Below are 57,671 nucleotides of genomic sequence, written 5' to 3'. Positions count from 1 at the left end.
AATATGTTTAAATATTTTTCATATAAATATCCACATAAATTTTCTGCAAATATCATGTTCGATAATTCATTAGCGCAAAAAATATATGCTGGGTCTGATATGTTTCTAATGCCATCTTTGTTTGAGCCTTGTGGAATTGGGCAACTAATAGCTTTACGTTATGGTACTATTCCTATTGTAAGAGAAACTGGTGGTCTTCGCGATACTGTACAATCATTTAATGAAGTAGACGGTTCAGGAAATGGTTTTTCCTTTGCAAATTATAATGCCAATGACATGTTATACACAATTAGAAGAGCTGAATACTTCTATTATAATCGCAAAGATATTTGGAGAAATCTTGTTTACAAGGCTATGAAAGAAGATAATTCATGGACAAAATCAGCACATAAATATGCAGAACTATATTCTTATCTTTGCTAAATAAAAATACTGTAGCTTCTTATCTATATATGATAGAAACTACAGTATTTTTATTATTTCTTTAAAAATCCGATTCTATTGAAAGGATACACAATAAACCTAGCTTTTCCTTGTATGTCCGACCAAGAAATATATGAATTCTTCCAATACCTAGAGTCAAATGAATTAATTCTATTGTCTCCTAAGAAAAAGTACTTTCCAGCTGGAACCTTATAAGTTCCTCCTTTTCCCCCATTATTCACCACATATTTTTGTTCCACTTCCTTACCGTTAACATACACTTTACCATCCTCAGTAATATTAATAGTATCATTAGGAAGTCCTATTAACCTCTTTATAAGTTCTTCATTGAGTTCTTTAGATTTAAAGACCACAACATCTCCTCTTTTGAGGCTACTTTTACTGTAGACCTTAGTAACAATCAGTTGGTCATTTATCTCTATTGTAGGAGACATTGAACCTGTAGGCACTACAATTTTATAAAATATAAACTGCCTTATTAACATTGCTAATATTAAAGCAACAATTATTGGCATTATGTAATCAGTAACGATTTTTTTCATGTTTACCCTCCAGAATTGTTTCCTTTAGTATTTAAATATTTTTATCAAAAATGGAATTATATATTTTTCTCTTCTCTAAAGACCAAACAGGATCAGACATTTCACCAGGCTTAACTGAACCAACTGCTTTTTTCATATCAAACATAGTTGCATCCATATCGTCTAAATAATGAAGCATTTCCGCTTCTGGAAGCATTGGTTTTTTAGGGCTTCCATATTCAGGCTCATAATGATGTGCTAAAATCATATGCTGCAATATCATTGATATTTCTTTATCTACTCCTATGGCATCAGCTGCTGCTCTTATCTTTTCAGCCCCCATTACAATGTGCCCTAAAAGTTGACCTTCTATTGTATAATCAGTTACTATACCTATTTCTGTAGCTTTCATTTCTTCAAGTTTTGCCATATCATGAAGTATTACTCCTGCATACACTAAATCAGTATTTAAAAAATCATATACCTTACATAGCCCCTCACCTGCTTTTAGCATTGTTGTTATATGATATAAAAGTCCTGACCTTACAGCATGATGATTCTTTTTTGCTGCTGGAAAATTCATTATTTTTTCTCCAGCATCTTCTAATATATAATTAACAATTTTTTTTATATCTTCATTTTGAATTTTATCAATGTATTCAAGTACATTTAAATACATATCTTCTGATGGTTCAGGTGCTGATGGAACGAAGTCTGTTATTTTAACACCATCTTCCTCATTAGATGGTCGTACTTTATCTATTTTAAGCTGTAAGTTATTTTGCCATTCTACTACCGCAGCTCTAACTTTAACCAATACATTTTCTTTATATAACCCCTCATCCTCATCAGATGCATCCCAAAGTTTTGCACTTATTTCACCAGTTTTGTCACCCATTGTTAAATCTAAATATTTTTTATTATTTGATGAAATTCTACTGGAAACGGATTTAATTATATAAAAACTATCAACTTTTATTCCAGCCTTCAATTCATTAATCTTTTTTAAATTCACTATAATGCCTCCATTCATTGCAACTAATCTATTATTAGAATACCACAAAATAGAAATATGGTCTAATGCTATTTAGTTGTAATTGAAAAAAGATGTCATCAAATTATGACATCTTTTTACTAATTAATTTATATTCTTGTAGCCAGTTAAATAATATTTTAACTATTTGTATCATTTTGTTTTTGTGCAAGAGATTGTATGATTGTATCAAGTAGCTGTGATGTATCACTGCTACTACCACCAATGCTACCAATACCGTCACTACTGTCACTGCCATCACTATCATCGGTTCCAAAAGAATCATCACTGCTTGTACTTGAACTTGAAGCCATAGCTTGTAGTGCTTGCAACTGAATCATTTGATCTAAATTTTTAGATTGCTGAGTTAAAGAATCTAAACTGCTACCTGTAGTTGCTGCTACAGTACTTGCTTTAGTGGAACTTTGAGTTGCTGCAGTACTATTTGAATTTTGCACTAATTCTTCAAGCAATGATGAAAATAAAGAACTATTACTACTGTCTGTACTGCCACTACCTGAAATAGCTTGTTGTAGTGCACTTAGTTCACTTAGTTGTGATGTCTGATTTACTTGCATAAAATCCCTCCTAATTTCTTTATATTAGAATACTATCTATGTATAAATACAAAGTACTAAGTTAATTTTACAACATTTAGTACTATTTTTATACAAAAACACACAAAAACCACATTTTATAATTTTAATTAACTTTTTGTTCATATTATTTTTCTTCTTAATTTTTTTAGATATTGCAAGCCGGAAAATCTTTTATACACTTTCCAGATCTAACATCATTCACAATGTTAGAGTTTTTTACAACAATTTGCCCATTTACTATTACATAAGGTATCCCTTCAGGTTTAGCATCTGGCTCACCTTTATCAGGAAATTTGGCTTTATCACATATTTTATTTATGTCAAAAATAACAATATCTGCATCCTCACCTTCTCTTATTACTCCCTTACCCTTTAATCCAAAGGTTCTTGCAGGAATAATTGTGCATTTTTTAATGGCCTCCATTATTGATAATTCTTGTCTTTCTCTTACCATTTTTCTAAAAAATCTTGGAAATGTTCCAGCATTTTGAGGATGACCTTCGCTTGTTTTACCTGATGGACTAGGTCCCGTATCTGAAGACAACATAACATATTCCTTTTTTAAAGCCTCATATATCTCCTCTTCAACTCCCGCAAAACATATAACACTTTCATCTTTACCATATGTTCTTAATTCATCATATGTTTTTTTAGTTAGATGCTCACCCTTATACTTACCTGTTGCAACAAGCATGTCTGAAATTTTCCAGCCAAATTTTTTAATATAACTTTCATCATAAATTGTGGAGCCAATAAATGTTGAAAATGCACTGTACATTCCACTATCTACAGATACTTTTAATCCATGCTTTCTTGCGTCATCCACTAAGTCCAGTGCTTCACTTATTATGCCTGTTCCATATTGATATACAAAATGTGAAATCAAAACATGTGCTCCTGTTTTTTTTGATATTTCAATGGCATCTTTAAGTGATGTTAGGTCTCTAGGTAAATTAACATTTGTGTGAATAGGTACCACTTTATTATATTCTTTAGCTATTTTACTTAATAATAATATTTCTTCTTTAGAAGAACCTGGTGCATATTCGATTCCAAAAGATAATCCTATTGCTCCATCTTCAAAGGATTTTTTTAAAATGTCTGACATTTTATTAATTTGATCTCTATTTGCCGATATATATGGATTGTTTATACCTACAGTTTCTCTTAATGTAAAAGAATGTCCAATAAGTTGTGCTTGATTTATTATAAATCCATCTTTATCCTGCTTATAAAAAAAATCTTTTATATTTAAAGGGCCTCCACCACAGTTTCCACCTATGGTGGTAGTAACCCCTTGAAGTGCAGAAAGTTTTCCACATTCTAAATGTCCATCAATATGTCCATGTACATCTATAAATCCTGGACTTACAAGTAAACCTTCTGCATCTAATTCTATTTTCCCAAAGATATTATGCTTTGTTAATGTAATTATCTTATTTCCGTTTATACCAATATTGACATTTTTAATATCGCCGTCTTTAACATCAACAACCATACCGTTTTTAATGACTAAATCATATTTGTCCATATCCTCACTTCCTAAGTTTATTGTTGTTTAAATTCTGACCAAATTGAATCATAATCCTTAGTAGCACTTCCAACATCCTCTAAATGTTTTGCTTTACTAAATTCTACTTTAGGAACATATACTGCTTTATTGTTTAAATATTCTTGTGACATATATTTTTTTGCAGCCGTATCTACATTGATGTATTCTGTATTTGTTGTTATTTCATTACTTACTTTACCATCAAGCAAGAAATTTATAAATTTCTCAGCATTTTTTTCATGTGGTGCTTTAACTGGCACAATAAAGTTATCTTCTTCAAATTGCATTCCTTCTTCTGGATATACTATCTTTAATTTTGAATTTCCTTTCAAAGCAGCTGATGCCTGTGATCCCCACATTACTCCTATTGAAGTATCTCCATTTATTAAACTAGTGTGAGGCGTATCTGCATCAAACACTTTAACATTTGATCTTAATTTCTTAAGTTCATCTTTTGCCTCTGAAAGTTTTTTAGGATCTGTCTCATTAATACTATACCCAAGTTTTGTTAACGCCATACCTATTACAGATCTTGGATCTTCAAGTAGTACTTCAGAATCCTTTAAGGATGGATCCCACAAATCACTTATTCCTTTTATATCCTTTTTTATCTTATCAGGATTATAAACTATCATTTCACTACCTAAAGAATATGGTATTGAATATTTGTTGTTTTTATCATAATACTGATTAAGATATGCCGAGTCAATGTTTTTATAATTTGGTATATTGGATTTATCTATAGGTTGCATCAAAATATTCTTCTGCTTACCCATAACTTGAACCATATAATCTGCACATATTATTACATCGTATTGCGAGCCTTTTGTAGCTTGTAGTTTTGCAAGCATTTCTTCATTAGTGGAAAAATTACTATAATTAACCTTTATACCCGTTTGTTTTTGAAACTCTTTTACTACACTATCTGGTACATAATTAGCCCAGGTAAAAAGATTTACTACTTTTTCATCACTAGACTTATTTGAAGAACTACCAGTACAACCAACTAAAGAAACAGCTCCAATAGTTACTGCCATTATTATACTTAAAATTTTATTTCTCCTTTTTAACACAAAATCACCCCTAATTTTCTTTTTTTACTTTTATTATCTGTGAAACTAATAATATAACAAATGTTGTCAAAAGCATTATTGTACATAATGCATTTATTTCTGGTGAAAGTCCAAACCTAAGCATTGAAAATATTTTAATTGGAAGCGTTGTACTTTCGGGTCCACTTACAAAGAAATTTATAATAACATCATCCAGTGAAAGCGCAAAAGCAAGCATGGCTCCTGAAATTACTGCTGGAAATATTATTGGCAAGGTAATGGTTTTAAAAACAGTGATTTTTGAAGCACCTAAATCCATTGCAGCCTCCTCCAAGGATTTATCAAACCCAGAAAGTCGCGCTTTAACATTTATTAATACAAATGGTATACAAAAAGTTGTATGAGCTAATACTAAGGTAACTATACCAAAATCCATTTGAAGTGCTGAAAAAAACACCAAGAGGGATATACCCATTATTATTTCTGGAATTACAATGGGTATGTAAATAAGTAAGCTTATAGCACCCTTACCTTTAAACTTATATCTATCAAAGCCAAATGCGCCAACAGTTCCAACTATAGCTGATATAATTGTACTTATTATAGCTATCATCAGACTGTTTTTTAAGGCGGTAATTACATTATCATCATTAAACAATGTATTATACCAATCTAATGTAAAACCTCCCCAAACTACGTTTGATTTAGTAGAATTGAAAGAATAAATAATAATTATTACTATTGGAACATATAAAAATGCAAATACCAACAATATATATGCATTTGATAACCTCTTTAAAATCTTTGATTCCATTAAAACACCTCCATGTCTACCTTCTTACTAACAATCTTTACATAAGCCCAAATTAATATTAGGGATATGACAATCATTGCTATGGAAAGTGCCGACCCAAATGGCCAATCTCTTGATTCTAAAAATTGATTCCTAATTAAGTTTCCAATTAACATTATATTGCTTCCACCCATTAAGTCTGGAATAAAAAACAAACCTACTGATGGTATGAATACTAAAATACAACCTGCAACTATTCCTGGCATAGTCAGAGGAACCGTTACTGTTCTAAATGCCATTAATCTATTTGCCCCCAAATCTTTAGCTGCTTCAAGGTAATTTCTATCAAGTTTTTCAATAGAATTGTATAGCGGTAATACCATAAATGGAAACATAGTGTATATCATTCCAATTAATACTGCCCCATAGGTATATAACATTTTTAAAGGTTCTTTTATTAAACCTATTGATAATAGTGCATGATTTATTACACCGCCACTACTTAAAATCACAATCCATGAATAAGTACGTATTAGAGAATTAGTCCAAAATGGAGCAATAATAAGCAGTAACACCACAATTTTAAATTTATTAATCTTTGCTGCAAAATATGCAAAAGGATAACCTAATAATAATGTAAAAAAAGTTGTAATAAATGCAATTACAATAGAATCCCAAAACACCTTAACGTAAAGAGCACTTCGCATTTTTGTATAATTTGATATTGTAGGATTATATATAATTCCGCCATCGTCCCCTCTTTGCATAAAGCTTATAAAGATTATATATAAAAGTGGTATTGCAACAAAAAAAAGCATCCAAAAAGATATTGGTAGTGTGGTTACAATCTTCGATATATCACTTCTTTTTTTCTTCATACTCCTCACCTAACCTTCTTCAACTATAACCATATCTTCTGGCTGAAATGAAATCCAAACTTCATTATCAAGCTCTAAAAGTTCTTTTTTCTTATCATAATCATAAGCAAGTACTTCTTCACCATTTTTAAGTTGTATAATTGTTTTAATTATTGAACCAACATAACTATGCTCTTTTATTACACCCTTTAATCCATATCCAGTCTTATCCTTGTAATACTTAACATCCTCTGGTCTTATAGAAATATAGCTTTCTTTACTTATTGAATCATTATAATTACTATAATCTAACTTTATATTGTCATCTCCAACCTTAACATATATGTTTTTATCATCAATTTTTGAAACTTTAGTTTTTATTAAATTTGATTCCCCAATAAAACTTGCCACAAATTTTGTTTTTGGTCTTTCATATATATCTTTAGGACTTCCAATTTGCTCAATAATACCCTTGTTCATAACTGCTATCCTGTCTGACATATTAAGAGCTTCCTCTTGGTCATGAGTTACGTATATAAAAGTTATTTTAAGCTTTTTTTGAAGTTTCTTTAGTTCAACTTGCATCTGTTTTCTAAGTTTTAAGTCTAGTGCTCCTAAAGGCTCATCAAGTAGCAATATTTTAGGACTATTTACTAACGCCCTTGCTATAGCAACTCTTTGTTTTTGGCCTCCACTCAGTTGCTCTATTTTTCTTTTTTTGAAATCATCAAGTTGAACTAAAGATAACATTTCTTCAACTTTCTTTTTCATTTCTGCTTTATTGACCTTTTTAATCTTTAAACTGTAAGCTACATTATCAAACACATCCATATGTGGAAACAGTGCATAGTTTTGAAATACTGTATTTACATTTCTTTCATGAGGTTGCTTATCTTCAACATGTTCTCCTTCTAATAAAACACTTCCACTAGTAGGTTCTTCAAAACCTGCTATTATTCTTAACGTTGTAGTTTTACCACAACCACTAGGACCTAATAATGTTAAAAATTCACCCTTTTCTATTTTAAGTGATATATCTTTAATAACTTCTTCACCATCAAACTTTTTAACTATATCATTTATTTCTAATATAACTTCTGACAATTTTGCATTCCCTCCTATGATCATATGTAATCCTAGTTTTCAAATATAAATTATTGGAATTAATTATATTATAATATTATGAATTTTTAATGTCAATTATCCTTTTTATCCATTGTTTCCCACTCCTTAAGTAATATTGACATAATGTATTCATCATAATATTTTCCATCTCTAAAAAGTTCTTCTTTTAATATCCCTTCAACTTTGAATCCACATTTTTCATAACATTTTTTTGCTCTTTTATTAAATGAAAAAACATTTAATTTAATTTTGTTTATATTCATTTGCTCAAATATAAATTTAACTAATATTTTCATTGCGTCTGTGCCATAACCTTTTCCCCAATATTTTTTATCACCAATAAATATTCCAACTACTAACTTTCTGCTAAGCCAATCCACACTCTTTATTCCACAACCACCAATATATTTTCCATTATCCAAACACTCAATTGCAAAATTGTACTCATCATCCATTTTTATGAGACTTTCATACCACTTTTCTTCCTGTTCATAAATCATAGGATATGGTATGTTGGTTACTAAAAGTCTCTTAACTTCATAATCATTAATATATTCATAAGCTAATTTTATGTCATCTTTTTTATATGCTCTAAGTTTCACCTTGTTTCCAATATACATGTACTAAAACGCCACCTTTATTTGAAATATTTGAAATAGTTTTCTGTTTCTCTTAAATCATCTTTATCTTCATAAATATCCATAACCTTTCCTATTTCAATTGCAAAATCAACATAACCATTTCCCTTGGCTGTTATAATTTTTTCATCTACAACCACATTTTCATCAAGAAATATACCTTTCTTAAATTCGGAATGTTCATCTATTGGCATACTTGTTGTGAATTTTTTTCCATCAAGAATACCTGCTTTTGCAATTTGAATAGTTCCAGAACAAATTGCTGCTATACATTTATTAAGTTCATATAACTTAGTTATAAATTCATAAATTTTTTTATTGCCATATATTGAGCTATAATTGCCTCCTGGAATAATAAATAAATCTACCTCTTCTGGTTTTACATTTTTTAATATTTTATGTGGCAAAAATTTAAATCCCTCTTCTGATACATATTCTCTCTTTTCTAATGCTACTGTTATTATTTCCCCCTTTGCCTTCATAAACAGTGCGGATAATGCTACTTCAAAATTAGCAAAGTCATCATAAATAAATATATAAGTATTCAAAAACAATTCCCCCTATGTCTGTTTTTTAACTTGTCCCAATTTATAAAAAAAGTCTAAAGGAGACACTTTTCATGGCCTCTTTTAGACTTAAAATAAAAAGCCATGGGTGATAGCCCATGACTAATATGCTCATATTTTATTTATATTGGGAACATACTATTAAGGTAGGACTATCATTTAATTTGATATGTTTTTCTAAGCACCTTGATAAAGCTCTTGTAAATATCAATTTTCCTACCCCCAATACATTTTATATATAATCTTAATTTATATTAGCAAATCTGTCAACCATAAATTTCTAATTAATCCATAGTAACTCTATTTATGAATTTATATATATTTATGCTGATATGTCAATAAATTTGTCAATAACTTCCGCTACTGCATTGTTATTGTTATCGCCTTCAGTTATATAGTTTGCTACATCTTTTATATAACGCTTGGCATTACTTACGGCAACTCCCATTCCAGCTTTTTTTATCATTTCTAAGTCATTACCATCATTGCCAATACCAATACATTCTTCCTTAGAATATCCATAATATCTTGCTAAAATTTCAAGAGAATTTCCTTTATTAATACCTTTTTTCGTTATTTCTATACCATCCTCACCAGATTCCACTACTTCTATATCTTTCAATTTTTCCAAACATTTCTTTATTTCCATCAATAAATCTAGATTTTTATCATTAATTTCAATTTTTCTAATAAAACAATTATTTCTCTCTATATATTTTTTCGAATCTGGAACTATATTAAACTCAACTCTATTTTCTCTAGGTACAGAAAAATTTCTTTCATAATATCTTTTTATTGTCATATCAAATTTCTCTGCACAAGCTATGTCTCCATTAAAAAAGTGATAATAAACATTACCAAATTTACTTCTTAAAATATCTATTATTTTAAATACTGTATCTCTATCTATATCAGCAGTATAAATCTCTTTATTGTTATGATCAAATATAATGCTTCCATTTCCAGCTATAAGTGGTTGTCCCTCTGGCATATCTTTTAAAATTGGCTTTAATAAAAATGGTACTCTTCCAGAACATACAACTACTTTTACCCCTGAATTAATGGCTCTTTTTACTGCGCTTAAATTTTCTTTTGATATTGTTTTATCATCGCTTAAAAAAGTTCCATCCATATCAATTGCTATCATCTTATACTTCAAAACATTCACCTCAAATTATTTGAAATCTTTATACAATAAACTTGGTTGCACTCCTTTATTATTTTGATATTTACCACTACTATACTTGTCATACTCTCCTTCTACAGCATGATAATATATTTGGCAAAGTTCAACATTAGGATAAATTACAATAGGTTGTACACAAAATATCTCAAGAGTCCAATACCCATGAAAACCAACATCTCCAAATCCTGCAGTTACATGAATAAAAAGGCCTAATCTTCCAACAGAAGACCTTCCTTCAAGCATTGGAACATAGTTTTCAGTTGCAGTGTATTCCACAGTTCTACCTAAATATAACCTGTTTGGTTCAAGCTTTAATCCCTCTTCTGGAACAATTAGTTTTCTTGCAGTATTTTCTTTTTTCATATCCAAAACACTATCATTATAAACAAGAAGTTCATTGTGAAGTTTTAAATTATAGCTATTTGGATTAACCTGTTTTTCATTAAAAGGTTCAATTATTATTTCTTTTCCTAATTTATTTATTATTTCTTTTCCTGATAAAATCATTTTTTTCTCCTGTTTTATTTTAAATTTTTTTAAATACGACTTAATTGTTTTTAAGCTACAATATGATTATAGAATAGTATTTTTAGTATTTCCATAGTATTTTTGAAAATAAGCTATTGCCATTATATGCCTATGTCTTGTTAATCTTAAAAAAATACAGTATATTATTGTAAGACTGTATTTACTATTTTTAATTACTAGGAGAAATTAGATATGTTAATAAAATTAAAAAATTATAAAAACTTTATTACTATAACTGGTATAATAGTTTTTTCTTTATTTCTAAAATTGATATGGATTTTAAAGGTTCCAACTGTTCCTGTATCTGACTTTTTACAATATTACAATGGTGCTGTTTCATTAGTTAATGGTACGGGCTATAGAATATATGGACATATTTCCGCCTACGAACCCGTTGGTTATTCTTTGTTTCTATCTATAATTTATTTCTTTTTAGGTTCAAGTTTTATTGCAGCTAAATTTGCTAACTTATTTCTAAGCTGCATTTCATTAATATTTTTATTTCATATTTCTAAAAAATACTTTGGTAAAAAAAGTGCTTATATATGCACTTTAATATATGGAATTTTGCCACTTAATATTGCATATACAAGCGTTATTAGTACTGAAATTATTTTTACTACTTTTTTTATAATTCTTATATATTTTGTCCTCAATAGAAAAAACACATATAAGTCTAATATAATTTTAGGTATACTTTTAGGTGTTTTGACATTAATCAAGCCCTATATGATGATTTATCAAGGCATAATATTCTTAATAGATATTATAAATTTTAAAAGCTTAATAAAACCACTGAAAAATTTTTTTGCTATAACTTTAATTCTACTACTGACAATTTCCCCTTGGACTATTCGAAATTATATTGTATTTCACAAATTTATACCTGTATCAACTAATGGTGGCTACAATCTTTACATAAATAATAATCCGGATGCAATTGGTGCTTGGAGAAATCCAACAAAAATTCATGGAAATTTAATTGAAAAATATAAAAATAAAAATGACGATTTTTGGGATGAAGTTAAGGTAGATGAGGAAGGGAAAAAAGCTGCATTTCACTGGATACTACAAAATCCAGAGTCCTTTTTAAAACTTGGTTTAAAAAAGGTTAAAAATACGTTTCTAACTTCTGATTCTTGTTTTTGGTCTACAAATTATTTAACTGCTGGCAATAAATTCAAATACAAACCCACATTACAGTTATTAAATAAAAAGATTCACCTATTTACCCTTATTCTTATGATTCTTTACTTTGGGTTAATTGTCATAAAACTTGTAAAAGGCACCCTTAAAAATATTAAAGTCCACACATTAATATTTTTAAATGTAATATTCTTTTTAGTCATAACCTTTGTATTTGAAGGTCAACCCAGATATTTATTTCCACTTTGGCCAATATTTATCCTAGCAATAGTATATACCTTTAAAAGTATATACTCTATTATTCGGAAAGAAATTTAATTATTTCTTCCGAAACTTTATTTAAAATTTTTATACTTCCACTTATATCATCTTCAATTTCTAAAGAATGATTGGCCTCTTCAATTAGAATAAAGTTCACATTACTTTCTTCTTTTATTATATCTATATCCTCACTCTTAAAAAATTTATCTTTTGTTCCCGTTATTGCTGCACATTTTATATTTTTCATATATCTAATAGTTCCTTTTAATGGTGTTAGATATAATTGCTTTATTTTTTTATCACCTAATACTTCTCCCAATTCTCCTGCGATTTTTGTGCCAATGCTTTTGCTTATAAAATAAATTTTATTATAAGCTTTATATTTTACTTCTTTTAATGTCATTAATATTTCTTTTTCTAAAAATTCTAGATTACCGTTCTCTACGTCATCTTTAGTTAGTTTTTTACTATATTCTATGCATAACACATCAAAGCTATTTAGAATTGCTATTTTTCTTGCATAATGTAAAAGTGGCTTATCGCAACTATAATTTACTCCTGGAAATAAAACCACCAATCCTTTACTATTATCACACTTATAAAAATCATTACTTATTTCTTTTTCATCTTGTACTTTTGTCTTTATTTTGAACAGTTTACTCATTACAATACCTCCATAGAGTCATATATTGCTTTATCCTTCTATAAATTTTCATTACATATATTTTACTACTTATAAAAAAAAGTAGCTATGATAAAAAATAATTTCAGTTATTTTCATCATAGCTACTGATCTTTTTAATCACTAAACAAAGTTAAAAATTGTTTAATTCTTTGGTTTTTTGTTTCTTCAAAAATATATTTTGGCGTTCCGCTATCAACTATTATTCCATGATCCATAAATATTACCTTTTGAGATGCTTCTCTTGCAAAACTCATCTTGTGAGTTACAACTACCATGGTCATGCCTTCTTTTGCAAGTTCTTTCATAACTTTTAGGACCTCTATTTCTAGTTCTGGATCCAATGCTGAAGTTGGTTCATCAAATAATAACACCTCTGGTTCAATAGCCATAGCCCTTGCTATTGCCACCCTTTGCTGTTGCCCTCCAGACAATTGATGTGGATATTGATTTTTCTTATCACTTAGCCCAACTTTTTCAAGCAATTTTATTGCTCTATTTTGTGCATCAATTTTATTTATTTTTAATACTGTAATCTGCCCTTCCATAATGTTTTCAAGTACAGTCATATGTGGAAATAAAAAAAATCCTTGAAAAACCATACCTGTTCTTTTTCTTAATTCTATTATTTCACTTTTTTGTGGTATCTTACTTTTATCAAAATCCAGTTTGCTGTGACCAATTTCAACTTTCCCTTTATCAGGTACTTCTAAAACATTAAGGCATCTTAAAAGTGTGGTTTTCCCTGACCCAGATGGTCCAATTATTACTGCTGTCTCCCCTTTGTTAACGTGCAAATTTATTCCTTTAAGTACTTCATTTCCATCAAAGCTTTTATGCAAATTTTGTACATCTATCATATATAATTACCCCCGTTATTTTGCTACATATCTGTCCATTCTTTTTTCTAAAACATTTTGTACCTTTGATAAAACTGTACAGAACATTAAATATAAAAACGCTACTTCACAGTATATCAAAAGAGGTTCATACGTAGTAGCAGTTATTCTTTGCCCAATCTGAAACATTTCTGTAACTGTTATTGATGCCGCTAAAGAAGTATCCTTAACTAGACTTATAAAAGAATTAGCAAGAGGTGGAATAGAAACTCTAATTGCTTGAGGTATAACTATTCTTATAAGTGCTTGTTTATCTGTCATTCCTATTGAATATCCGGCTTCCCATTGTCCCTTTGGAATTGACAAAATAGCAGCTCTAATTATTTCTGAATTATAAGCCCCAACGCTTAGAGTAAACCCAATAATAGCCGCAGTTATTGCATCCAACGTTATTCCTGAAGCAGGTAACCCATAAAATATAATAAACAACTGAACTAGCAATGGCGTTCCCCTTATTATCCAAACATAGAATTTAGCTAGAAGCACTAATGGTTTTATATTTGATAACCTAGCTAATGCAGTTAAAAGAGCTAAAATTAGCCCAAGTACAAAAGATACTAATGTAAGTGGTACCGTAACTTTAATACCTGCTTCAAGCATTGGTAAAAAAGAACTTAAAAGTATATGCACTATTCTTTCATTCATATTAACACCGCTTTACTTAAATTTATTTTGATACATCTGTGCCAAACCACTTTTTAGAAATTTTCAAATAAGTTCCATCAGCTTTCATGCTTCCTAATGCCTTATTTATAGCATCTAATAATTCTTTTTTATTCTTTTTAAGAATAATTGCGTCTTTATCAGCATTTTTATCTGTATCTACTACTTTCAATTGTGTATCTGGTTTTTGTTTTATTAAATCATAAAACGACAAACTATCGTTTACTGTAGCATCTACTCTTTTTGAATTTAAAAGGTCTATTGCCTGATTAAAACCATCCACTTGTACTAAATCAGCACCATTTGCAGTTGCTATTTGAGCAAGATTACTTGTTAATGATTGTGCTGACTTCTTTCCTTTTAAATCTGAAAATTTCTTTATTGAATTGTCATCTTTTCTCACTATTAAAACAGCTTTAGATACAATATATGGGCTTGAGAAATCATACTTTTGTTGCCTTTCTTTTGTTATTCCAACTTCATTTACAACAATATCAAACCTATTGCTGTCAAGCCCTGCTATCATACCATCCCACTTTGTCTCAACAAATTCGGTTTTTACACCAATACGTTTAGCCACTTCCTTAGCTATGTCTACATCAAAGCCTGTTAATTTACCATTGCTATCATGAAATGTGAATGGTGCGTACGTTCCTTCTGTTCCTATTCTTATTACACCAGTTTCCTTTATTTTCGATAAGGCATCTTTATTGCTACTAGCCTTACTTGAACAACCTGTTACACCCAAAGCTATAATTAAAACACTTATTATTGCCAAATATAATTTTTTCATGTTTGTTCCTCCTAGTATTCTTATTTGTTTAATATATTTAATATTAATGGCTTACTTCATTTTTGTCAAATATTTAATTTTTTGTACAAAAAAAAGAGATACCTCAAATTAAATTTAAGATATCTCACTTTTCAATTCTAGAATATAAAATTACCTTCTTTAAATACTACTACCTCTTTACCATCTTCAGTAACTCCGATTATACTTAAATCTTTAGTTCCAACCATAAAATCTACATGTTCCAATGAGTCATTTACACCAGCATCTTTAATTTCTTCATCTGACATATTTTCACTGCCCTTTAAGCATGTAGGATAAGCCTCACCTATAGCTAAATGACAAGATGCATTTTCATCAAACAATGTATTATAAAATAATATATTAGAATTTGAAATTGGGGAATCAAATGGGACTAATGCTACTTCTCCAAGATAATGCGAACCTTCATCTGTGTCAACAAGGTTTTTTAAATTATCATATCCTTTTTCAGCTTTAAAATCTACTATTCTTCCTTCCTTAAATATTAAAGAGAAGTTTTCAATTAAATTTCCATTATAATTTAATGGTTTAGAACTTACAACTTTTCCATTTACCCCAGTTTTAAGCGGCAATGTAAACACTTCTTCTGTAGGTATATTTGCCATAAATTCAGTTCCTTCTGGGCTAAATGATGATCCTCCAAGCCAAATATGATTTTTAGGAAGCTCTATTTCTAAATCTGTGCCTATTGAGTTTTTATACCTTAGGTATTTAAAATTATTGGCATTTAAAAAATCCATGCTCTTTTTCAAATTGTTTTGATGCTCATTCCATGCTTTTACAGGATCTTCCCTATCAGCTCTTACCGTTTCAAATATTGTTTGCCAAAGCTTTTCAACTGCCTCATTTTCCGAAATATTTGGGAACACCTTTTTAGCCCAAGCCTTTGTAGGTATTGAAACAACACACCAAACATTTTTATCGCTCATCATTCTCTCTCTGTATTCAGCTAGTGCCTTTCCAGATGCTTTATTAGCTCTCATAATCCTCTTGGCATCTACCTCTTTCATAAGTTCTGGATCTGATGCAGATATACTTAAAAATGCTGCTCCTTGCCTTGCGTAAGTAGTAAACAGTTCTTTTCTCCATTCTGGGAAGTCATCAAATATCTCTTCTTTTCCATTTATATATTTTATTTTAGAAAGTTTTTCATCATTCCAATTTACAACAACTTCTCTTGCACCTTCTTTATAGGCAATTTCTGAAATCATCCTAGTAAATTCAGCACATTCAATTGGTGAGTTAATAACCAAAATTTGATTATCTTGAATATTTATGCCTACCTTAACAATAAGCTTTGAGTATTTTTCTAAGTAGTCCTTGTTCATACTTGCACCTCTTTCTATTCACTTTTTAGACCTATATACATTATATAATTTTATAGTTAATATTTCACTTTATTTATTTTTTCTACGTTTGCTTATAAAATACTGCCAAACTATAACTATTAAGACTATTGCTGCTAGTGATATTTGCTTTAATGCTAAAAAATATGGAATCAATAAAAAACTTAGACTATTAAATATAAGTTCACTTTTATTCTTATCATATTTTTTATCTAACACTATATTTTTAATTACAAAAATTATTATTAAGTATATTACTGCGATAATTGCTTCCATTCTAGTTTTTGTTTCCAAAGCCCATCCTCCTAATTTTTACTTATATAGTTTGTTTAATAAGTAAGGTTTTGTTCTAAATAGTTATAAATTGCTAAGCAAAGACTAAAGAATTTTATCATAATAAAAAGATTAAAGAAAGCCTTCGGCTAGATGAAAGATTTGACGATGCCAAGGCCGTTAACTCTTCCATCTTGCCACTCTGGCAATCTTTCACCTTTTTACTCACGTAGAAGAGTAAAAAACTTTAACCAGGTACTTCACAATTTCTTTATATGGTTAATTCAAGGTTATCTATTAAAAATTTGTGATTTCTTACTTGCCTACGCTCACCTTATCGTAGTCCTCACTTTCTTCTATAGTTTTTTTATTTATCTTAACCTGAGCTATAATCATCCCTGCTAAAATAAGTAAACATCCTATTATACTTCTTAAATTTGAATATTCGTGTAATATTATGAAACCACCAATTGTAGCAAAAACAGATTCCATGCTCATAATTATAGCAGCATGTGATGGTTCTGCATGTTTTTGGCCAAATATCTGTAGAGTATATGCTACACCAACAGAAAAAATTCCCCCATACAATATTGGCACCGAAGCATGTAGTATGTTCGTAATATTTATATTTTCAAATATTATTGCTGAAATTATACTTAAAATTGAACAAGTTAAAAATTGAAAAAAAGCCAAATTAAGTGAGTTTACTTTAAGCGATAAAAAATCAATTAAAATTATATGTATTGCAAAAAAAAGCGCACTTGAAAGTATAAGCATATCACTAGTAGAAATATCAAATTTTCCAGTAACACATAATAAATAAAGTCCTATTACTGCAACAATAGCTCCAATCCAAGAATTTATACCAATATATTGTTTTAAAAATATACCAAGTATAGGAACTAAAACAATATATAAACCAGTTATAAATCCTGCTTTTCCTGCTGTAGTTCCTATAATCCCTACTTGTTGAAGAGATGATGCAGCAAAAAGTATTATTCCTGCAATTATCCCTGGAAATACTGCACTTCTCTCTATGTTTTTTGCTTGCTCTTTGTTTTTATTAAAAAACATTATCAATGGAATTAAAGATATGCTTCCTAATGCAAACCTTATACCATTAAAAGTAAATGCACCTACATATTTTATTCCTACACGTTGAGCAACAAATGCAAAGCCCCATATTGCTGCTGTAAGTAATAGCAGCACATTTGACTTTAAAATTTTATTATTCATATGTAATTACCTTCTTCCATGAAAGATTGCCCTTATAATCTTCAAAAGTCTTGAAAATTATCATTGTCATTCCACATATTTTCAAATTGAGTTTCAAAGTCATTAACGGAATTTGGACTATTTATAACAACAAGTACCTCATCATTATTTGTGCTTGCTTGTTCAGTATAATTATAAGATCCAGTAGTAACAATATTTTTATCAACAATACTTACTTTCATATGCATAAGTCCTTGATGACAATTTACTTTCACCGGAATTTCACTATCTCTAAACAATTGTAGCACTCCCATTTCTGATTTAGAATTAGCTTCCTGACGATCTGTTATTATTCTAACTTTTACTCCTCTTTTTTTAGCTTGTATAATTGCCTTTGCAATATCTTTTTGAGTTACAGAATATATTGCAATATCCAAATTACTTCTAGCTGCATTTATAATTTTCACCAGAGCTTTCTCAGGATGATCACCATTTTTTGTGAAATAATATTGTATTCTAGTATCATAATTATACACGGACTTACTACCAGAATTATAACATGCAGTTAATACAAAAGTCATGGCTATCAATAAATATATAATCTTTTTATACATAATCACACCTCAAATATTGTCTTTACTATATACGACTTATTAATATATTATAGACAATAAATAGGTTTTAATATCAAACTTTATCTTATTATTTCTTTAAACTTAGCTCCTGTAACTTCTGCAAGTATATGTGGTTCAAGCTCAATTTGTGTTCCTATTTTTCCTGCACTTATAACTATATTATCCATTTGTTCTGCAGTTACATTTATGAAAGTTCTATAATTTTTTTTCATTCCTATAGGAGAGCATCCCCCCCTAATGTATCCTGTGTGCTTTTGTATATCCTTCACATGTATCATATTTACACTTTTTTCTTCTGCTACAGTTGCAGCCTTTTTTAAATCTAGTTCCTCTTCCACTGGTATTACAAATACATAAAGTTCCTTGCTCTGTCCTTCTGCTACCAATGTTTTATATACTTCTTTTGGATCTTTGTTTATTTTCTTTGATACAGCTTTTCCATCTATTTTACCATCCAATACATCATATGTTATGACCTGGTACTGAATTTTTTTCTGATCAAGGATTCTCATAGCATTTGTTTTTATTTTTGACACTTATAATCACCACCATATTCATTATTCTGTTGTAACTATTATATCATAACTCTCTTAAAGTGTATTTTATTACGTAATCAATAAAGGCTACTCAATAACATTATGCTTTAACATAATTATTGAGTAACCTTGTAATATTTTTTATTTAGGAAGATTTGATAAAGTCTTTGCCAAATCAATATATTTATTCTCAAGGTATTGACGAGTTTCAGGATGACTTAATCCAACTACTTCTATATGATCTATGTTGTCTATTTCTCCCAAATAGTTCCACACACCTTTTTGTGGTGTTCCACTATATTGAACCATTTTATCATCTGACCCAACTTTTGGATATGTTGCAGAAACAACACTTACTATTCCGTCATTTTCCCACCAGGTACTGTCAATTGGTACATCTCCTGGTTTGTTATTTATATAAGCACCCATAAGATATGAACTCTTTAAAAGAAGAGGGTTCATATTTAAGTTTGGTACTTGATATGGCGTAAATAAACTTTTGTGAGTATCTTCGCAAGCCAATGAGAAATAATAAATATCACTTTGTGCCTTAACCCAAGAATTCAATTCTTTAGCTCCTTCAGGTGCTAAATCCCATACACTGAGATCCTTAGTATCTTTCCATATATTGCTAGTAACTACTCTTTTATAATAACTCTGATATGATTCACTTGGCTCCTTTTTAAGTCCCCACTGGTCTAATCTAAAATCAAAGCATGGATTGTCAGAATTAACAAGACCACCTTGTACTGCCATTGCTGCAAAAAAATCGTGGGCCATAGGTTCTATACCTTCTTGTTCATGTGATTCCTGACTTCCATCATGTGGCGTAGCAATAGTTGTTATACTTTCAATCCAATGATGACCTCCTGTAAAAAGAGGACTAATATCATCTGATGGTGTATTATTTATCTCATCAGCATCTCCATTTTCAAGCAATTGAGCAAGAACCCTTACTGTTTGTCCCCCCATACTGTGTCCAATAAGATGTATTTTTTGAATTTGTCCCGATCTATCAAGCGTTCCAAATTGCTGATACACGCCAGGGTAAGTTCGTCCATACCTGTTATGTCCATATTTTTTTGCATGAGCTTCCCCATAATCCACTGTGCCACCTTTTATATATGCATATAATTCGCAGGCTCTATCCCAGTTACTAGATACAGAACCTATGGTTGGTGTATAAATTGTATATCCTTTGCTTGTTAGAATTTGTTTTAAGCTCTCAGCTCCTCCCCAATAATTTATTCCATAAAGTTCATCGTTTCCCCATCCAAAAAGACCATGCACCATAATTATAGGATAATTATTAGCAATACCTACTGTATCTATTGAGTTGTTAACAGATTCAGCAGCACTAACTGATTTAGATAAGTTAAAAGAAATAACTATACTAAAGCATAAAGTTAATAAGAGCACAGAAAACTTTTTTGTTTTTGAATTTTTCAAACTAACACTCCCTTTATTTGACTTTATAATTAATATTAACATAATTGTAAATCATAGTTAATAGACAAAACTAATGCTTTGTCTTAAAAACATTTTTTAATAGTCGATATTTTATTATTTTTGCGTTATAATAGATTTTAAAAACTTTTAAAAATTTAAGAGGAGTTAAAATGTTAGATATAGAAAAAATTATTAAAAATATACCAAAAACAGAACTACATTGTCATATTGACGGCAGCGTGAGACCTGAAACACTTTTTGAACTTGCAAAGTCAAATAGTTTATTAGTACCTTTTTCAAGTATAGATACTTCAATAGAATACTTTCAAGTAAAGGAAAATTGTAATTCATTAAACGAATACTTAGAAAAATTTAATTTTCCTTTAAGAGTTATGCAAAGCAAAGAAAATATTTACAGAATAGTTATGGAACTTATTGAAGATTCAAAAAAGGACGGCATTATATATACTGAACTAAGATTTGCACCTCTTCAGCATGAAAATGGAAACTTAACTGCTGAGGAATCAATAGAAGCTACTTTACAAGCTATGAAAGATGGAAAGGACAAATATGGAGTTGTATCTAAGCTCATATTATGTTCTTTAAGACATAACTCTGTGGATGATTCCATAAAGGTAGTTAATCTCGCAAAAAAATATATTTCATATGGTGTTGTAGCTGTTGATTTAGCTGGAAATGAGAGTGATTTCCCTCCAGAACTTCATAAAAAAGCATTTGATTTAGCTTATAAATCTGGAATTAACATAACTATACATGCAGGAGAAACTGGAATTTATCAAAACATATTAAAATCCATAGATTTATTACACGCTTCAAGAATTGGGCATGGTATATATGCCTATAGGGACTCTAAAACTTTAGAATACCTTATTGAAAGTCAAGTTACATTAGAAATGTGTCCAACTAGTAATTTACACACAAAAGCAATTAATAACTATGTTGAACATCCTATAAAAACATATTTAAAGCAAGGTATAAATGTAACTTTAAATACTGATAATAGAACAGTTTCAAATATAACTTTAATAGATGAATATATAAATTTAATTTCAAAGCTAAATTTTTCTTTAGATGAAGTTTTGAAATTAATTAGAAATGGAATAACTTCCGCATTTGTTACTAATGAGTGTAAAAATCTTATGCTAAATAAGTTTAATGAAAGTGTTAAATCATTGAATAAATGATTTTCATTTTAATATAAATAGCGGCTAAAGCTTATCACCTATGGTTTTTGGGTGAAAAGCTTTAGTCGCTTGTTTTCAAATTTCTATTGTTTTATCAATGATATAGTTTCTTCTTTCACACTATCTGTTTGCTAATTTCCTTGTTTTTGCTATCTGCATTTAATTTTGTAAAAACCTTCTTATAAACCCATATCGCATTTAGAATAAGTAGCGTGCTTGTAATAAAAAATACATATTTTATACCTAAATGTGCTGCTATTTGACCTCCAAGAATGGATCCTCCAAAGGTACCTAGATAAAATGCAGACATATTAAATCCAAAAATTCTACCTGTAAGATTTTCTGGTGTTATTTTCTTAATTAATGTATTAATTGAAGGAGCTAACCCTGCAGTTGCAATTCCAAGCATAAACCTTAGCCCCATTAATTGCCATGGATTTTTCACAAATGCCTGTGGTATAAATATTATTCCAGCTACAATAAGTGCCCCTAAAATAATTTTATGTGCTCCAACTTTATCTGATAATTTTCCTAGTCTTGGTGCTGCTATAATACTTGCAAGTCCAGATGCAGAAAATGCCATTCCCGATATTAGTGCTATATGATTTAAGTTTTTAGATATTTGAGTTATATATACAGTTATAATTGGCTCTATTGAATAATATGCTAGTTGCAAAACAAATGATGTCACAAACATAGTTGTTATAAGACTTGCGTCCGGTAGCTTTCTCCAAATTTCTTTAGTACTTAGAACCTCTTTTTCCTGTGGCACAAATTCTTCTTTAACAAATAACAAAGTTGCAGTAAATGCAACTAACATAAGTCCACCAGTTAAGAAAAATGTAAACTTTAATCCTAAAATTTCATCCAAATATCCACCAAGTAATGGACCAAGCAGTGATCCTGACACGGATGCTGTTGAAAGTACTCCTAATGCCCACCCTGCATGTTTTTTTTCTGTTTGAGTTGCTATAAGTGTTGTACAAGCCGTACTATATCCGGTTATAACCCCTTGAAGTATTCTAAGTCCAATCAGCTGATATACATTTTGAGCTAACCCCATACTTCCCACTACGATAGACATACCGAGACTTGCACGTAGAAGCATAGGTTTTCTTCCAATTTTATCTGCAGCATAACCCCATATAGGTGAAAAAATTGCAGATACTATAAACGTTACTCCAAAAGCAACACCTGATATTTGTTCAATTAAGCCAGTATTTTGAATACCAAGTTGTTTTATATACAGTGGCATTATAGGCGCTATTTGACTCATTCCTATCAACGTAACAAATGTTCCAAACCAACATACAATTAAATTTCTTTTCCAAATTTTCAATAATGTCAACCTTCTCTCGTGCTTTACAATTATAAACTAATTATAAGTTAAACAATGGCTTTAATCCATGCAATATTTTAATATCCATGGACATTTTTGCTGTAAAATTCTTTTGGACTTACTCCTTCAATTTTTTTAAATAGTCTACTGAAATAAAATTCGTCCTTAAATCCAAGTATATCTGAAACCTCCTTAATCTTTTTATCCCCTACACTGATAATTTCTTTGGACTTATCTATTTTCATTTTATTAAAAAATTCAATAATTGAATAACCTGTAATTTCTTTAAAGGTTCTAGATAGATATGTATTAGACAAGTCTACAAGAGTTGATAAATCATTTAATTTAATTGTACAATTTATGTTTTCATGCATATACCTTATAACCTTTTCTATTTTAAGCAAAGTGGCATAATTTGTGTTTTGTTTTTTTACATTATCATGTATTTCAAGTAACAATTTTTGAAGTAAAATTTTAGAGCGAAATTCATAGCTTGGTAATTTTTCACTCCAAACCTGAACAAGTTTCTTAAAATCGTTAAAAATCACATAATAATCTTTAAATTCTTGCATAGTATTTAATTTTAAATTTCTAGTTTCATTTTTTAAACTCCATTGATTATCCTCAAAATTTACATGAATAAAATTAAAGTGAACCGATAAAAAATTAAGAGGCTCCTCTAAATCAGTTTCAATTATATGATGAACCTCAGGTTTAAGATAAAATAACATTCCCTTTTTTACACTGTATTTTTTTAATTCTACTGTTATATACCCCTTTCCTCCAGTAACTAAAAAAAATTCGTGATGTCTAAGCCTTCTATCTATCTTTTCCCTATATCTCCAATCATCTTGTGTCTCCTTATGATTACAATAGTGAATGTGAAAATAAAGATCATTTTTGTTCATATTCTCCTCCTTAATATAAGTAAAAAAATAAAAAAGATGTATCAAAATCCTTTGCAGTCATTTCAATACACCTTTAATATATGTTAAATTATTTAGCTAATATTTCAATTCCATCCTCTGTTACTAAAATAGTATATTCCCATTGCGAAGAAAGCAATCCATCCTCTGTTATAGCCGTCCAATCATTTTCTTCATCAACAAACAGCTCAGGGCTTCCTTCGTTTATCATAGGCTCAATTGTAAATATCATTCCAGGTGCAAGAACTACTCCTTCACCCTTGTTTCCAACATGAGGAACAAATGGTTCCTCATGAAATTGTATTCCAACTCCATGTCCACCGAAATCTCTAACAACAGAATATCCATTTTTTTCTGCATGTTCCTGAACAGCAGCACCTATATCACCCAAAAATCCCCAAGGTTTAACTGCTTCTACTCCTTTAATAAGGCATTCTTTTGATACCTCAACTAATTTTTTAGCTTTGTTACTTACATCACCAATCATAAACATTCTTGATGCATCTGAATAATATCCATTAAATATTGTTGATACATCCACATTTACGATATCTCCGCTTTTTAATATAATATCTTTGCTAGGTATACCATGGCATATTTCTTCATTTATAGATGTACATACACTTTTAGGAAATCCTTCAAAATTTAATGGAGCAGGTATTGCTCCTCTTGATATTGTATAGTCATATACTAATTTATCAATTTCTTCTGTACTCATTCCCTCTTTAATGTTCTCTGCTACATGATCTAGCACTGCATTATTGATTTTGGCACTTTCTCTAATACAATTTATCTGCTCTTTATTTTTAATCATATCTTGCGAAGGAACCTCAAATCCCTTAAGTTTTAATGATTCTAATTTTTCATCAAATTCTAAGTGGCATCTTTTATATTTTAAACCACTTTTACACCAACACTTATCATTTCTACCTATATTCATTTTATCTTCTCCTCAACTAAACATTTGCTACATATTAATTATAACTCTTTATTAAATAAATTCATCTTTTTTTTAGTTTATTCTCTTTTATTAAACATGAATATTACTTGAAAAAGTATAGTCCAACATATTATATTAGAAATTATCTGTAATCTGTAAGCTAAAAATGAAAACAAAATAAATACTATAGAAATAGAAATCCCTATCTTTCTATTTCGTTTAATAAGACTAGCTTTAGTTAATTTCATATCTTTATTAATTATTGGTGCTTGCTGCCACATGGCATATAAACATACCACATATAATATAACCTTAGCTATATTATGCATTGGCACGTTCAACGACAAATATACAATGCATCCAATAATTATTAATGTGGCTATAAAACATTTTACTTGAGTATTTTCATGATAACCACCTATAAACGGCTTTATTAATGACATAGTTAAAATGGCTACTGCTGCCTCCAAAGTCTTATGAAAAAATGCAAATATGCTTATTACTATTATTATTTTAAGTATTTCAAAAGTAAATATTCTAATCCCATATTCCACTCTTTGTTCATCTTCATTTGAATATCCATTTGTTACAGAAATATATGCTGCAATTATTTTAATCAACTCTCGCAAATCAAATTCCCCTTTGTAAATTTCCTATACTATTTTAAGAATTTTTATATGGAATCTCAATTTTAAATTGAGTTTTATGTGCATCACTATTAACTATTATTTTACCGCCGCAAGTTTTTATTATATCTATAACAATACTAAGTCCGTAACCTCTGTCTAAATTAGTGTTTTCTTTAGTACTATATCCTAATTCAAAGATTCTTTTTTTAACATCTTCCGGTATTTGTGGTCCATTATTACTTACAGTTATAACAATTCCACTATAACTATTATAACTTTTGTACTTGATAGTAGGATTATTTGTTCCTTCCAATGCATCAATGGCATTTTTAACAATGTTAAATAAAACCTTTAATAAATCATTATCCGTAATATTTAAGTTTTTATAATCTCCATTATCAAAAACTATTATATTCAAACCCTCCCTTGCTCCAAGGTCTAAAACAGAAGACACAAGTGGATTTATTTGTGTGTTAAGTTTAACGCCTGAATTTATAGCCTGATTCTTATCTACTATGGACTTTAACAATTCCCCAATTCTATCAAACTTTCCAAGCTTATATAATCCATACAAACAACTTATTTCACTTCCATAATCGTGTTTTATTTTTCTAAGCTCAGTATTTTTTTCATTTAATGCGTTATTTAAAAGTTCTAGCTCTTTCAATTTATCATTTAAAGTTGCAAAATATATACTCATAAATACTAATGTAACAAATCCTAAAAAATACAAAATTGATTTAAATATAATCCCCATTGGCTGTGTAGTCCATTCCATATGTAATGTATCTAAAAAAATCAATCCAAAATCTATAAAAAATATAAAAATAAATGAATGCTTTAAATTTCTCACAAAAATAAATGAATTAAAAATCCAGTTTCTTAATATGTACACAAAAATATATATTATAAATATTGGTATGTATACAAAAGTAAACAATTGTACATCTCCAGGTATTTCAAAATTAAATTTTGCTAAAACATTTTGATAAAATGTCACTAAAAAATATGCTGATATTGCAATCACAGAATATGCCAGTCCAAATCCTAGAAATGCATCTAAAATTGATTTTCTGTAAAACAAAACTATACTTAGTAAAATAAAAACTGCCATTAAAAAATTTGCAAAAGGAATATTAAGATTACTGTTTGTGAAGATAAATACTATTAAAAAAATCAACACTGATAAAATATAGGATTTCATTATTGAAATCCTATTATTTTTAGAAGTTATGTTATAACAAATCCACGAAAATAAAATTGATTGACAAACTGTATTTAGAATGTCACATATTTTTAGCAACACTTAAAAATCCCCCTATTATGTATATTAGAACAGCAACAAAATTTGTTACCCTTCCTATTCAGTCTACTTTTATCTATCTTTTTCAATTGATTTTGGCATTTTCTCCGTTGCTACCCCACTAAGCGATGCTGGTTCTACAATTGATATTAAAGCTACCATACCTAGAAAGAATTTACCCATAAATCCGCACAATTTTTTCATAAATCCACCTCCATTATATTAACTTTACCCTTATTATACAATAGGTTTTTATGGATTTATATATTTTCATGGTAAATTTCAAATATTTTATTGAACCATAATAATTGACTAGGTTTAATCAAAAAAAATTGCGAAGTAACAGCTAAAGTTTCATCATATTGTTTCAGATGGAAATCCTTAGCTTTTAATTCGCAATTTTCATAAACAGATAATTTTATTACTATTATTTTCCTTTTTTAGCTGCTTCTAATATTTCATCATAATTAGGATAGTTTGTTATTTCATTTAAATAATCAACATATGTTATTTTATTATCGCTACCAACTACAAAAGAAGTTCTTGCAAGTAAACCGAGTTCTTTTACATAAGTACCAGTAACTTTACCAAAAGCTCTATCCTTGTAGTCTGAAAGTGTAATTACATTTTCAACTTCTGCTGCACCACACCATCTTGCTTGTGCAAAAGGTAAATCCATGGATAAAGTATATACCGTTACTCCTTCTATTTTAGAAGCCTTTTCATTAAATGTTCTAACCTCTAAATCACATACTGGTGTGTCTAAAGAAGGTACTGTTAAGAAAATTCTAACACCCTTTGTATCCTTTAAAGCTACTTCTTCTAAAGAATTGTTTGATGCTTTAAATTCTGGAAAGGTATCTCCAACCTTCAATTGTTCTCCAACTAATGTAACTTCATTTCCTTGAAATTTTACTTTCATAATTTAGTCTATTCTTATATATTATGCATATTGTGCAAAATCATAATAAATAGACGTTTCACCTCACTTTATTTAATATTTGTTATTATTTAATATTTATTATTTCTTGTCTATATTTATACTACTCCTTTTTTTCATTATTGTAAACATAATTACTATAATAATTTAGATTTTTTTATTTTCCAAATTTTAGTTTAGTTTTATTAGGATTTTATGTTATAATAAAAATTAAACAATCAAAGGAGGATGAAAATTGAAAATAAAGGCATTAACTATTATTACAATAATATCATTAGTTTTCACATTAAATAGTAATGTTTTTGCAGCAACATCCAATAATGATTCTAACGAATTAAAACAAACTCAAGACAACAAAAAACAATTAGAATCCACTGTTCAAAATTTAGACAACCAGATTACTGATGTATTGAAAAAGGTTGATACTAATAAGCACGATATGGACAAACTTAATGATCAAATGAAAGACACACAAACTAAACTTGTTGCTACAAAAAATAAATTGAGTTTACAACAAAATTTATTAAACAAAAGAGTTAAAGCTATGTATATAGATGGTAACTATAGCTACTTAGAAGTCCTTTTGGGATCACATAATCTCACTGATTTCATAACAAAAATGGATATAGCTGCAAAAATACTTCAATATGATAACAATATTCTTAGCAATGTAAAAAGTGAAAAAGAAATCATAACTTTACAAGGCAAAAACTTAGACAAGCAGAATAATAATTTACAAGAGTTAAAAGCTAATAATGAACTTATGTTGTCAAAATTAAGTGATAATATTAAACAAGAAAAAGACTTGTTAAGTAAAGCTACTGAAAAAGAAAAACAATTAATTGAAGAACAAAAACAAAAGGAAATTGCTGCTGAAAAGGCAAAAGAACTTGCAGCTCAAAAACAGGCTTCATTATCTGCTGCTAGTAGTAACATTAGCATTCCAAATTTCACCGGACCAAATTCTGCTGGAACTGTACTTACATTAGATGCCACTGCATATTCAGATAACAGTTATACATCAACTGGTCCAATGACAACAAGAAATCCAAACGGTTATAGCACTATAGCAGTAGATCCAAGAGTAATTCCACTTGGTACTAAAGTTTACGTAGATGGATATGGCTATGCCATTGCTGCTGATACTGGCGGAGATATTGTAGGAAACAGAATCGATGTGTTTTTCCCATCAAATGCTGATGCCCTAAATTGGGGTATGAGAACTGTACATGTTACAATTCTCAAATAACTTAACTTCTTAATAAGAAAAAATATACCTAGTGAATGCTTCATTTTTACTAGGTATATTTTTCTATCTATTCATCTTCATTGAAGCTCTCTATAAACTTTTCTGCAAGTGATGACAGGTATCTATCTTTTATCCATATTGCAGCTATTGAAGTCACTAATTTTTCATATTCAATCTCCTTGTAAATAAGATTTTCATTATTAACTAGCTCAAAAGCCGATTTTGGTACTATAGCTATTCCTAATCCTGCATTTGCCCACATAAGTGTTGTGCGTGCATCTTCATTTTTACAAAATATCTCTGGTTTAAAGCCATTTTCAAAACATGCTTCTATTATAAGATTTTCAAACCTACGATATAAAATTATAGGTTTGTCCTTTAATTCAGTTATTTCCATTGTTTTTGTATCATCACCAGAACAATATTTTTTTGTCATCGCTGCTATCATTGGTTCTTTTTTCATATATTTACATCCATAGTTCAGCGCCTTAAATGGGGTTCTTACAATCCCTATTTCTATAACTCCCTTATTTAAGAGTTCTAAAATATTAAAAGTATTTCCTTCTCTTATTGAAAACTTTACACCTGAGTATTCTTTATGAAACTTAGCTATTACATTTTTCAAAAGGAGTGAACCGGATGAAGATATAGTTCCTATTGTAAGGGTACCCTTTAATCCTCTTTTAAAATCATTTATTTCATTTACTGTAGAATCCGAAAGTTCTAAAATTTGCCTTGCCCTTTCTCTAAGTATCTTTCCTGCATCTGTAAGATGTATATGTCTTGATCCTCTCTCTACAAGTTTTATCCCAAGCTCCTCTTCTAAAATCTTTAATTGCTGACTTAGAGGCGGCTGAGCAATGTGCAATTTTTTAGCTGCTGCAGTTATTTGTCCTTCTTCAGCTATGGTTAAAAAATATTTAAGCTGCTTTATATCCATAAAATTTCTCCAATACTATTTTTATATGCATTATATATAAAACATATATTATTAATATACGTTTCTATATGTTATAATCATAAACGCATGAATCGAAAGATGCAATAATATTTATAATAATTTTACGGAGTGTGACGATAAATTTGCTTAATTTAATTAAATTTTTAAAACCTTACAAAAAAGAATGTATATTAGGTCCAATCTTTAAGTTGACAGAAGCAATTCTGGAACTTCTTTTACCAACTATTATGGCACTTATAGTCAATAAAGGGATTGCTACACACAATACTAATTATGTGCTTAAAATGGGAGGTTTAATGATAGTCATGGCCCTTTTAGGGTTTTGTTCTTCTTTGACCTGTCAACACTTTGCTGCCCGTGCCTCTCAAGGTTTTGGTACATACCTGCGTAATACCCTATTTGAACATATATCCTCACTATCATATGTTGAAATAGATTCACTAGGTACCCCTTCACTTATTAATCGTATTACTAGTGACGTAAATCAACTTCAATTAGCTGTGGCTATGCTTATACGTCTTGTAGTCAGAGCACCTTTTATTTGTATAGGCGGAATCATAATGGCCATGATTCTTGACCTTAAATTATCTATAATATTGATTATAACAACACCCATATTCGCTATAATATTATATTTTATTATAAACAAAACAGCTCCTCTTTATCGAATGTATCAAAATAAACTTGATAAAATAGGACTAATTCTACGTGAGAATCTTTCTGGTGTTAGAGTAATTCGTGCCTTCGCAAAAACTAGTAGTGAAGAAACAAGATTCAATAAATCTAATGATGATTTAACTTCTACTGGAGTTTTAGTTGGTAAGATATCCGCACTTTTAAGCCCACTTACTACTCTTGTTATGAATGCAGCAATTGTTGTAGTCCTTTGGGTTAGTGGCTATCAAATTAACTTAGGTAATCTTTCTCAAGGTGTAATCATTGCTTATGTTAATTACATAACTCAAATATTACTGGCTCTCGTTGTTGTTTCTAATTTAGTTATCACCTTTACTAAAGCTTTTGCATCTGCAAACCGTGTAAATGAAGTACTATTAACCTCACCATCCATTATTGATATTAATGAAAATCCTGCTACTATAGAACACAGTAATAGTCATAAAAATATGATTGAATTTAAAAATGTTTCATTTGGTTACAACACTACTGGCGATATTGCTTTAAATGACATATCAGTTAGTATTAATAAAGGTGAAACAGTTGGACTTATTGGAAGTACAGGTTCTGGTAAATCTACTTTTATAAATCTTATTCCACGATTTTATGAAGTAACTTCTGGGGAGATTTTAATTCATGGGCATAATATCAAAGATTATCCTCTAGAAACCCTTAGAGATAAAATTAGTATAGTACCTCAAAAAGCCGTACTTTTTACAGGAAGCATTTTAGAGAACATACGCTGGGGTAAAAAAGATGCTACTTATGAGGAAGTTGTATCCGCTGCAAAAATAGCACAGGCTGATGAATTCATTGTAAATCTTCCTAGCGGTTACGACACAAACGTATCTAGAGGTGGTTTGAATTTTTCCGGTGGTCAAAAGCAAAGACTTACAATCGCTCGTGCAGTAGTTAAAAAGCCTGAAATTCTTATATTGGATGATTCCTCTAGTGCTTTAGATTTCGCAACTGATGCAGCACTAAGATCAGCTATTAAAAATAGTAGTAACGATATGACTGTACTTATAGTTTCTCAGCGTGCCAGTTCAATAAAATATGCAGATAAGATTATTGTATTTAATGATGGTGAAATTGCTGGTGTTGGTAAACATACAGAACTTATGAATAACTGCGAAATATATAAAGAAATATGTCTTTCTCAGCTTTCAAGTAAGGAGGTAAAATAATAATGAATATAAATATATTTAAACGAATTGCAAAATACATGTTAAAATATAAGTTATATATTGTCTTTTCGCTTATAAGTGCACTTGTAAGCGTAATCGGAAGTCTTATGGGTCCAATGTTTATAGGAAGATCTATCGATAAAATGACTGGCAAAGGACACGTAGATTTTAATGCGGCGATTAAAATTTTAATTCTATTAATAATAGTTTATGCTGTAGGTAATATTTTCAATTGGCTTTTAACTTATTCAACTAATTTAGTTACTTACCGTTCTATTAATGATATGCGACGTGAACTTTTTAAAAAACTTAATACCTTACCATTAAAATTTTTTGATAACAATCCTCACGGGGATACCATTAGCAGATTTGTAAATGATATGGAGACAATTTCAGATGGAATGCTCCAAGGTTTATCAACCTTACTTACAGGTATAGTTACTATTGTTGGAGCATTGATTTTTATGTTATACATTAGTCCAATTATGACTTTGGTAGTAGTCATATCGTCCCCAGCTTCTTATTTTATGGCTAGATTTATTACAAATAGCTCCCAAAAAATGTTCAAAAAACAAGCAAAAATTTTAGGTAACCTAAATGGATATATAGAAGAGATTATTGGCGGTCAAAAAGTAGTTAAAGCTTTTAACTATGAGGAAACTTCTATTGAAGCTTTTAAAAAGATTAACAGCGATTTATATGATGCAGGTGTTAAATCTCAATTTTATGGGTCTTTATCTGGTCCAACAACAAGAGTTGTAAATAATATTACTTATTCATTAATTGGTGTTATAGGAAGCGTGTTAGCCATTTTAGGAAAAATAACTGTTGGTGACATATCAAGCTTTTTAATATATTCAACACTTTTTGCAAAACCTTTAAATGATATAACAGCAGTATTTACACAAATTCAAGCTGCAGCTGCATCTAGTGAGCGTATATTTACCATTCTTGATTTGGATTCCGAAATACAAGATGATAAGGATGCTATTAACTTATCTAGCAATGCCGGTATAATCCGTTTTGATAACGTCAACTTTGCATATACTCCTAAAACTCCACTTATACAAAATTTTAACTTAACCGTTAAACCTGGTAGCAGAATTGCAATTGTAGGACATACAGGCGCTGGTAAAACAACCCTTGTAAACCTACTAATGAGATTTTACGAAATTTCTTCAGGAAACATTTTTATTGATAATGTGGATATTAAAAAAATATCACGTAATAGCTTACGTCGCAACTTCGGTATGGTGCTACAGGAAACTTGGCTTTTCTCTGGAACTATTAGGGATAATATTTCCTATGGTAAATCAGATGCTACCGAAGAAGATATAATAGCTGCAGCTAAAGCAGCCGATGCGCATAGCTTTATAAGGCGTCTACCTAAAGGTTATGATACTATGATTACTGATTCTGGAGAAAACCTATCTCAAGGTCAAAAGCAACTGCTTACAATTGCTAGAGTAATGCTTGTGGATCCTCCTATGTTAATTTTAGACGAAGCTACTAGTAGTATAGATACAAGAACTGAACTTCGCATTCAAAAAGCATTTCTTAGAATGCTTGAAGGTAGAACTAGTTTTGTCATAGCTCATAGACTTTCAACAATTAAGGAATCTGACTTAATATTAGTTATGAATAATGGTAATATTGTTCAAAGTGGAACTCATGACGAATTATTATTATCTGGTGGGGAATACGCAAATCTTTACAACAGTCAATTTTCTCCAGTATAGAAAATAAGGTGCTTTAAGCACCTTATTTATCAAAAACTCCACCTTGTTTTGTATTGTTAAAACCCTTTTGTTTATTTCCTATACTCTTATCTGGTCTTTTATTTTCCTTATTATGTCCCTTGTTCTTTTTTTCTTCAATTAATTTCTTCATAAGTTCAATACTTTTATCTGACATTTGTTAGTCTCCTTAATCTTATTTGTAATTAATCTTAACATAACCTTGGAGTAGTTTGGAAGTATTCTTTTGTATAAAAAAATATTAGCTTCACAATATAATAAAATTTGGAAGCTAATATTTGCTTTGCATTTCTTTCTATATAAAACAACCTTTCATTTATGCAACGCTTTTGAACACATTATCCCTACTTTTAGAAACTTTTGATATTGATTTAGCTATAATATATGCTATAATTCCATCTACTATATGATGAACTGCTGTACCAATTGCAACAACTGCTACCAAGTAATTAAATCCTGTAAACGGTATTATTACTAAACCTTCTAAAATTGCATGAATAGGTAATGTACTAGCCACAACCTTTGGAAAGCTTACGCCTTTTTTAATAAGCACTGCACCAACAAATCCAACTACTATATGTGTGCATGCTCTTGCTGCTATAACCGGTGTTGTTGTTATTAAAAATCCTAAGGCTGACCCTATTCCAACTATAATTGCAGCATATGGTCCAAAAAACATGGCTATAAACATTGGTACATGGGCTGCTATGGTTGCAGAAAAAGGTGGAATATATACCCTTAAAAATCCAAAATAAATTGGTATTATGATTGCCATTGCTGTTAGCAATGCTGTATAAGTTAACGTTCTAACTTTATTCATGTGTAATCCCTCCGTATGCTAATGTATATACAGAAGTATACAATATATATATTCACTTGTAAAGTTTTATACTAGGCACTGGAATAATTCATTATAGTTAGAAATTGCGAAGCAAAGATTAAAGAATTTTATCATAGCTAAAGCTAGATAAAATGATTAAAGAAAGCCTTCGGCTAGATGGAAGAATTGACGAGGCTAAAGCCGTCAAAGGTGAGAGAAGTTACTTACGTAACAGATAAAGAAAAAGAGGAAACAAGAAAAATACTTATTCCTTTTGAACAATCTAAAATAATTTCTAAAGATGAACAATGCTCATTTAATGGTGGATATCTTTTTCTTCAAAAAATCTATCACGAACTTGGTTTAAATAAAATATGCGAAAAAATTTCAGATAAGCATAAATTCCCTTACAATCTTGATTCTATTCTCTCTAGATTAATTTATGGTAGAATTATTTTTCCAGCTTCAAAGCTTGCTACGCAAGAGTTGTCAAAAAAATTTAAGGAAATTTTTCCTCCTTAGGTCGGAAAAATAATGAATTTAAAGGTGAGAGAATTTGCTTTCGGCAAAAGGTTTATGGTTAAGAACAGTAATTAATTAGATTTTTTACATTTAACTAATTATTTTATATCTGAGCCTTATGAAGGAATCCTGTAATACTTCCGCATTTTCTAACTTTAATACACCAAGCTTATTAAGTTCTGACTTAGACATCAACGAATCTCCATCCACCAAAGAAGAAGTATATTTGCCTCCTATGAGAATTGGTGCAACAATGATATCAACAAAATCCAGCAACTTAGCACGTAGGAACAGCCCGTTTAATGTACCTCCCGTCTGTACAGTAATTCTTTCACATCCAAATTTTTCATATAAATCTTCAAACAATTTATCAGGGTTAAAAACATCATAATACAAAATATACAAGTTATCAGCTTGAATATCATATGCAGGATGATGCTTATTAGAGGTAACCAATACAAAGCTTTTTGATAGATGCGTAAAATATTCCACTCCATGCTTTGTTAAATGATTGTTATCGATAATAACAAAACTAATGTTCCATCTTTCCTGTGGCAGAGGTTTTTCATTTACGCCTACTTTGGCTTGTACTCTGCCTGAGTTAAGGCACCATAAATCTGTTGTTTCTTCAATTTCATAATACTGATGAAGTCCTTCCATAACTCCATGGATATTAGGAAAGTCCTTATCTACATCTAACTCGTCTGAAGCACCCGTACTAATTTTTCCATCAACTGAGGTTAATAAAAACAATGTTGTAATAGGCCTTTTATTCATCGTATATATCCTCCACCATCTATATTATATAAACTGCTAATTTTCTTTACCCAATTAATAATTTCTATTTTAGGAATACATAATTCCCTACCATTAAACAAGAATAGACAAACTTGACTTTACCATTGCTTTGGGACACAGATCTTTATTTGCCCCATTGAACCACCGTTTGTAATAAAGGGATAAACCATTTTACCTTTCAGTGCATTGTCTGAAAGAAATGTTCTAACCGCAGGAGGAAAAGAAAACCACCACACAAGAGTTCCAATCAGGATGGTATTATAAGCTGATATATCTTTCTGAATTGGCTTGATTTCTGGCATAAATCCACTGTTCACTTCATGTTTCGTTTGTGCAATATACTGAGTATTGCCAGTAAAAGAATAAAAGAGAATCAATGGTTTTATAAATTTGTCATTTTTCATATATTCCCCCCACTTCTTACAACATAAAATTTTTTAATTTTGTGTCAGTATAATATGTATAAGATTGTACCAACAAGTTTTTGCTCTTTAATGAAGTAACCATTTATCATGCACTTGGCATATTTGTATACATTGCTTAACATCTTTCTTGCTATTATGCTTTGGAGAGAGTGTAAAGGTGGTTTAAAACATATAAGTCCAATCACTTTAAACTATGAAATTTATCTTTTACCTTTATTTTGTTCTATAAGTCATAAGTATATCTTCTCCTGCTTTAACATCCGCTCCTATATTTACATCAATGTCTTTAATAAGCTCAGTATTTGTTATTAATACAGGCGTAATAAGTGAATATCCTTTTTCAATTATAAATTTTCTGTCAATTTTAATAATTGGATCACCACCCTTAACCTTTTTTCCCTCTTCTATTAGTCTTGTAAAGCCACTGCCTTCAAGTTCAACTGTATCAATCCCAATATGAATAAGAATTTCAACTCCATTATTAAGTGTCATCCCTACTGCATGATTACTTTTAAATATGATGGAAATAATTCCATCTGCTGGTGCTAAAACCATATCACCATATGTAAATATTGCTACTCCATCACCTGCCATTTTTTCTGCAAATACTTTATCGGGTACATCTTTTAAATCCATAATTTTTCCTGATATTGGAGACATTATGTTACAATTCTTTTTTAAAAATTTCAGCATGTCAAAACCTCCTCACATATTGCTATTTTATGGCTATTAGCACTTAACAGCAATAATTATAATACTAGCTAATTTCTATAATACTTCCATCATAAAATAAATACAAATATTTTTCTAAAACCTTTTTTCCTGTGATTTTTTCTAACGCTTCGCTATAATATTTAAGCTGTATAGAATATTTTTTCACAATATCTTCTATATTTTTTTCTGTTACATAATCAGTTTTGTAGTCTACTAGTATTACACCATCATTCTCTTCAAAATAACAATCTATTGCCCCTTGTACCATTACATCTTCCTCTGAATTCAAATTGTATATTTCACTTGCTTTTAACCTTATTACAAATGGAACTTCTCGCTTAACATTATTTGATGAAAGCATTCTCTCTCCAAGCTCAGTTTTAAAAAATCTAGCTATTTTTTTTATGTCCACAGCTTTTCCTTGGTTCTCTGTTATAAGTTCTCTAAAAATCATTTTATCCATTTGTTTTTTTATATCAGCTTCCTTAACACCTTGTTTAAAATCAAGTCTTTGCATAACACTATGCATTGCGGTACCTCTCTCACTAGGTGTTAAAGCCTTTTTTTCCTCCATAAATGAAGGTCTCTTTTTTAAAGCTGGCGAAAACAAATTTCTCGAATACTCTTCCTCAGTATTATATTGTCTTTTAAGTTCTGTTACAGATATACTTGAAGGCAATGTCTTAGAGTTTTCATATTTATAATTAAAACTAAGTCTTCTATTAATTTCATCATAATATTTTGTCCTCGGAGGATTACTTTCTATTTCTAAAAGTATATCTTGAAGCTGTTCGGATTCATTGTCCTCTACACTGCTCTCTACGTCCTCCTTTAGAATTTCATTTCTATTCCAAAGAACTACATCCCATTTAGAACTATCTTCGTTTATGTAACAATTTTGAGGCTCAATTTCAGCTTCATTTCTTAAGATTTCTCCATCCTTATGCTTCATAATAGCGGGACAAATCCAGTCCAAATAATTTTTGCCTTTTATTATTGTATTTTCAGATACTTTTTTATCCTCACTTAAAACCTCATCTGACCACTTTAATGCTGATTTCTTAATTTCACTTGTAGTTCCAGTTATTATAAGTTTTTCCTTGGCTCTAGTCATTGCAACGTATAATATCCTCATTTCTTCAGATAAACTTTCCAGTTTTATTTTCTTTTTAATAGCATTTTTAAATATAGTTGGATAGGAAATTCGCCTCTCAAAATTTACATAGTCAGGTCCTAATCCAAGATCATAATGAAGCAACACAGATTTTGCAGTATCCCTAAGATTAAAATTTTTCCCACAGCCCGACAAAAATACTACTGGGAATTCTAATCCTTTGCTTTTGTGAATACTCATAATTCTAACCACATTCTCATTTTCACCTAATATCTTTGCACTTCCCATATCCTTACTGCTTGTTTTAAGCCTATTTATAAAGTTAATAAATTTAAATAGCCCTTTATAACTGGTGTTTTCATACGCTTTAGCTCTTTGAAATAATATTCTTAAGTTTGCTTGTCTTTGAACTCCACCCTCCATAGCTCCAACATAACCATAATAGCCAGTTTCAGTGTATATATACCAAATAAATTCATCTATTGGCATATGTAATGACAACTCTCTAAATTCATTTAACTGTCTTAAAAAATTGCGTGATTTTTTTAAAATACTAGTTTCCAATTCTGATGCTTTAGAAAAAATTTTTAATGCTTCATAAAAACTTAGATTTTCATCTATATTTCTTATATCTATTATTTCCTCATCACTAAATGATGCTATAGGCGAACGCATTACTGATAATAATGGTATATCCTGAATAGGGTTATCTATTATTTGTAACAGCGCTAATATGGTTTTTATTTCGGTAGCTTCAAAATATCCACTTCCTGTGTCCGCAAAAACAGGTATATCACATCTTTTTAATTCATCAGTAAATATTCCAGCCCAATTTTTGGTTGTACGAAGTAATATTACTATATCTTTATATTTTATATTTCTGTATTCTTTAGTATCCTTATCAAATACTACAAATGGCTTTTCATAGGGATTATCTACTAGTTCCTTTACCTTTTTCCCTAACATTCTTCCTTCTAATCTTATATTATCAATATCTTCTTCGTCTTCTTCATCGTCTATATTATTTTTATCAATAATATTGTTTTTTTCGATAATATTTATTTCATTATCACCTAAGGCGTTAAAATGTTTTTCATCAATATCTTCAAATTTTGATCCAAACTTTAGTTCCTCATGTTCATTATAATTTAGCTCTCCAATATTTTCTGACATTATTGATTTGAATATAAAATTTACACCATCAACGATTTCTTTCCTACTTCTAAAATTTTTAAATAAAAGAATTTTTCTATTTTTTGCTCCTACTTCATTTGAATATTTATTGTACTTTTCTAAAAACAACTCAGGTTTCGCCTGTCTAAATCTATATATACTTTGCTTTACATCTCCAACCATAAATACATTCGGTTTTTCACTTTCTCTTCTTGAAACAACCCCTAAAATATATTCTTGTACAAGGTTACTATCTTGATACTCGTCTATAAATATTTCTTCATATTTTTCTCTGAGTTCAATTGCAGCTTTAGATGGAGTTACTTCTCCTTCATCCGTAACTGAAATTAATATTTTTAAAGTTAAATGCTCAATATCATTGAAATCTATTATCCCTCTGATTTTTTTAGCCTTTATATAGTTATTGTCAAAATCAATTACCATCTTACCTAAATATTTTAGCATTGGATATAATTCTTTAATATGTTGTACCATATTTTCATTTAAAGTATTTAATATTTCTTCTGATATGTCTTTAAACTGCTTTTTGTACTTATCCCTTATATTTTGAACTTCTTCTTTACTATTTTTATTTGCATCTTTACTACACCTTTTAAGTGTAGTAAATTTTGTTTCTCTTAAACATTGTGTAAATGTCTTAAAATCCACACTTGCACTTAAAAGCAAATCATTAATTATGTTATAATCATTTTCAAAGGTTTCTTTATATGGTTTTATACTATCTTCTCCATCTATTATTTTCAAAGCTTTTATTGTAGCTTTTTGCATACCTAAAAGTTCTATTCTTGCATTTGAAATTAACGTTTTTGCCCAAATTGACGTGTTAAAGTCAAAATCCTCTGAAACATTAAAACTCTCACTTATTTGATTAATCCACTTTTCTGGAAACGGACTACTTTTTGCAAAATTGTACAGAGAAAAAACCATTTCCGTAAGTGCTGAATCATCTCTATTCGAACAATAACATTCAATAAGATGAAAGAATTCTTTATTTCCTTCTTCATAATTTTTATCAAATAATTCTTCCATTGCTTCAGTTTTTAATAAAACAGTTTCAGTTTCATCAGCTATTCTAAATTTAGGGTCCAAATCTATAAGATGAAAATAGTTTTTAATTACATCAAGACAAAATGAATGTATAGTAGTTATTTTAGCCTTATTAAGAAGTACAAGTTGCCTTTGTAACACATTAGAATCTGGACTTTTAGAAAGTTCTCTTGATATTGCTTCCCCAATTCTTTCTCTCATCTCTGCTGCAGCTGCGTTTGTAAATGTAACTACTAATAATCTATCTATGTCAATAGGATTTTTTTCATCCGTTATCATTTTTATTATTCTTTCAACTAAAACTGCAGTTTTTCCTGCTCCAGCTCCCGCTGCTACAAGTAAATTAGAAGCTCTTGTATATATAGCCTCTTTTTGCTCGTCGGTCCAAGTATTTCCCATTAATTTTCACCTTCTTGTTTTTCATATTCCTTACTTAATTTATTCCAAATTTCCTCATCACTTTTTTCGGATATATTTCTATAATTATTGTCTTCAAGCTCTTTATCAAAAGTACATATTGATGAATACAAACAAAAATTACATGGTACAAAATCTTTATTTTTACAAGGGTTAATGCTTATATCCCCCTTTAGCATGTTTTCACAACTCTTAGCAACTATTTTTTTTACATGTTCCCTTAAAAGTTCAAATTGTTTTTTTGAAGCTATATCGGATTTCCCAAGACTACCATCCTTATTTATTCTTGCTGGTATAACCGTAGAATTACCATTCATCTCTCTGTCCATTTCCTTAATTATATCTGGATTGTCAATTAATAAACCTTTCATTTTAAATTTCTTCATTATCTCTTTCTTTAGTTCCTCATCATCTATATCTTTATTGCTCCTGATTATAGGATCATCTATTTTAAAATACAAAATTGCTCCTGGTAAGGGTTCCTTTTTTGAGTCTTTCCCCTCTTCTTCAAGTATAGCATCAAGATATAAAAGCAGCTGAACTTGAAGTCCATAATATACGTCTGAAAGTTTAAAAATTTTATTTCCAGATTTATAATCTATTATTCTTATATATGTTTCACTGTCTTTTACAAGCATATCTATTCTATCTATTCTTCCTATTAAACTTACCTTTTCTCCTGAAGAAAGTTCCACAATTATTGGTGAATATCCACCATGTTCACTAAAATCAATTTCAAAACCAACAGGTTTAAAGCCACTTCTTTTAATGTGATTTGTTATAACCATAGCTGTTCTTGTAAGAACCCTTTTAAGCCTTTTAGTTAAATAATTGTATCTTGGTGAACTGCTCAAAATATAGTTATTATTTTTTTTAACATTACTCTCTACAATAGTATTTATGCTTTCCTCACACCAGGCATTATCAATTTCATCCCAGTTAATGCCTTCAAGTTTTACCTTTTCACTAAACTCATCAATTATTTTATGCATAAATGTACCAATATCAGGATAACTAATCTTAAATATCTTTCTCTCCTTTGCCTTAAGCCCATATTGAACATAATAAGCAAAAGGGCATTCCGCATACTTTTCAAGCCTAGATACATTTATCCTCATATTATTTCCATATAAGCTCCTAGCCTTTTCCTCACTAATAAGTTCAGTTTGATTGGAATAACTAATTCCACTGAATGCTCTTTCACACTTTTCCTTCCACTCATTGGAACTACTAAACCATTTGTAAACATCTCTCCAAATTAAAGCATCGCCCTGTCCATCCACTCTTTTTCTTAAAACATTTACAAGTTCATTAAAAGTTGGAATTTTTGCATCAATTAAATTTAATCTATCCTCATCATTTTCATAAAATAAAAGATCATTTTGTTCTTTTAACTTTGGATATATATTTTTTATTCGTGAAACTATAGAAGATGACCTTAAAGTCTTTCCTTCATAATCTGCCATTGGGTAACTAATTCTTAGATATTTTCCCGGTATAGTTAATGTTGTATAAACTAAAAATTGTTCCTCAAATGCAGCTGTTCTAGTATCCTTTGCAAGTTCCACTCCCTTTTCCTTAAGTGATAATCTTTCCATATCGCTTAATATTCCTTCATCATTATTTATTGAAGGAAAAACGCCATCATTTACGCCTACAAGATAAAGTACACATATATCATGACTTTTAAGTCTTTCAACACTTCCAACTAAAACCTGATCTACAGTTGGTGGTATAAGACCCATTTTATGCTCTCTAACTCCTATGGTTAATATTTTTTCAAACTCCTCTAAAGTAAGCTCTGTATCTCCCATTACTTCAACTGTTTGATCTAATAAGTCAATTATTATATTCCATATCTGACTGTATTCATTTGCAATCAACTGATTTTTGCCTTCTTTAAATTGAGATACTAATTCCTCTACTTTTTCCTGAGCACCAATATTCATTAAAAATTGGAAGACTATTTTACATATTTCTTCTGCTGTTTTCTTAGTTCTAGTCTTCTTATAAAACTCCTTCAATGGTTCAATTACAACTTCTCTAATCATATTTATTCTCTCTAAAAGTTCTTGCTCTCTAAGTGAAATTTCTTCACTAGAAAATAACGAATTAGGTCTGTACTCCCACCTTTCTTCATCAAGCCACTTCTTTTTTCCCTTTATACCTGCCGCTAAAATATAATTTTCAAACACATCTATATCTTCTAAGGGTATTTTTGTAAGTCCCGTCTTAAGGTACCTAAACATTGCTTCATAAGACCAATTTTTAGTTACAATTTCAATGGCTGAAGTTATAAGCACAACTATCAGATTTCCTTCTATGTCTTTTTTTTCATCTATGAAATATGGAATTTCATGTTCTTTAAAAATAGCTTCAATTATATTTTCATAATTTTTAAGATCTCTTGTAATTACAGCTATATCTTTATATCTATACCCCTTATCTCTACACATTTTTATTATATCTCTTGCAGTACTTTCAATTTCAGAATATTTATTTTGAGCTCTAAATAATGTTATATCCTCCGTTTTTTCTGCATATTTTTCATAAGGGTATGCAAATAGATTTTTTTCTAAAAATGAAAGTGTCTTACTGTCTTTAAATCTATAAAAAGGTTTGCTTTTAAGCACTATGGGTTTATCCAAAACTATATTGTTATTTCTAGCTATATCAATAAGCTTATTTTCAGTATTTCTAGTAAACTGAAATATATCAGTACCATATTTCAAACCATCTTCATAATCACTAGTAAGAGTGATGTTAACTCTTTTTGCTTTTTTCATAAGTTTTTCTATAATTTTATATTGTTGTGGAGTAAAACTCGAAAATTCATCCATCCATATCTCTGCATTGTTAAACATTTTTGATTCATCCAATTTTTCATGAAGCAAATTTAAATCATCATCAGCATCAACATAATTTTCATGAAGTACCTTTTCAAATTTTTCATATATCTTATTCAAATCTAATAGTTTACTTTTAAGATTAGTTTCATTTTCAATATTTTCTGCAGCAATAGATAAAAGTTCTGGAGTTATTGAATATCTTTTAAACTCGCTTATAGTGTCAGAAATTGTATTTATAAAGCCTTTTTGAGTTGCTGCCCGTTTAAATACAGTTAAATCATTAACAACCTCATCCAAAACGTGAGAAATAAGCATGCACTTTCCAGCAGAATCCATATGCTTTCGAGTAATTCCACCAACCTCATTCATTACCCTATAAGCCATTCTTTTAAAACTAAGTACACGAACATTTAAATTAGACTTTTCTCCTATTTTCTGAAGAATATTTTTTTCAGCTTGAAAGGAAAACTGTTCTGGTATAAGATAAAAAAAAGGTCCTATTTCTTCCTTGTCTACTCTTTCTTTTATACTATCCATACAAAAATTGCTTTTGCCACTTCCAGCTCTTCCATATATAAATCTTAAACTCATAGTTTAATCATACCTTTCTAATTTACATTATATCCATAATATTTATTTTATCATACATTAAGCTTTTTTTGATAAATGATATTTGTTTATAACAGTACTACATTGACAATACTTTTATATTAATTTAATACATACAAAAAGATTATCTCAATATACACTGAGATAATCTTTTTTATAATGTATGTGCCTAATTTAAATCTTCACCATTGCTTTCAATAACTTTTTTATACCATTTAAAGCTTTTCTTTGGAATCCTTTTTAAGCTCCCATTTCCTTCATTGTCTTTGTCAACATATATGAATCCATATCGTTTTTTCATCTCTCCCGTGGATGCACTTACAAGGTCTATACAACCCCACATAGTATATCCCATAAGTTCAACTCCATCTTTAACTGCCTCTTCCATCTCTTTTATATGATCTCTTAAATAATCGATACGATAATCATCATTTATTGATCCATCTGAATCAAGCTTGTCAACAGCACCTAATCCATTTTCCACTACCATTACTGGTATTTGATACCTGTCATATATATGATTTAATGTCCATCTTAACCCCTTAGGATCTATTTGCCAACCCCAATCTGAAGCCTTAAGATATGGATTTTTAAATCCACCAAGTACATTTCCACTAACTTCTTCACCATTTTTATCGCTACTTACAACATTGGACATATAATAACTAAATGAATAAAAATCAACGCACCCTTCTTTTAATATGTCTTCGTCTTCTTTCTCCATTTTAATTTTTATTCCATTGTCTTCAAAATACCGAAAAGCAAAGCCTGGATAATATCCTCTCACTTGAACATCAGAACAAATCATATTATTTATTTGATCTTTTTGTTGAGCTAAAATTACATCATTTGGATTACAAGTTTTAGGGTAACTGCACATATATGCAATCATGCACCCAATTTTAAATTTTGGATTTATCTCATGTCCAAGTTTAACTGCCTTTGCACTTGCTACGAATTGATGATGTAATGCCTGAAACCGTATTTCCTCATTGTTTTCATTTTCATCTAATATCATGCCACCTGCCATATAAGCCCCAAAGGGTACCGTTAAACAATTTATTTCATTAAATGTAAGCCAATATTTTACTCTATCCTTATATCTATTAAAAATCACTGAACAATATCTTGTATAAAATTCAATCAATTTTCTATTTGACCACCCTTTGTATTTTTCAGTAAGTGCAAATGGCGTCTCATAGTGTGAAATTGTTACTAATGGTTCTATATTGTATTTTAACAGTTCATCAAAAACCTTATCATAAAATTTTAAACCTTCTTCATTTGGTTTAAGTTCATCACCATTAGGAAATATTCTAGACCAAGCTATTGAAAGCCTAAATGTTTTAAATCCCATGTCTGAAAATAATCGTATATCCTCTTTATAATGATGGTAAAAATCAATTGCTTCATGACTTGGATAATGAGTATTTTCTTCTAAAGTTCTAGTTATCCTCCTTGGAATTGTATGAGTTCCACCTGTAAACATATCTGCGGTACTTGGCCCTTTTCCTCCCTCATTCCAAGCTCCTTCAAATTGGTTTGCAGCTGTAGCTCCTCCCCATAAAAAATTACTTTTCATTCTCATAACCTTCACTCCTTTTGTTCATTATATGAACATTATATTTCATTTTATATATATAAGTCAACGTTTTCATTCATTATATGAACAATTATACATAAATTATTTTAAGTCTTTCATCTTTAAAATTCACTTTTGAGTCCGTTATTACAGTAGCTTCTGGAATATCAGCATATGTATAAAATTTTCTAACATTAAATTTAGATTTATCTGCCAATACGTAAGTCTTTTCAGATGCTTTTAATACAGTTTTTTTAAAGTTTGCATCAAATAGAGCATGTGCCTTAAATCCACCACATGAATCAATACCAAGTGTACCTAAAAAAGCCACATTAAAATTCATAATTGACACCTTTTTCTCCATATCTTCTCCCACAATTAAATTACTTTCTGGTCTTGCATATCCTCCTAGTATGTACGTTTCTATGCCCTTCTCCATTAATTTTTGTATCTGCATTATTCCATTTGTAACCACTGTTATGTTTTTTGCCACAATAAAGTCAATAATATAATAACAAGTTGTTCCAGAATCTATAAATATAAAATCATTATCATTAATCAAAGTAGCGGCCTTTTGGGCTATTTTTATTTTTTCTTCTTTATTTTTTATAAGCATACTGCTAGTTACTGAATCATTTAAGCTTTTACCATATATTGCTTTTGCACCACCTCTAGTTCTCTTTATAAGATTTCTTTCATCCATAGCTACTAAATCTCTTCTAACTGTAGACATAGATATATTAAATGTGTCCATAAGTTCTTGTACTGTAGAAAATTTATTTTTCTTTACATGTTCTAATATTTTTGTCCATCTATCTAGCATAATCATTTCATCACCTGCTCGTAATATATACTCTTCATCTTTTTTATATAATTATAATCTATAAAAATAATTCAAACAATCCCGTGAGCATTTCATTTTAGTCTTGACTTTTTACATTTTTTGGTATATAATCATAAAAATATTGTAACATCTTTTTAATAACAAAATAATATAATAGTAATTTATGTTATTTTCTTTAGCATAAATAATATTTGCTAAATCAATATGAAGAGGGGATTAGTATGGGAAAAAAATTACCTTACAAGTACAATTTAAAGCCTAGCCTTGAAAGAAGTACAGACCTATTATTCCACGAAAATGTTGAAAAAACTGAATCTATACCACAAAGTGCAGATTTAAGGGCTGGTTATGGTCCTGTAAAAGATCAAGGTGAACTTGGAGCTTGTACAAGTTTTAGTGCCTGCAGCGTTTTAGAATATCTATTAAATAAAGATATTCCTCTTTCAGAATTATATTTTTATTACCAAGAAAGAAAAGAAGATAATGATGTTAATGAGGATGCTGGCAGTACAATTGCTAGATCTGCTTTAGTTGCAACTACTATCGGGACATGCACAGAAGCTTTAGACCCATATGATATAAAAAAATTTACTGCCACTCCTAGTGCTGCAGATGATAAAGATGCAAAAAATCACAAAGCTATGACAAAATATAAGGTTAAAACTATAGACGATATTTTATATTCTGTTGGAGTCTTAAAAAGGCCAGTTCTAATTGGAGTTAAAGTATATGAATCTTTTGAAAATATAACTTCTAATGGATATATACCACTACCCAAAAATGGTGAACAGCTATTAGGTGGACATGCATTGAATATATGCGGCTACTTCTCTAAACCTGAAAGTTCAACAAAAAATCCTAATGAAGAAATTAAAGAAATTCTACCATTTAAAAAATATGATGGTCTTTACTTTATTATAAGAAATAGTTGGGGAGAGAATTTTGGAGATAAGGGGTATTTGTATATGCCCGCTGAATTTCTACAAAAATATTCCAGTGATTGGTGGCATATTGATTTGTAAATGATACCCGGTTTTTAAAAGTAAGCTAGTTAAAGATTTTTACCCTAGATTAAAGATTGCCACAGTGGCAGGATGTTATAAGTTATCGTCAAATATTTCACCTAGCCACAGGTTTTCTTTAATCTTTTTATTTAACATAACTAAAATCGTTTATTTAAAATAAAATTTCTAAAAGATTGCATATGTTTTATTTTTTCATTGTAATCAGCATTTTCATCTTTTAGCTTAATTATTTGTTTATTTATTTTATTTCTATTTTCTTTTAAGTTTTTTAATTCTGTTTTAAGGTTATCTATTTCTTTTCTTTTTTCTTCAATTAATGGATCATACATAACATTAATAATACTACTTTTCCTGTTTTCAAATTTAATCTTTTTTACTGTATTTATAATAAATCTTTTAGCATCAATATAAATTTTTGTTATAATATTAAATAATAACTCTTTCATATTATCACCAACCGTATAATTATTTAAATGAGAAAAAGAAGATAGAGGTACTCAATGAATAAAAATAATTTATCTAATTTGAAATTTTTAAGTGTTTTTAAGCTTAAACAAAAAGAAAAGAGTTTAATCCTTCTTGATGAAAATATAAAAACTTTAAAACATAAAATTCAACTTGAAAAAAATTTATTAGAAATCGAGACAAAAAATTTGGATAAACTAACTATTGAAAATAAATCTATAAAAAAAGAGCACATAAGTTTTTTAAAACTGCTTCAAGGAGAAGAAAATACTTTTTGGATTAAAAATAACAACTATAATGTAAACCCCTTTGATAATGTCCTAATTGTAAAAAAATTATCTACTTTTCTCATTCAAACAAAAAGTAACGAAACAATTTACGTTTTTAATAACACTTTAACCAATTTTTTAGATTACCTTTTAGCACTTAATTATAGTATTATAGTCCTTTCTGTAGATACAAATAGAATTTTACTTAAACTAAGTCTAAAATAATCATTATTTATCATTTTTTAAGGCATACATTATTATTTGTTCTGTACTTACACCGTTGTAACTTTCTTTAACTTTTGAAAATTGTTTCTTGATTTTTTTTAATTCATTACTCATATACCTTGATCTATATGGAAAATACTTTTCTACTTTCTTTATGTAAGTTTTACTATATAATTTTTTATTTTTTGCAATGGCAAATAATATTAATTGTATACAGTTTTTTTCTATTAAATCTTTTATCACAATCATATTATCCATTGGCATACTTTCTAAAAGATCCACAGTAAAATTTATAAGTTTATTTGTGACATTGTCAAAATTCCATGTGTTAGCTAACATAGAGAACATTGTAACACTTCCATTTTCTAAATCCTCCTGTACATCCTGTAAATCGTCACACAATTGCAATAAAACCCCATACCCAAAGAAAAATTTAGCTTGCTGCTCAGTTAATTCCCCATTTACAAGATAGGCATCTGCTAAAACAGAAGTCCCTCCTTTTTCAAAACTGATTCCTAAAATATCCGATTCGTAAGGTGTAACAGCTTTATTTTGCTGAGCAAGACTTTTTATTTGTGCACTATGAATACATAACAAACTATCAAATACATTTGGATATTGTTCCCGGTTATACTCCTCTTCTATGTTATTTACAAGTTTAAAAAGATTTTCTTCATATTCGTTTTTTGCTATTGTCTTCTTACCTGCAAGTTTTAAGGCAAAATTTTTATTTATCTTAGTCTTGTCATCTCTAGAAATAACCTTACTATCTAAAAAATTGTCTGTATATGGGTATAACATACTGTATCCATATGTAGAAGATGTAAGTTTTGGAGTCCTTCCAAGTAACATTTGTATTATGTTAACAATCCATAAATTTCTCATTGCTTGCCCTAACTCTTCAAAACTTAGATTTGGGTTAAATTTTCTTGCTTTGCTTATAAATTTTTCTGTACTTTCTATTAATTCATTGCTTAATAAAATCTCTTTTTCTTTAATTGTAATTAATTCTGTTTCTTTAATAAAATTATCTATTACAACTTTAAAATTTTTCTTCCATTCCTTACGATATGATTGCTCTTTAGGAAACTCTTTTATATTTATTACAAATTGATTCACAAATTGATTTGTTTGTTTTTCTTTAGTTCTTTTATGCCAATATCCGCTTGCATTACCTATGTCAGGAAGTTCATTACTTTCTTCCCACCACTGCTTAATAAATAACTCTTTAAAGACTTTTATTTCACAGGAAACCTTTGATTGTTTGTTTAAAACTTCATCATTCATATTCATATAACTATTCTATAACCTTAATAATATCTAGAAGAGTTCTATTTATTGGTGTTTCTATTCCATATTTTTTTCCTAACTTACAAACGGTTCCCGCAAATATATCAACTTCTGTTTTTCTTCCGTTTAATATGTCCTGACACATTGAAGTTCTTCCATTTGGTTCTAGTGTATCCAATAATTCATACCACTTATTAATATCCCCTTTATTAAGATTAACTCCAACTTTTTCTGACAATGTCACAACCTCTAGCATTGCAGATTCCATAAGGTTTTTTGCTTCTATTTTTTGTTTAAAGGTTCCATAAGTACCTCTAATTACAGCAGATGATTGGTTTACGCCAACATTAACCATAAACTTCCACCATAATGAATGCATCATATCTTCTGGTATTTCATAAGAAATATTTGCTCTATCAAAAAGTTCCTTTACCATCTTCACCTTATCAGAATACTCTTTATTTGTTTTTTCTCCAAAAACTATACTACAATGGTTTGAAATATGAATTTTATTTTCACTTCGATTAGCCTCCGCAATACACAGAGAATAAAGCATTTTTTCCATGCCATATTGTTTACCTATAATCTCTTCACTAGTTATACCATTTAAAAGTGAAATTATAATTGTGTCTTTCCCAACATGATTTTTTATATCTTCAATTGCTTTAGTTAGTCCATTTGATTTTACCGCAATAATAACAAGATCTGCTGGTTCACATTTCTCCTCCGGTTCAATATATGAAAAATTATATTCTTTCCCATCGATTATAAATCCTTTTTTTATATATCTAGCTATTCTTTCTTTATTGGCTATTACCTTTAGTGCGCCCGGATTAACATCATATAATTTTCTGCCAAACGCACAACCAATAGCCCCCATTCCAATTAACGATATTCTTTTTATGACACCCATTTTATTATCATCCCCTAAAATAATTATCTATACTATATCATAAACTAATATGCTTTATATAGAACATTTTTTTATAAACAAAGTTCTTGGTTACAGGTGGTGTTTTTAGGCCATAGATCATCCATCTGAAACTTAGAAATCGTTATTAAGATACGTAGCAGCCGTCACTCCCACTTTGAAGAATAAGAGAGTGCTACGAATGTAGTCTTCGGGTAAATTAAAAGAGGCTCACAAAGATAACTACCTTCTCTGTGATAACCTCTAAAAAAACATGGAAATTAATATATCGGAAATTTTTTACATAAAGTATTTACTTTTTCTTTTAAATAGCTTAAATCTTTGTCCTTATTTTGTATAGCTTCATTTATGTATTCTGCTATTGACTTCATTTGTTCTTCTTTAAAACCCCTTGTAGTAACAGCTGCTGTACCTATTCTTATACCACTTGTAATAAATGGACTTTTGGTTTCAAATGGTATTGTATTTTTATTTACAGTTATTCCTACTGTATCAAGCAGCTTTTCTGCATCTTTACCTGTTACATCTTTATTAGTTAAATCAACAAGTATAAGATGGTTATCTGTACCACCTGAAACAAGTCTAAAACCATATTTTGTTAATTCTTCAGCTAAAACTTTTGCATTTTTCACTATTTGTCCTGCATAGTCTTTAAAATCATCCTTTAAAGCTTCTCCAAAACATACTGCTTTACCCGCTATTACATGCATTAATGGTCCACCCTGCATCCCAGGAAAAACTGCCTTATCAATTGCCTTTGCATATTTTTCTCTACAAAGTATTGCTCCACCTCTAGGGCCTCTTAAAGTCTTGTGAGTTGTGGTAGTAACAAAATCTGCATACGGAACTGGTGATGGATGTAAGCCTGCAGCTACAAGTCCTGCAATATGAGCCATATCAACCATTAAATATGCTCCTACTTCATCACTAATTTCTCTTAATCTTTTAAAATCAATTATTCTTGGATATGCACTTGCACCTGCTACTATCATCTTTGGCTTAGCTTCAAGTGCTTTTTTTCTTAGTTCTTCATAATCAATTTGTTCAGTTTCTTTATTTACACCATAACTTACTACATTATAAAGTTTCCCAGAAAAATTTACAGGACTTCCATGTGTTAAATGTCCACCATGTGTTAAATCCATACCTAATATTGTATCTCCAGTTTCAAGCATTGCAAAATATACTGCCATATTTGCTTGTGCGCCCGAATGTGGCTGAACATTAGCATGTTCACTTCCAAATAATTTGTTAACCCTATCTCTTGCAAGATCTTCTACTTTATCAACTACATAACATCCACCATAATATCTTTTCCCTGGATAACCTTCTGCATATTTATTTGTAAGATAAGAACCCATTGCTTCCATTACTGATTTACTCGTAAAGTTTTCAGAAGCTATAAGCTCTATATTGTTTTCCTGTCTTTCATGTTCTTCGTTAATTATTTCATATACCTTTTCATCCGTTTGTTTTACATTTTCAAAATCCATATTTACACCCTCTTATATTATTTAATAAATTAATCGTATAAATCCATAATAAGTACTTAATTTATAAATCTTAGTTTTATTAATTGTTAATTAACATACATATTATATAATAAAGCATTAAATTATAAATTTCAACTTTAAATATGATTATATACTGGATTTTATAATAAAACAACTTTAATTTACATAAACTTATTTTATGTTATAATACTCATGTAATAATGAAAACATAATAAAGGAGAAATTAGATGGATACCAACAGGGTACTTAATGCAGCTACTAAAGCCGGAAAGATAATGCTTGAAAGTGGTGGTGAAACTTATAGGGTTGAAGAAACAATGGTAAGAATCTCTTTAGCTCTTGGTGTAAAATCAATTGATGTTTATGCTACACCTACTGTCATAATATTAAGTGCTAAAGATGAATACAATAAAAATCACTCTACAGTAAAGCGTACTTATGGAGCGACTTTCAATTTAGACAAAATTTCAAAGATTAATAATTTATCTAGAAGCATAGAAAGAAAGCATTTGACCATCGATGATTTAGAAATAGAAATCGACAACATAGAACATCAAAAGGGTTATTCGGATGCTTTAGTAATCTTATGTTCGGCTTTAGCCGCTGGTTTTTTTACTTTGCTATTTAATGGTACATTTAAAGATTTCTTTTGTGCTGTATTTATTGGTGCCATAATTAGATATACCACTATTTCACTTTCTAAGTTTAGTGTATATGGCTTTTTTATCAATTTAGTAGGTGGTATGGAGGCAGCACTATTTGCCATTTTGCTTTACAAACTTAACTTATGTGATAATTATGATAAAACCATAATTGGAGCAATAATGTTATTAGTTCCTGGACTTGCTATTACAAATGCACTTAGAGATACAATAAATGGTGATTTAGTTTCTAGTGTTACACGAACTGTTGAAGCAGTTTTTATAGCTATAGCTATAGCGGTTGGTACAGGTATGATATTTAAAATATGGTTTGGACTATTTGGAGGTATTAATATATGATTTTAGCTTCATTTTATTCTTTTCTTGCTTCTCTTGGATTTGCAATTATTTTTAATATTAGGGGAAAAAATATATTTATAGCATCTTTAGGTGGGAGTATATCTTGGTTTATTTATTTATTGCTGCAGAATTTACATAATTCAAATACAGTGTCTCTATTTGTAGCAACGCTAGTAGTATCAATCTATTCAGAAGCTATGGCAAGAGTATTTAAATCTCCTGTAACAACCTATACAATTTGTGGCATAATTCCACTAGTACCAGGATACGGAATGTATTATACAATGTATTACACAATAAGCGGAAATATTTCAAAAGCAACCTTAACCGGACTTCAAACGCTTACAGGCGCCGGTGCTATTGCAATAGCTATAGTTATGATTTCTTCGCTTTCAAAACTAATATTTTTAAAAAGGAAGAAAGTTATGTAAATGCGAAAAGAGCCCGCCGTGCCGTCTCTTGAGTTTAAACGATAACCCGCTAAGTGCAGGTGGGTGCTGCCTTTCTGCTTCTTGTACTTAAAAAAATAAGCTTCATTCTACAGAAAGAGTTAAGCTCCCTAAAAAAAAGTGTTGGGTCAACATAAACTCAATGCTCGAACACAGTAGGTTCGTCTTCATTACTAATTATACTACATCTTATATATTTTATAAACTGGTTATTGTTAGAATATTTTTAATTTTCCTGAAAAACATCAATTCCAAGTTCTTTAAGCTGTTTTTCATCTACAACATCTGGTGCCTGTGTCATAACGCAAGCTGCATTCTGATTTTTAGGGAATGCAATAACATCTTTAATGTTTTCCGTACCTGTAAGAAACATTATCAGCCTATCAAATCCATATGCAAGACCGCCATGTGGTGGTGGACCGTATTTAAAGGCTTGAAGTAAAAATCCGAATCTTTCCCATGCACTTTCCTGAGTAAACCCTAATACTTTAAACATTCTTTCTTGAAGTTTTGTATCATGTATTCTTATGCTTCCTCCGCCTAATTCTTCTCCATTTAATACTATGTCGTAAGCCTTAGCTCTAACTCTAGAGGGTTCGCTCTCTAAATATTGTATGTCCTCATCCATTGGCATTGTAAATGGATGATGTTCAGCTTGATATCTGTTTTCTTCTTCATTATAAGATAAAAGAGGGAATTCAGTTATCCATACAAATCTAAATTCTTTATTATCCTTTAATATATTAAGCTCTTTAGCTAAATGTAATCTAAGTTCACCTAATGATTGGAATACAACACTGTTTTTATCAGCAACTATTAAAATCAAGTCTTCTGTATTTGCATTCATTACATGTTTTATATTATTAATATCTTCTTCACTAAGAAATTTTAATATTGAAGATTTTATCTCTCCATCCTTTAATGCTATCCACGCAAGACCTTTTGCTTTGAATGTTTTAACAAACTCACCTAATTTGTCAATTTGTTTTCTTCCCATATTAGCACAGCCTTCTGCTTTTATAGCTCTTACACTACCACCATTTTGCAGTGCATCTTGAAACACCTTAAATTCAGAATTTTTAACAACATCACTTATATCTTGAATTTCCATGCCAAAACGTAAGTCAGGTTTGTCACTGCCATATTTCTCCATAGCAACTTTATACTGCATTCTTTCTATTGGTAATTTCACATCAACATCCGCAATTTCTTTAAATACTTTTTTTATCAATTTTTCGTTTAATGCAATAACATCGTCCTCTTCTACAAAGGATAATTCCATATCAACTTGAGTAAATTCAGGTTGTCTATTAGCTCTTAAATCTTCATCTCTAAAGCACTTTACAATTTGAAAATATTTATCATAACCAGATACCATTAATAGCTGCTTGAATAGCTGTGGTGATTGTGGTAATGCATAAAATTTACCCTTATAATTTCTACTTGGAACAAGATAATCTCTTGCACCTTCTGGTGTACTTTTTGTTAACATTGGAGTTTCTATTTCAATAAATCCACTTTCATCTAAGAAATCTCTCATTATTTTAGCTGTTTTATGTCTAATTTTAAATATTCTCTGCATATCTGGTCTTCTTAAATCCAAATATCTATATTTTAATCTTATGTTTTCAGCTGCATCTAAATTTTCTTTTATGTAAATAGGTGGCGTTTCACTTTCAGATAATATTTTTATTTGTTCTCCTTGTAATTCTACCATTCCTGTTGGTATATTTTCATTTGGAGCTTCTCTCTTTACAATTTTACCTGTAACTGCTATGCAATATTCTGATTTTACTCCATCAGCTTTTTTAAATGCATCTTCATTTATTTTATCTCCAAATACAACTTGAAGTATTCCAGTTCTATCCCTTAAATCAACAAAAACGAGTCCCCCAAGATTTCTCTTTCTCTGAACCCATCCCATTGCTGTTACTGTATTTGAAATGTTGCTTTCTCTAAAATCACCGCACATTACAGTTCTTTTTAGACCTTTTAACGATTCTCCCATTGCATTTCCTCCTAAAAGTAAAAAATAATTAACTACGCTTACAATTGTATACCTATATATATAATTCCGCAATATAGGTATAACTAGCCATATAATTCGTCTAGAAATTTTATTTTATGCTCAACTTTTTCTTCTATCCTTTTTATATATTCTCTAACATCTTTAATATTTGGAAAACGTTCTAATCTATCTTCCTCTAAAAATATAATTTTTGATACTGCATTTGCACCAATTGCTATAATTGTTTGCTTTTCTTCAATCATTTCAACATTATATAAACATTCTTTCCCCAATTTTGAATAACCTACATTCTCCATATTACCAACCATATTTTTTTGCCTATACATATAATATGGTTTCAAATTAAGCTTCTTACTAAGTTCTAAAGAAGCATCATGCATTGCAATTAATTCTTCCTTAGCTGCAACTTTCATATGTATATTGTTTAATATGTTTTTATGGAGATCTGAACCTCTTTTTAATGACATACCGTGAACTGTAAGACTATCTGGTTTTAATTTTAAAATTTCTTCACAAGTATGAATAAATTCATTTTTTCCCTCTCCAGGAAGCCCTACTATTAAATCAACATTTATATTATCAAAACCTAAGTTTCTTGCTAAATTAAATTTATCTATAACTTCTTTTGAGTCATGTCCTCTTCCAATCAATTTTAATGTTTTATCATTCATAGTTTGAGGATTTATACTTATTCTATGTACCTTATATTTTTTTAATGTATTAAGCTTTTCATTTGTTATACTGTCTGGTCTTCCACATTCCACTGTGAATTCTTTAACATTATTGCCCTTTACAAAAGAGTTATAAATTTTGTTCATAATGAGCTCAAATTGCTGATTATTTATTGATGTAGGAGTTCCTCCACCAAAATATACACATTCTACATTAAGTTTTTTATCCTTAACATATTTTGAAATCATCTCTATCTCATATGTTAAAGCTTTTAAATAGTCTTCCACTATATTCTTACAATTAGAAATAGTATCCGAAATAAAACTACAATATAGACATCTTGTTGGACAGAAAGGCATTCCAACATAAATACTTATATTGCTACTTTCTTTGTTTACTAAATTTTCCTCTACCTTAGCCACCTCAATACATAACTTAGCTTTATCTTCCCTTGTTAGACTATGATATTCAAAGTGCCTCAATATTTCCTCTTCACTTTTACCTTCTTTTATGAGGCTAAGTGCTATCTTAGTTGGCCTTATGCCAACTAAGGTCCCCCATGGGGGCGTTATTCCAGTTTTTTTGCTTAAATAACTATATAAAGAATGTTTGATGTTTTCTTTAATTGTTAATTTATCATCAAACTCACATACTGATACTAAAGAATCCTCTATTATTTTTAATCTTGTATCTTCAATTAAAATTTTATATTTCCAATCATCAGTACTAATAAACTCTATTTCACTGAAAAAGAGTTTTAAAATATTATAAATGTCGTATTTAAATTTTTCACAATCAGCTTTAATTTTAATCATTTTTCACCACTTATTTTAAAAACGGATTACATTTTTTTTCAAATCCTATGCTAGTTCTAGGACCATGTCCAGTAAATACATATAACTCTTCTGGTAAATTCATAAGTTT

At 29.5% G+C, this 57,671-nt stretch carries 56 protein-coding genes, 1 other RNA gene and 1 pseudogene (2 of these 58 running past the window's edge); 11 read left to right on the top strand and 47 right to left on the bottom strand.

Going from position 1 to position 57,671, the window contains the following annotated elements; all coding sequences use genetic code 11:
• Window positions 1-423 carry the 3' end of a glycogen synthase GlgA gene (gene glgA / locus B8978_RS06230; RefSeq protein ID WP_084114780.1) on the top strand. Its footprint begins 1,011 nt before the window's first position, so 423 of the gene's 1,434 nt are visible here — the last part of the coding sequence; the start codon falls outside the window, past its left edge; the stop codon is at window positions 421-423.
• A gap of 53 nt (window positions 424-476) precedes the next feature.
• On the opposite strand, the gene lepB is transcribed toward glgA, so the two are convergent.
• From lepB to dcd, 12 genes are all read right to left on the bottom strand, one after another.
• Window positions 477-986: a signal peptidase I gene (gene lepB / locus B8978_RS06225; protein WP_084114779.1), complete on the bottom strand. Its 510-nt coding sequence runs from the start codon at window positions 984-986 to the stop codon at window positions 477-479.
• A gap of 31 nt (window positions 987-1,017) precedes the next feature.
• Entirely contained in the window at window positions 1,018-1,980 is a 963-nt protein-coding gene (locus B8978_RS06220; protein WP_084114778.1) for a 3'-5' exoribonuclease YhaM family protein, read from the bottom strand.
• 158 nt (window positions 1,981-2,138) lie between these two features.
• Entirely contained in the window at window positions 2,139-2,576 is a 438-nt protein-coding gene (locus B8978_RS06215; protein WP_084114777.1) for a hypothetical protein, read from the bottom strand.
• 166 nt (window positions 2,577-2,742) lie between these two features.
• Window positions 2,743-4,128 (bottom strand): amidohydrolase family protein, encoded by a 1,386-nt coding sequence (locus B8978_RS06210; protein ID WP_084114776.1) that lies wholly within the window; start codon window positions 4,126-4,128, stop codon window positions 2,743-2,745.
• A gap of 17 nt (window positions 4,129-4,145) precedes the next feature.
• Window positions 4,146-5,222: a polyamine ABC transporter substrate-binding protein gene (locus tag B8978_RS06205; RefSeq protein WP_084114775.1), complete on the bottom strand. Its 1,077-nt coding sequence runs from the start codon at window positions 5,220-5,222 to the stop codon at window positions 4,146-4,148.
• Window positions 5,223-5,232: 10 nt separating this feature from the next.
• Window positions 5,233-6,015, bottom strand: a complete 783-nt coding sequence (locus B8978_RS06200) for an ABC transporter permease (RefSeq protein ID WP_084114774.1) — start codon at window positions 6,013-6,015, stop codon at window positions 5,233-5,235.
• Window positions 6,015-6,872 (bottom strand): ABC transporter permease, encoded by an 858-nt coding sequence (locus B8978_RS06195; RefSeq protein WP_084114773.1) that lies wholly within the window; start codon window positions 6,870-6,872, stop codon window positions 6,015-6,017. The genes B8978_RS06200 and B8978_RS06195 overlap by 1 nt, the downstream gene beginning before the upstream one ends.
• A 9-nt stretch (window positions 6,873-6,881) precedes the next feature.
• On the bottom strand, window positions 6,882-7,955 hold the full coding sequence (locus tag B8978_RS06190; RefSeq protein ID WP_084114772.1) for an ABC transporter ATP-binding protein: 1,074 nt from the start codon (window positions 7,953-7,955) through the stop codon (window positions 6,882-6,884).
• A 92-nt stretch (window positions 7,956-8,047) separates the two neighbouring features.
• Window positions 8,048-8,596: a GNAT family N-acetyltransferase gene (locus tag B8978_RS06185; protein WP_084114771.1), complete on the bottom strand. Its 549-nt coding sequence runs from the start codon at window positions 8,594-8,596 to the stop codon at window positions 8,048-8,050.
• Between the two features lie 17 nt (window positions 8,597-8,613).
• Complete coding sequence (locus B8978_RS06180) at window positions 8,614-9,162, bottom strand: DJ-1/PfpI family protein (protein ID WP_176212625.1); 549 nt, start codon at window positions 9,160-9,162, stop codon at window positions 8,614-8,616.
• Between the two features lie 340 nt (window positions 9,163-9,502).
• Complete coding sequence (locus B8978_RS06175; protein WP_139795989.1) at window positions 9,503-10,339, bottom strand: Cof-type HAD-IIB family hydrolase; 837 nt, start codon at window positions 10,337-10,339, stop codon at window positions 9,503-9,505.
• A gap of 15 nt (window positions 10,340-10,354) precedes the next feature.
• Window positions 10,355-10,873, bottom strand: a complete 519-nt coding sequence (dcd, locus tag B8978_RS06170; protein WP_084114768.1) for a dCTP deaminase — start codon at window positions 10,871-10,873, stop codon at window positions 10,355-10,357.
• A gap of 213 nt (window positions 10,874-11,086) precedes the next feature.
• On the opposite strand from dcd, the gene B8978_RS06165 reads away from it, so the two are divergent.
• Entirely contained in the window at window positions 11,087-12,358 is a 1,272-nt protein-coding gene (locus B8978_RS06165) for an ArnT family glycosyltransferase (RefSeq protein WP_084114767.1), read from the top strand.
• Here B8978_RS06165 and B8978_RS06160 read toward each other — a convergent pair.
• The 10 genes from B8978_RS06160 to B8978_RS06115 form a co-directional block, all read right to left on the bottom strand.
• Window positions 12,339-12,965, bottom strand: a complete 627-nt coding sequence (locus B8978_RS06160; RefSeq protein WP_084114766.1) for a hypothetical protein — start codon at window positions 12,963-12,965, stop codon at window positions 12,339-12,341. The genes B8978_RS06165 and B8978_RS06160 overlap by 20 nt on opposite strands.
• Window positions 12,966-13,099: 134 nt before the next feature.
• Window positions 13,100-13,843 (bottom strand): amino acid ABC transporter ATP-binding protein, encoded by a 744-nt coding sequence (locus tag B8978_RS06155; RefSeq protein WP_084114765.1) that lies wholly within the window; start codon window positions 13,841-13,843, stop codon window positions 13,100-13,102.
• 15 nt (window positions 13,844-13,858) lie between these two features.
• Window positions 13,859-14,527 (bottom strand): amino acid ABC transporter permease, encoded by a 669-nt coding sequence (locus B8978_RS06150; protein ID WP_084114764.1) that lies wholly within the window; start codon window positions 14,525-14,527, stop codon window positions 13,859-13,861.
• A gap of 22 nt (window positions 14,528-14,549) precedes the next feature.
• Window positions 14,550-15,338: an amino acid ABC transporter substrate-binding protein gene (locus tag B8978_RS06145; RefSeq protein WP_084114763.1), complete on the bottom strand. Its 789-nt coding sequence runs from the start codon at window positions 15,336-15,338 to the stop codon at window positions 14,550-14,552.
• A gap of 137 nt (window positions 15,339-15,475) precedes the next feature.
• Entirely contained in the window at window positions 15,476-16,705 is a 1,230-nt protein-coding gene (locus B8978_RS06140) for an aminopeptidase (RefSeq protein WP_084114762.1), read from the bottom strand.
• A gap of 69 nt (window positions 16,706-16,774) precedes the next feature.
• Window positions 16,775-17,017, bottom strand: a complete 243-nt coding sequence (locus tag B8978_RS06135; RefSeq protein ID WP_084114761.1) for a hypothetical protein — start codon at window positions 17,015-17,017, stop codon at window positions 16,775-16,777.
• A gap of 294 nt (window positions 17,018-17,311) precedes the next feature.
• Window positions 17,312-18,232 carry a DMT family transporter gene (locus B8978_RS06130; protein WP_084114760.1) on the bottom strand — a complete coding sequence of 307 codons (921 nt, stop codon included), beginning with the start codon at window positions 18,230-18,232 and terminating at the stop codon, window positions 17,312-17,314.
• 41 nt (window positions 18,233-18,273) lie between these two features.
• Window positions 18,274-18,825, bottom strand: coding sequence for a phospholipase D-like domain-containing protein (locus B8978_RS06125; RefSeq protein WP_084114759.1), 552 nt, complete (start codon window positions 18,823-18,825; stop codon window positions 18,274-18,276).
• 80 nt (window positions 18,826-18,905) lie between these two features.
• Window positions 18,906-19,358, bottom strand: a complete 453-nt coding sequence (ybaK, locus tag B8978_RS06120) for a Cys-tRNA(Pro) deacylase (RefSeq protein ID WP_176212642.1) — start codon at window positions 19,356-19,358, stop codon at window positions 18,906-18,908.
• Between the two features lie 165 nt (window positions 19,359-19,523).
• Window positions 19,524-20,831 carry an esterase/lipase family protein gene (locus tag B8978_RS06115; protein WP_084114757.1) on the bottom strand — a complete coding sequence of 436 codons (1,308 nt, stop codon included), beginning with the start codon at window positions 20,829-20,831 and terminating at the stop codon, window positions 19,524-19,526.
• A 170-nt stretch (window positions 20,832-21,001) separates the two neighbouring features.
• Here B8978_RS06115 and add point away from each other — a divergent pair, with 170 nt between their 5' ends.
• Window positions 21,002-22,036, top strand: coding sequence for an adenosine deaminase (add, locus tag B8978_RS06110; protein WP_084114756.1), 1,035 nt, complete (start codon window positions 21,002-21,004; stop codon window positions 22,034-22,036).
• A 115-nt stretch (window positions 22,037-22,151) separates the two neighbouring features.
• Here add and B8978_RS06105 read toward each other — a convergent pair whose 3' ends face one another.
• From B8978_RS06105 to tpx, 7 genes are all read right to left on the bottom strand, one after another.
• On the bottom strand, window positions 22,152-23,375 hold the full coding sequence (locus B8978_RS06105) for a multidrug efflux MFS transporter (protein ID WP_084114755.1): 1,224 nt from the start codon (window positions 23,373-23,375) through the stop codon (window positions 22,152-22,154).
• A 77-nt stretch (window positions 23,376-23,452) separates the two neighbouring features.
• Window positions 23,453-24,283: an AraC family transcriptional regulator gene (locus B8978_RS06100; protein ID WP_084114754.1), complete on the bottom strand. Its 831-nt coding sequence runs from the start codon at window positions 24,281-24,283 to the stop codon at window positions 23,453-23,455.
• Between the two features lie 88 nt (window positions 24,284-24,371).
• The gene (locus B8978_RS06095; RefSeq protein WP_084114753.1) at window positions 24,372-25,241 is read right to left on the bottom strand and encodes a methionyl aminopeptidase; all 870 of its coding nucleotides are present in this window, start codon (window positions 25,239-25,241) and stop codon (window positions 24,372-24,374) included.
• 77 nt (window positions 25,242-25,318) lie between these two features.
• Entirely contained in the window at window positions 25,319-25,870 is a 552-nt protein-coding gene (locus tag B8978_RS06090) for an accessory gene regulator B family protein (protein WP_176212624.1), read from the bottom strand.
• 34 nt (window positions 25,871-25,904) lie between these two features.
• On the bottom strand, window positions 25,905-27,176 hold the full coding sequence (locus B8978_RS06085) for a sensor histidine kinase (protein ID WP_084114751.1): 1,272 nt from the start codon (window positions 27,174-27,176) through the stop codon (window positions 25,905-25,907).
• Window positions 27,177-27,245: 69 nt separating this feature from the next.
• Complete coding sequence (locus B8978_RS20375) at window positions 27,246-27,377, bottom strand: hypothetical protein (protein WP_278326781.1); 132 nt, start codon at window positions 27,375-27,377, stop codon at window positions 27,246-27,248.
• A gap of 223 nt (window positions 27,378-27,600) precedes the next feature.
• Window positions 27,601-28,095: a thiol peroxidase gene (gene tpx, locus B8978_RS06080; RefSeq protein ID WP_084114750.1), complete on the bottom strand. Its 495-nt coding sequence runs from the start codon at window positions 28,093-28,095 to the stop codon at window positions 27,601-27,603.
• Window positions 28,096-28,348: 253 nt separating this feature from the next.
• On the opposite strand from tpx, the gene B8978_RS06075 reads away from it, so the two are divergent.
• Window positions 28,349-29,362, top strand: a complete 1,014-nt coding sequence (locus B8978_RS06075; protein ID WP_084114749.1) for a 3D domain-containing protein — start codon at window positions 28,349-28,351, stop codon at window positions 29,360-29,362.
• Window positions 29,363-29,429: 67 nt separating this feature from the next.
• Here the strand turns inward: B8978_RS06075 and B8978_RS06070 are convergent, their stop codons facing one another.
• Window positions 29,430-30,302: a LysR family transcriptional regulator gene (locus tag B8978_RS06070; RefSeq protein ID WP_084114748.1), complete on the bottom strand. Its 873-nt coding sequence runs from the start codon at window positions 30,300-30,302 to the stop codon at window positions 29,430-29,432.
• A 143-nt stretch (window positions 30,303-30,445) separates the two neighbouring features.
• Here B8978_RS06070 and B8978_RS06065 point away from each other — a divergent pair, with 143 nt between their 5' ends.
• The gene (locus B8978_RS06065) at window positions 30,446-32,185 is read left to right on the top strand and encodes an ABC transporter ATP-binding protein (protein ID WP_084114747.1); all 1,740 of its coding nucleotides are present in this window, start codon (window positions 30,446-30,448) and stop codon (window positions 32,183-32,185) included.
• Between the two features lie 2 nt (window positions 32,186-32,187).
• Window positions 32,188-33,924 carry an ABC transporter ATP-binding protein gene (locus B8978_RS06060; RefSeq protein ID WP_084114746.1) on the top strand — a complete coding sequence of 579 codons (1,737 nt, stop codon included), beginning with the start codon at window positions 32,188-32,190 and terminating at the stop codon, window positions 33,922-33,924.
• Window positions 33,925-33,946: 22 nt separating this feature from the next.
• Here the strand turns inward: B8978_RS06060 and B8978_RS19760 are convergent, their stop codons facing one another.
• Window positions 33,947-34,099, bottom strand: a complete 153-nt coding sequence (locus tag B8978_RS19760; protein WP_176212623.1) for a hypothetical protein — start codon at window positions 34,097-34,099, stop codon at window positions 33,947-33,949.
• A 159-nt stretch (window positions 34,100-34,258) separates the two neighbouring features.
• Entirely contained in the window at window positions 34,259-34,762 is a 504-nt protein-coding gene (locus B8978_RS06055) for an ECF transporter S component (RefSeq protein WP_084114745.1), read from the bottom strand.
• 228 nt (window positions 34,763-34,990) lie between these two features.
• On the opposite strand from B8978_RS06055, the pseudogene B8978_RS06050 reads away from it, so the two are divergent.
• Window positions 34,991-35,269: pseudogene (locus B8978_RS06050) on the top strand (IS1634 family transposase); the annotation flags it as partial.
• 105 nt (window positions 35,270-35,374) lie between these two features.
• Here the strand turns inward: B8978_RS06050 and B8978_RS06045 are convergent.
• The 7 genes from B8978_RS06045 to B8978_RS06015 form a co-directional block, all read right to left on the bottom strand.
• Complete coding sequence (locus B8978_RS06045; protein WP_084114744.1) at window positions 35,375-36,061, bottom strand: dihydrofolate reductase family protein; 687 nt, start codon at window positions 36,059-36,061, stop codon at window positions 35,375-35,377.
• A 119-nt stretch (window positions 36,062-36,180) separates the two neighbouring features.
• Window positions 36,181-36,486, bottom strand: a complete 306-nt coding sequence (locus tag B8978_RS06040; RefSeq protein ID WP_084114743.1) for a flavodoxin family protein — start codon at window positions 36,484-36,486, stop codon at window positions 36,181-36,183.
• Window positions 36,487-36,720: 234 nt separating this feature from the next.
• The gene (locus B8978_RS06035; RefSeq protein WP_084114742.1) at window positions 36,721-37,200 is read right to left on the bottom strand and encodes a PTS sugar transporter subunit IIA; all 480 of its coding nucleotides are present in this window, start codon (window positions 37,198-37,200) and stop codon (window positions 36,721-36,723) included.
• 64 nt (window positions 37,201-37,264) lie between these two features.
• Window positions 37,265-40,975, bottom strand: coding sequence for a helicase-exonuclease AddAB subunit AddA (addA, locus tag B8978_RS06030; RefSeq protein ID WP_084114741.1), 3,711 nt, complete (start codon window positions 40,973-40,975; stop codon window positions 37,265-37,267).
• Window positions 40,975-44,433, bottom strand: a complete 3,459-nt coding sequence (gene addB / locus B8978_RS06025) for a helicase-exonuclease AddAB subunit AddB (RefSeq protein ID WP_084114740.1) — start codon at window positions 44,431-44,433, stop codon at window positions 40,975-40,977. Before addB ends, addA begins: the two co-directional genes overlap by 1 nt.
• A 187-nt stretch (window positions 44,434-44,620) precedes the next feature.
• A complete protein-coding gene (locus tag B8978_RS06020; RefSeq protein ID WP_084114739.1) occupies window positions 44,621-46,039 on the bottom strand; it encodes a glycoside hydrolase family 1 protein in 1,419 nt (472 codons plus the stop codon).
• Between the two features lie 85 nt (window positions 46,040-46,124).
• Entirely contained in the window at window positions 46,125-46,862 is a 738-nt protein-coding gene (locus B8978_RS06015) for a DeoR/GlpR family DNA-binding transcription regulator (RefSeq protein ID WP_084114738.1), read from the bottom strand.
• Window positions 46,863-47,098: 236 nt separating this feature from the next.
• On the opposite strand from B8978_RS06015, the gene B8978_RS06010 reads away from it, so the two are divergent.
• Window positions 47,099-47,899: a C1 family peptidase gene (locus B8978_RS06010; protein ID WP_084114737.1), complete on the top strand. Its 801-nt coding sequence runs from the start codon at window positions 47,099-47,101 to the stop codon at window positions 47,897-47,899.
• Window positions 47,900-48,039: 140 nt separating this feature from the next.
• On the opposite strand, the gene B8978_RS06005 is transcribed toward B8978_RS06010, so the two are convergent.
• Window positions 48,040-48,348, bottom strand: coding sequence for a hypothetical protein (locus tag B8978_RS06005; protein WP_084114736.1), 309 nt, complete (start codon window positions 48,346-48,348; stop codon window positions 48,040-48,042).
• Window positions 48,349-48,402: 54 nt separating this feature from the next.
• Here B8978_RS06005 and B8978_RS06000 point away from each other — a divergent pair, with 54 nt between their 5' ends.
• Window positions 48,403-48,861: a hypothetical protein gene (locus B8978_RS06000; RefSeq protein WP_084114735.1), complete on the top strand. Its 459-nt coding sequence runs from the start codon at window positions 48,403-48,405 to the stop codon at window positions 48,859-48,861.
• A gap of 3 nt (window positions 48,862-48,864) precedes the next feature.
• On the opposite strand, the gene B8978_RS05995 is transcribed toward B8978_RS06000, so the two are convergent.
• The 3 genes from B8978_RS05995 to glyA form a co-directional block, all read right to left on the bottom strand.
• Entirely contained in the window at window positions 48,865-50,148 is a 1,284-nt protein-coding gene (locus B8978_RS05995) for a hypothetical protein (RefSeq protein WP_139795988.1), read from the bottom strand.
• A 10-nt stretch (window positions 50,149-50,158) separates the two neighbouring features.
• Entirely contained in the window at window positions 50,159-51,064 is a 906-nt protein-coding gene (locus B8978_RS05990) for a ketopantoate reductase family protein (protein WP_084114733.1), read from the bottom strand.
• A gap of 278 nt (window positions 51,065-51,342) precedes the next feature.
• Window positions 51,343-52,575 (bottom strand): serine hydroxymethyltransferase, encoded by a 1,233-nt coding sequence (glyA, locus tag B8978_RS05985; protein WP_084114731.1) that lies wholly within the window; start codon window positions 52,573-52,575, stop codon window positions 51,343-51,345.
• A 248-nt stretch (window positions 52,576-52,823) separates the two neighbouring features.
• Between glyA and B8978_RS05980 the strand changes: the two genes are divergently transcribed.
• Together B8978_RS05980 and B8978_RS05975 are read left to right on the top strand one after the other, a co-directional pair.
• Window positions 52,824-53,597, top strand: a complete 774-nt coding sequence (locus B8978_RS05980; RefSeq protein ID WP_084114729.1) for a threonine/serine exporter family protein — start codon at window positions 52,824-52,826, stop codon at window positions 53,595-53,597.
• The gene (locus B8978_RS05975; protein WP_084114727.1) at window positions 53,594-54,028 is read left to right on the top strand and encodes a threonine/serine exporter family protein; all 435 of its coding nucleotides are present in this window, start codon (window positions 53,594-53,596) and stop codon (window positions 54,026-54,028) included. The genes B8978_RS05980 and B8978_RS05975 overlap by 4 nt, the downstream gene beginning before the upstream one ends.
• A gap of 6 nt (window positions 54,029-54,034) precedes the next feature.
• On the opposite strand, the gene ssrS is transcribed toward B8978_RS05975, so the two are convergent.
• The 4 genes from ssrS to B8978_RS05955 form a co-directional block, all read right to left on the bottom strand.
• A non-coding RNA gene (gene ssrS, locus B8978_RS05970) (6S RNA) lies at window positions 54,035-54,211 on the bottom strand.
• Window positions 54,212-54,272: 61 nt separating this feature from the next.
• Window positions 54,273-56,054 (bottom strand): aspartate--tRNA ligase, encoded by a 1,782-nt coding sequence (aspS, locus tag B8978_RS05965; RefSeq protein ID WP_084114725.1) that lies wholly within the window; start codon window positions 56,052-56,054, stop codon window positions 54,273-54,275.
• 83 nt (window positions 56,055-56,137) lie between these two features.
• Entirely contained in the window at window positions 56,138-57,562 is a 1,425-nt protein-coding gene (locus B8978_RS05960; RefSeq protein WP_084114723.1) for a coproporphyrinogen III oxidase, read from the bottom strand.
• Between the two features lie 10 nt (window positions 57,563-57,572).
• A protein-coding gene (locus tag B8978_RS05955; protein WP_084114721.1) for an MBL fold metallo-hydrolase crosses the window boundary here: on the bottom strand, window positions 57,573-57,671 show its 3' portion. Its footprint extends 504 nt past the window's final position; the window shows 99 of its 603 coding nt (coding positions 505-603); its start codon lies off the right edge, out of view; its stop codon occupies window positions 57,573-57,575.

Source organism: Clostridium acidisoli DSM 12555 (assembly GCF_900176305.1).
GTDB classification, from domain to species: Bacteria; Bacillota; Clostridia; order Clostridiales; family Clostridiaceae; genus Clostridium_I; species Clostridium_I acidisoli.
Note: the sequence above shows the minus strand (reverse complement) of the source record. Positions and strands in the feature narration are given on the sequence as shown.

Coding starts and splice junctions, on each gene's coding strand:
- B8978_RS06005 (WP_084114736.1), bottom strand. CDS start 48,348: ATGAAAGAGTTATTATTTAATATTATAACAAAAATTTATATTGATGCT.
- B8978_RS05980 (WP_084114729.1), top strand. CDS start 52,824: ATGGATACCAACAGGGTACTTAATGCAGCTACTAAAGCCGGAAAGATA.
- B8978_RS06125 (WP_084114759.1), bottom strand. CDS start 18,825: ATGTATAAAAAGATTATATATTTATTGATAGCCATGACTTTTGTATTA.
- ybaK (WP_176212642.1), bottom strand. CDS start 19,358: ATGAGAATCCTTGATCAGAAAAAAATTCAGTACCAGGTCATAACATAT.
- B8978_RS06210 (WP_084114776.1), bottom strand. CDS start 4,128: ATGGACAAATATGATTTAGTCATTAAAAACGGTATGGTTGTTGATGTT.
- B8978_RS06000 (WP_084114735.1), top strand. CDS start 48,403: ATGAATAAAAATAATTTATCTAATTTGAAATTTTTAAGTGTTTTTAAG.
- B8978_RS06035 (WP_084114742.1), bottom strand. CDS start 37,200: ATGCTGAAATTTTTAAAAAAGAATTGTAACATAATGTCTCCAATATCA.
- B8978_RS06155 (WP_084114765.1), bottom strand. CDS start 13,843: ATGATAGATGTACAAAATTTGCATAAAAGCTTTGATGGAAATGAAGTA.
- B8978_RS05990 (WP_084114733.1), bottom strand. CDS start 51,064: ATGGGTGTCATAAAAAGAATATCGTTAATTGGAATGGGGGCTATTGGT.
- B8978_RS06150 (WP_084114764.1), bottom strand. CDS start 14,527: ATGAATGAAAGAATAGTGCATATACTTTTAAGTTCTTTTTTACCAATG.
- B8978_RS06020 (WP_084114739.1), bottom strand. CDS start 46,039: ATGAGAATGAAAAGTAATTTTTTATGGGGAGGAGCTACAGCTGCAAAC.
- lepB (WP_084114779.1), bottom strand. CDS start 986: ATGAAAAAAATCGTTACTGATTACATAATGCCAATAATTGTTGCTTTA.
- tpx (WP_084114750.1), bottom strand. CDS start 28,095: ATGAAAGTAAAATTTCAAGGAAATGAAGTTACATTAGTTGGAGAACAA.
- B8978_RS06195 (WP_084114773.1), bottom strand. CDS start 6,872: ATGAAGAAAAAAAGAAGTGATATATCGAAGATTGTAACCACACTACCA.
- B8978_RS20375 (WP_278326781.1), bottom strand. CDS start 27,377: ATGAAAAAATTGTGCGGATTTATGGGTAAATTCTTTCTAGGTATGGTA.
- B8978_RS06200 (WP_084114774.1), bottom strand. CDS start 6,015: ATGGAATCAAAGATTTTAAAGAGGTTATCAAATGCATATATATTGTTG.
- glyA (WP_084114731.1), bottom strand. CDS start 52,575: ATGGATTTTGAAAATGTAAAACAAACGGATGAAAAGGTATATGAAATA.
- B8978_RS06130 (WP_084114760.1), bottom strand. CDS start 18,232: ATGAATAATAAAATTTTAAAGTCAAATGTGCTGCTATTACTTACAGCA.
- B8978_RS05960 (WP_084114723.1), bottom strand. CDS start 57,562: ATGATTAAAATTAAAGCTGATTGTGAAAAATTTAAATACGACATTTAT.
- add (WP_084114756.1), top strand. CDS start 21,002: ATGTTAGATATAGAAAAAATTATTAAAAATATACCAAAAACAGAACTA.
- B8978_RS06045 (WP_084114744.1), bottom strand. CDS start 36,061: ATGAATAAAAGGCCTATTACAACATTGTTTTTATTAACCTCAGTTGAT.
- B8978_RS06160 (WP_084114766.1), bottom strand. CDS start 12,965: ATGAGTAAACTGTTCAAAATAAAGACAAAAGTACAAGATGAAAAAGAA.
- B8978_RS06040 (WP_084114743.1), bottom strand. CDS start 36,486: ATGAAAAATGACAAATTTATAAAACCATTGATTCTCTTTTATTCTTTT.
- B8978_RS06140 (WP_084114762.1), bottom strand. CDS start 16,705: ATGAACAAGGACTACTTAGAAAAATACTCAAAGCTTATTGTTAAGGTA.
- B8978_RS06215 (WP_084114777.1), bottom strand. CDS start 2,576: ATGCAAGTAAATCAGACATCACAACTAAGTGAACTAAGTGCACTACAA.
- B8978_RS06060 (WP_084114746.1), top strand. CDS start 32,188: ATGAATATAAATATATTTAAACGAATTGCAAAATACATGTTAAAATAT.
- addB (WP_084114740.1), bottom strand. CDS start 44,433: ATGAGTTTAAGATTTATATATGGAAGAGCTGGAAGTGGCAAAAGCAAT.
- B8978_RS06015 (WP_084114738.1), bottom strand. CDS start 46,862: ATGATTATGCTAGATAGATGGACAAAAATATTAGAACATGTAAAGAAA.
- B8978_RS05995 (WP_139795988.1), bottom strand. CDS start 50,148: ATGAATGATGAAGTTTTAAACAAACAATCAAAGGTTTCCTGTGAAATA.
- B8978_RS06070 (WP_084114748.1), bottom strand. CDS start 30,302: ATGGATATAAAGCAGCTTAAATATTTTTTAACCATAGCTGAAGAAGGA.
- dcd (WP_084114768.1), bottom strand. CDS start 10,873: ATGATTTTATCAGGAAAAGAAATAATAAATAAATTAGGAAAAGAAATA.
- B8978_RS06010 (WP_084114737.1), top strand. CDS start 47,099: ATGGGAAAAAAATTACCTTACAAGTACAATTTAAAGCCTAGCCTTGAA.
- addA (WP_084114741.1), bottom strand. CDS start 40,975: ATGGGAAATACTTGGACCGACGAGCAAAAAGAGGCTATATATACAAGA.
- aspS (WP_084114725.1), bottom strand. CDS start 56,054: ATGGGAGAATCGTTAAAAGGTCTAAAAAGAACTGTAATGTGCGGTGAT.
- B8978_RS19760 (WP_176212623.1), bottom strand. CDS start 34,099: ATGTCAGATAAAAGTATTGAACTTATGAAGAAATTAATTGAAGAAAAA.
- B8978_RS06100 (WP_084114754.1), bottom strand. CDS start 24,283: ATGAACAAAAATGATCTTTATTTTCACATTCACTATTGTAATCATAAG.
- B8978_RS06145 (WP_084114763.1), bottom strand. CDS start 15,338: ATGAAAAAATTATATTTGGCAATAATAAGTGTTTTAATTATAGCTTTG.
- B8978_RS06165 (WP_084114767.1), top strand. CDS start 11,087: ATGTTAATAAAATTAAAAAATTATAAAAACTTTATTACTATAACTGGT.
- B8978_RS06185 (WP_084114771.1), bottom strand. CDS start 8,596: ATGTATATTGGAAACAAGGTGAAACTTAGAGCATATAAAAAAGATGAC.
- B8978_RS06095 (WP_084114753.1), bottom strand. CDS start 25,241: ATGAATATAGGTAGAAATGATAAGTGTTGGTGTAAAAGTGGTTTAAAA.
- B8978_RS06055 (WP_084114745.1), bottom strand. CDS start 34,762: ATGAATAAAGTTAGAACGTTAACTTATACAGCATTGCTAACAGCAATG.
- B8978_RS05975 (WP_084114727.1), top strand. CDS start 53,594: ATGATTTTAGCTTCATTTTATTCTTTTCTTGCTTCTCTTGGATTTGCA.